The organism is Shumkonia mesophila, assembly GCF_026163695.1.
GTDB classification, from domain to species: domain Bacteria; phylum Pseudomonadota; class Alphaproteobacteria; order Rhodospirillales; family Shumkoniaceae; genus Shumkonia; species Shumkonia mesophila.
Genome location: NZ_JAOTID010000002.1, coordinates 538459 through 593919, shown reverse-complemented (window position 1 = coordinate 593919; position 55461 = coordinate 538459). Strand labels below are relative to the sequence as shown.

General features: G+C 67.0%; 54 protein-coding genes and 3 tRNA genes (2 of these 57 cut by a window edge). 38 read left to right on the top strand and 19 right to left on the bottom strand.

The window, feature by feature from the left end:
• The 4 genes from ODR01_RS06070 to ODR01_RS06055 all read left to right on the top strand — a co-directional run.
• Positions 1–873 carry the 3' portion of a tripartite tricarboxylate transporter permease gene (locus ODR01_RS06070; protein WP_316976714.1) on the top strand. Its footprint begins 630 nt before the window's first position, so 873 of the gene's 1503 nt are visible here — the last part of the coding sequence; its start codon lies off the left edge, out of view; it ends in the stop codon at positions 871–873.
• Positions 874–923: 50 nt separating this feature from the next.
• Positions 924–2651 carry an L-arabinonate dehydratase gene (araD, locus tag ODR01_RS06065; protein WP_316976713.1) on the top strand — a complete coding sequence of 576 codons (1728 nt, stop codon included), beginning with the start codon at positions 924–926 and terminating at the stop codon, positions 2649–2651.
• A 198-nt stretch (positions 2652–2849) separates the two neighbouring features.
• Positions 2850–3491: a YjbE family putative metal transport protein gene (locus ODR01_RS06060; RefSeq protein WP_316976712.1), complete on the top strand. Its 642-nt coding sequence runs from the start codon at positions 2850–2852 to the stop codon at positions 3489–3491.
• A gap of 58 nt (positions 3492–3549) precedes the next feature.
• Complete coding sequence (locus ODR01_RS06055) at positions 3550–4074, top strand: gamma carbonic anhydrase family protein (protein WP_316976711.1); 525 nt, start codon at positions 3550–3552, stop codon at positions 4072–4074.
• 14 nt (positions 4075–4088) lie between these two features.
• Here the strand turns inward: ODR01_RS06055 and modC are convergent, their stop codons facing one another.
• The 8 genes from modC to ODR01_RS06015 all read right to left on the bottom strand — a co-directional run bounded on the left by modC (position 4089) and on the right by ODR01_RS06015 (position 10127).
• The gene (gene modC / locus ODR01_RS06050) at positions 4089–5192 is read right to left on the bottom strand and encodes a molybdenum ABC transporter ATP-binding protein (RefSeq protein WP_316976710.1); all 1104 of its coding nucleotides are present in this window, start codon (positions 5190–5192) and stop codon (positions 4089–4091) included.
• A 6-nt stretch (positions 5193–5198) separates the two neighbouring features.
• The gene (gene modB, locus ODR01_RS06045; RefSeq protein WP_394356808.1) at positions 5199–5909 is read right to left on the bottom strand and encodes a molybdate ABC transporter permease subunit; all 711 of its coding nucleotides are present in this window, start codon (positions 5907–5909) and stop codon (positions 5199–5201) included.
• A 9-nt stretch (positions 5910–5918) separates the two neighbouring features.
• The gene (gene modA, locus ODR01_RS06040) at positions 5919–6719 is read right to left on the bottom strand and encodes a molybdate ABC transporter substrate-binding protein (protein ID WP_316976709.1); all 801 of its coding nucleotides are present in this window, start codon (positions 6717–6719) and stop codon (positions 5919–5921) included.
• A gap of 108 nt (positions 6720–6827) precedes the next feature.
• The gene (locus tag ODR01_RS06035) at positions 6828–7190 is read right to left on the bottom strand and encodes a winged helix-turn-helix domain-containing protein (protein ID WP_316976708.1); all 363 of its coding nucleotides are present in this window, start codon (positions 7188–7190) and stop codon (positions 6828–6830) included.
• 69 nt (positions 7191–7259) lie between these two features.
• On the bottom strand, positions 7260–7583 hold the full coding sequence (locus tag ODR01_RS06030; protein ID WP_316976707.1) for a bactofilin family protein: 324 nt from the start codon (positions 7581–7583) through the stop codon (positions 7260–7262).
• 89 nt (positions 7584–7672) lie between these two features.
• On the bottom strand, positions 7673–8707 hold the full coding sequence (locus ODR01_RS06025; protein ID WP_316976706.1) for a CobW family GTP-binding protein: 1035 nt from the start codon (positions 8705–8707) through the stop codon (positions 7673–7675).
• Entirely contained in the window at positions 8704–9114 is a 411-nt protein-coding gene (gene hisI / locus ODR01_RS06020; RefSeq protein WP_316976705.1) for a phosphoribosyl-AMP cyclohydrolase, read from the bottom strand. Before hisI ends, ODR01_RS06025 begins: the two co-directional genes overlap by 4 nt.
• 56 nt (positions 9115–9170) lie before the next feature.
• On the bottom strand, positions 9171–10127 hold the full coding sequence (locus tag ODR01_RS06015) for a zinc ABC transporter substrate-binding protein (RefSeq protein ID WP_316976704.1): 957 nt from the start codon (positions 10125–10127) through the stop codon (positions 9171–9173).
• Positions 10128–10230: 103 nt separating this feature from the next.
• Between ODR01_RS06015 and ODR01_RS06010 the strand changes: the two genes are divergently transcribed.
• Genes ODR01_RS06010 through ODR01_RS06000 form a run of 3 tightly spaced genes read left to right on the top strand, consistent with a single transcriptional unit; the run spans position 10231 to position 12380 of the window.
• Positions 10231–10764: a Fur family transcriptional regulator gene (locus tag ODR01_RS06010; RefSeq protein WP_316976703.1), complete on the top strand. Its 534-nt coding sequence runs from the start codon at positions 10231–10233 to the stop codon at positions 10762–10764.
• A complete protein-coding gene (locus ODR01_RS06005) occupies positions 10748–11593 on the top strand; it encodes a metal ABC transporter ATP-binding protein (RefSeq protein WP_316976702.1) in 846 nt (281 codons plus the stop codon). The genes ODR01_RS06010 and ODR01_RS06005 overlap by 17 nt, the downstream gene beginning before the upstream one ends.
• Positions 11586–12380 (top strand): metal ABC transporter permease, encoded by a 795-nt coding sequence (locus tag ODR01_RS06000; protein ID WP_316976701.1) that lies wholly within the window; start codon positions 11586–11588, stop codon positions 12378–12380. Before ODR01_RS06005 ends, ODR01_RS06000 begins: the two co-directional genes overlap by 8 nt.
• On the opposite strand, the gene metC is transcribed toward ODR01_RS06000, so the two are convergent.
• Positions 12364–13533, bottom strand: a complete 1170-nt coding sequence (metC, locus tag ODR01_RS05995; protein ID WP_316976700.1) for a cystathionine beta-lyase — start codon at positions 13531–13533, stop codon at positions 12364–12366. The genes ODR01_RS06000 and metC overlap by 17 nt on opposite strands.
• 40 nt (positions 13534–13573) lie before the next feature.
• Positions 13574–14446, bottom strand: coding sequence for a sulfurtransferase (locus tag ODR01_RS05990; RefSeq protein WP_316976699.1), 873 nt, complete (start codon positions 14444–14446; stop codon positions 13574–13576).
• Positions 14447–14583: 137 nt separating this feature from the next.
• Here ODR01_RS05990 and ODR01_RS05985 point away from each other — a divergent pair, with 137 nt between their 5' ends.
• On the top strand, positions 14584–15093 hold the full coding sequence (locus tag ODR01_RS05985; RefSeq protein ID WP_316976698.1) for a PocR ligand-binding domain-containing protein: 510 nt from the start codon (positions 14584–14586) through the stop codon (positions 15091–15093).
• A gap of 12 nt (positions 15094–15105) precedes the next feature.
• On the opposite strand, the gene ODR01_RS05980 is transcribed toward ODR01_RS05985, so the two are convergent.
• The 3 genes from ODR01_RS05980 to ODR01_RS05970 all read right to left on the bottom strand — a co-directional run bounded on the left by ODR01_RS05980 (position 15106) and on the right by ODR01_RS05970 (position 17503).
• Positions 15106–16107 carry a cysteine synthase A gene (locus ODR01_RS05980; RefSeq protein ID WP_316976697.1) on the bottom strand — a complete coding sequence of 334 codons (1002 nt, stop codon included), beginning with the start codon at positions 16105–16107 and terminating at the stop codon, positions 15106–15108.
• A 112-nt stretch (positions 16108–16219) separates the two neighbouring features.
• A complete protein-coding gene (locus tag ODR01_RS05975) occupies positions 16220–16858 on the bottom strand; it encodes an NUDIX domain-containing protein (protein ID WP_316976696.1) in 639 nt (212 codons plus the stop codon).
• Between the two features lie 180 nt (positions 16859–17038).
• A complete protein-coding gene (locus ODR01_RS05970) occupies positions 17039–17503 on the bottom strand; it encodes a CopD family protein (RefSeq protein ID WP_316976695.1) in 465 nt (154 codons plus the stop codon).
• Between the two features lie 157 nt (positions 17504–17660).
• On the opposite strand from ODR01_RS05970, the gene ODR01_RS05965 reads away from it, so the two are divergent.
• From ODR01_RS05965 to ODR01_RS05955, 3 genes are all read left to right on the top strand, one after another.
• Positions 17661–18425, top strand: a complete 765-nt coding sequence (locus ODR01_RS05965; RefSeq protein WP_316976694.1) for a sulfite exporter TauE/SafE family protein — start codon at positions 17661–17663, stop codon at positions 18423–18425.
• 74 nt (positions 18426–18499) lie between these two features.
• Complete coding sequence (locus ODR01_RS05960) at positions 18500–19555, top strand: amidohydrolase family protein (protein ID WP_316976693.1); 1056 nt, start codon at positions 18500–18502, stop codon at positions 19553–19555.
• A gap of 72 nt (positions 19556–19627) precedes the next feature.
• Positions 19628–20800: a multidrug effflux MFS transporter gene (locus ODR01_RS05955; protein WP_316976692.1), complete on the top strand. Its 1173-nt coding sequence runs from the start codon at positions 19628–19630 to the stop codon at positions 20798–20800.
• Positions 20801–20806: 6 nt separating this feature from the next.
• Here ODR01_RS05955 and ODR01_RS05950 read toward each other — a convergent pair whose 3' ends face one another.
• Positions 20807–21313, bottom strand: a complete 507-nt coding sequence (locus ODR01_RS05950) for a CC0125/CC1285 family lipoprotein (RefSeq protein WP_316976691.1) — start codon at positions 21311–21313, stop codon at positions 20807–20809.
• Positions 21314–21573: 260 nt separating this feature from the next.
• On the opposite strand from ODR01_RS05950, the gene ODR01_RS05945 reads away from it, so the two are divergent.
• The 6 genes from ODR01_RS05945 to ODR01_RS05920 all read left to right on the top strand — a co-directional run bounded on the left by ODR01_RS05945 (position 21574) and on the right by ODR01_RS05920 (position 28102).
• A complete protein-coding gene (locus ODR01_RS05945) occupies positions 21574–22461 on the top strand; it encodes an adenylyl-sulfate kinase (protein ID WP_316976690.1) in 888 nt (295 codons plus the stop codon).
• 60 nt (positions 22462–22521) lie between these two features.
• Positions 22522–23919 (top strand): arylsulfotransferase family protein, encoded by a 1398-nt coding sequence (locus ODR01_RS05940; protein WP_316976689.1) that lies wholly within the window; start codon positions 22522–22524, stop codon positions 23917–23919.
• Positions 23916–24224 (top strand): hypothetical protein, encoded by a 309-nt coding sequence (locus ODR01_RS05935; RefSeq protein ID WP_316976688.1) that lies wholly within the window; start codon positions 23916–23918, stop codon positions 24222–24224. Before ODR01_RS05940 ends, ODR01_RS05935 begins: the two co-directional genes overlap by 4 nt.
• Positions 24211–24927: a hypothetical protein gene (locus ODR01_RS05930; protein WP_316976687.1), complete on the top strand. Its 717-nt coding sequence runs from the start codon at positions 24211–24213 to the stop codon at positions 24925–24927. Before ODR01_RS05935 ends, ODR01_RS05930 begins: the two co-directional genes overlap by 14 nt.
• A 10-nt stretch (positions 24928–24937) precedes the next feature.
• On the top strand, positions 24938–26113 hold the full coding sequence (locus ODR01_RS05925) for a sulfotransferase (RefSeq protein ID WP_316976686.1): 1176 nt from the start codon (positions 24938–24940) through the stop codon (positions 26111–26113).
• A gap of 66 nt (positions 26114–26179) precedes the next feature.
• Positions 26180–28102 (top strand): LTA synthase family protein, encoded by a 1923-nt coding sequence (locus ODR01_RS05920; protein WP_316976685.1) that lies wholly within the window; start codon positions 26180–26182, stop codon positions 28100–28102.
• Here the strand turns inward: ODR01_RS05920 and ODR01_RS05915 are convergent.
• The 4 genes from ODR01_RS05915 to ODR01_RS05900 all read right to left on the bottom strand — a co-directional run bounded on the left by ODR01_RS05915 (position 28096) and on the right by ODR01_RS05900 (position 35038).
• Positions 28096–31236, bottom strand: coding sequence for an error-prone DNA polymerase (locus ODR01_RS05915; RefSeq protein ID WP_316976684.1), 3141 nt, complete (start codon positions 31234–31236; stop codon positions 28096–28098). The two genes, ODR01_RS05920 and ODR01_RS05915, sit on opposite strands and share 7 nt — an antisense overlap.
• Positions 31233–32849, bottom strand: a complete 1617-nt coding sequence (locus tag ODR01_RS05910) for a Y-family DNA polymerase (protein WP_316976683.1) — start codon at positions 32847–32849, stop codon at positions 31233–31235. The genes ODR01_RS05915 and ODR01_RS05910 overlap by 4 nt, the downstream gene beginning before the upstream one ends.
• Complete coding sequence (locus ODR01_RS05905; protein ID WP_316976682.1) at positions 32737–33546, bottom strand: ImuA family protein; 810 nt, start codon at positions 33544–33546, stop codon at positions 32737–32739. Before ODR01_RS05905 ends, ODR01_RS05910 begins: the two co-directional genes overlap by 113 nt.
• Before the next feature lie 223 nt (positions 33547–33769).
• The gene (locus tag ODR01_RS05900) at positions 33770–35038 is read right to left on the bottom strand and encodes a D-amino acid dehydrogenase (protein WP_316976681.1); all 1269 of its coding nucleotides are present in this window, start codon (positions 35036–35038) and stop codon (positions 33770–33772) included.
• A gap of 158 nt (positions 35039–35196) precedes the next feature.
• Here ODR01_RS05900 and ODR01_RS05895 point away from each other — a divergent pair, with 158 nt between their 5' ends.
• The 10 genes from ODR01_RS05895 (at position 35197) to ODR01_RS25230 (ending at position 45681) form a co-directional block, all read left to right on the top strand.
• Entirely contained in the window at positions 35197–36693 is a 1497-nt protein-coding gene (locus tag ODR01_RS05895; RefSeq protein WP_316976680.1) for an NAD(P)H-hydrate dehydratase, read from the top strand.
• A 2-nt stretch (positions 36694–36695) separates the two neighbouring features.
• Positions 36696–38126, top strand: coding sequence for a malonyl-CoA decarboxylase (locus ODR01_RS05890; RefSeq protein ID WP_316976679.1), 1431 nt, complete (start codon positions 36696–36698; stop codon positions 38124–38126).
• Between the two features lie 77 nt (positions 38127–38203).
• Positions 38204–38288 (top strand) — tRNA-Leu (locus ODR01_RS05885).
• A gap of 88 nt (positions 38289–38376) precedes the next feature.
• Complete coding sequence (gene tig / locus ODR01_RS05880) at positions 38377–39810, top strand: trigger factor (RefSeq protein WP_316976678.1); 1434 nt, start codon at positions 38377–38379, stop codon at positions 39808–39810.
• A gap of 74 nt (positions 39811–39884) precedes the next feature.
• On the top strand, positions 39885–40532 hold the full coding sequence (clpP, locus tag ODR01_RS05875) for an ATP-dependent Clp endopeptidase proteolytic subunit ClpP (RefSeq protein ID WP_316976677.1): 648 nt from the start codon (positions 39885–39887) through the stop codon (positions 40530–40532).
• Positions 40533–40745: 213 nt separating this feature from the next.
• On the top strand, positions 40746–42038 hold the full coding sequence (gene clpX / locus ODR01_RS05870) for an ATP-dependent Clp protease ATP-binding subunit ClpX (protein ID WP_316976676.1): 1293 nt from the start codon (positions 40746–40748) through the stop codon (positions 42036–42038).
• A gap of 139 nt (positions 42039–42177) precedes the next feature.
• Entirely contained in the window at positions 42178–44577 is a 2400-nt protein-coding gene (lon, locus tag ODR01_RS05865; RefSeq protein WP_316976675.1) for an endopeptidase La, read from the top strand.
• 277 nt (positions 44578–44854) lie between these two features.
• Positions 44855–45127, top strand: a complete 273-nt coding sequence (locus tag ODR01_RS05860; RefSeq protein WP_316976674.1) for an HU family DNA-binding protein — start codon at positions 44855–44857, stop codon at positions 45125–45127.
• A 126-nt stretch (positions 45128–45253) separates the two neighbouring features.
• Positions 45254–45329, top strand: a tRNA-Val gene (locus ODR01_RS05855).
• A 112-nt stretch (positions 45330–45441) separates the two neighbouring features.
• Positions 45442–45681, top strand: a complete 240-nt coding sequence (locus ODR01_RS25230) for a GIY-YIG nuclease family protein (RefSeq protein WP_394356807.1) — start codon at positions 45442–45444, stop codon at positions 45679–45681.
• 76 nt (positions 45682–45757) lie between these two features.
• Here ODR01_RS25230 and ODR01_RS05850 read toward each other — a convergent pair whose 3' ends face one another.
• The gene (locus tag ODR01_RS05850; protein ID WP_316976673.1) at positions 45758–46108 is read right to left on the bottom strand and encodes a hypothetical protein; all 351 of its coding nucleotides are present in this window, start codon (positions 46106–46108) and stop codon (positions 45758–45760) included.
• A 270-nt stretch (positions 46109–46378) separates the two neighbouring features.
• Between ODR01_RS05850 and ODR01_RS05845 the strand changes: the two genes are divergently transcribed.
• From ODR01_RS05845 to ODR01_RS05795, 11 genes are all read left to right on the top strand, one after another.
• A tRNA-Asp gene (locus tag ODR01_RS05845) sits at positions 46379–46455 on the top strand.
• Positions 46456–46673: 218 nt separating this feature from the next.
• Entirely contained in the window at positions 46674–47039 is a 366-nt protein-coding gene (locus ODR01_RS05840) for an NADH-quinone oxidoreductase subunit A (protein ID WP_316976672.1), read from the top strand.
• Positions 47030–47584 (top strand): NuoB/complex I 20 kDa subunit family protein, encoded by a 555-nt coding sequence (locus ODR01_RS05835; RefSeq protein ID WP_316976671.1) that lies wholly within the window; start codon positions 47030–47032, stop codon positions 47582–47584. The genes ODR01_RS05840 and ODR01_RS05835 overlap by 10 nt, the downstream gene beginning before the upstream one ends.
• Positions 47585–47602: 18 nt before the next feature.
• On the top strand, positions 47603–48238 hold the full coding sequence (locus tag ODR01_RS05830) for an NADH-quinone oxidoreductase subunit C (RefSeq protein WP_316976670.1): 636 nt from the start codon (positions 47603–47605) through the stop codon (positions 48236–48238).
• A complete protein-coding gene (locus tag ODR01_RS05825) occupies positions 48238–49416 on the top strand; it encodes an NADH-quinone oxidoreductase subunit D (protein ID WP_316976669.1) in 1179 nt (392 codons plus the stop codon). Before ODR01_RS05830 ends, ODR01_RS05825 begins: the two co-directional genes overlap by 1 nt.
• Positions 49413–50036 carry an NADH-quinone oxidoreductase subunit NuoE gene (nuoE, locus tag ODR01_RS05820; RefSeq protein WP_316976668.1) on the top strand — a complete coding sequence of 208 codons (624 nt, stop codon included), beginning with the start codon at positions 49413–49415 and terminating at the stop codon, positions 50034–50036. Before ODR01_RS05825 ends, nuoE begins: the two co-directional genes overlap by 4 nt.
• Positions 50036–51325, top strand: coding sequence for an NADH-quinone oxidoreductase subunit NuoF (nuoF, locus tag ODR01_RS05815; RefSeq protein WP_316976667.1), 1290 nt, complete (start codon positions 50036–50038; stop codon positions 51323–51325). The genes nuoE and nuoF overlap by 1 nt, the downstream gene beginning before the upstream one ends.
• A gap of 9 nt (positions 51326–51334) precedes the next feature.
• Complete coding sequence (gene nuoG / locus ODR01_RS05810; RefSeq protein ID WP_316976666.1) at positions 51335–53404, top strand: NADH-quinone oxidoreductase subunit NuoG; 2070 nt, start codon at positions 51335–51337, stop codon at positions 53402–53404.
• Entirely contained in the window at positions 53397–54446 is a 1050-nt protein-coding gene (nuoH, locus tag ODR01_RS05805) for an NADH-quinone oxidoreductase subunit NuoH (protein ID WP_316976665.1), read from the top strand. The genes nuoG and nuoH overlap by 8 nt, the downstream gene beginning before the upstream one ends.
• Positions 54447–54467: 21 nt before the next feature.
• Positions 54468–54956: an NADH-quinone oxidoreductase subunit NuoI gene (gene nuoI / locus ODR01_RS05800; RefSeq protein ID WP_316976664.1), complete on the top strand. Its 489-nt coding sequence runs from the start codon at positions 54468–54470 to the stop codon at positions 54954–54956.
• Between the two features lie 79 nt (positions 54957–55035).
• Positions 55036–55461: the 5' portion of an NADH-quinone oxidoreductase subunit J gene (locus ODR01_RS05795; RefSeq protein WP_316976663.1), read on the top strand. Its footprint extends 189 nt past the window's final position; 426 of the gene's 615 nt are visible here — the first part of the coding sequence; its start codon is at positions 55036–55038; its stop codon lies off the right edge, out of view.

The window sequence follows — 55461 nt, the reverse complement described above, 5'->3', positions numbered from 1 at the left end:
ATCGGCCTGTTCGCGGTCGGCCAGGTGCTGACCGACGCCGAGGAGGCCCTGCAATCGAAGGTGGTCCGGGTCCAGCAAAAGGTGGGCACCGTCGGCCTTCCATTCGCCGCCGTCTTCAAGCGTTGGAAGATCGTACTCTCCAGTTGTCTCATCGGCACCACGGTCGGCGCCATTCCCGGTGCCGGCGGCAGCGTCGCCTCGTTCCTCGCCTACGACCAGGCGCGACGGCTGTCGAAGACGCCGGAACTGTTCGGCACCGGCCATGACGAGGGCGTCATCGCCTCGGAAACCTCCAACAACGCGATGACCGGCGGCGCCATCATCCCGACCATCACGCTGGGCGTGCCCGGCGAGGCGGCGGCGGCCGTGCTGATGGGCGGGCTGATGATCCATGGCCTGAGGCCGGGCCCCCTTCTTTTCACCGAGCAGGCCGACATCGTCTACGGCATCCTGATGGCGTTCTTCCTCGCCAACATCTTCATGATGGTGTTCCAGTTTATCGGCATCAAACTGTTCGTGAAGGTATTGGGCGTTCCGCGCAGCTTCCTCATTCCGGTCATCCTGCTGTTCTGCGTGATCGGCTCCTTCGGGGTGTCGGGCAACCTGTTCGACGTATACCTGCTGCTGGTTTTCGGCGTCCTCGGGTTTTTCCTCAACAAATACGGATACGGCACGGCGCCGGTGGTGCTCGGCATGATCCTGGGAACCATGGCGGAAACCGAATTCCGCAAGGGCCTGATCATGTTCGAGGGCGACGGAACGGTTTTCTTCACGCGCCCGATCAGCGCGTTGTTCCTGGCGTTGGCCCTGATCTCCGTGCTCATTCCGCTCTATCAGAAATGGCGCGATGGCCGGGCCAAGCCTGCCGCCTAGGCGGCGCCAACCCGCCTCGCCCCCCGTTGAACAAGGAATCGGAGATATCGATGGCCAAGAAGAAGCCCGAAGAACTGAGAAGCCACCGCTGGTTCGGGCCCAACGACCTGCGCTCTTTCGGGCACCGCTCGCGCATGCTGCAAATGGGTTTCGCCCGCGAAGACTTCATGGGCAAGCCGGTGATCGCGGTGATCAACACCTGGAGCGAAATCAACTGCTGCCATACCCATCTGCGCGACCGCGCCAACGAGGTCAAGCGCGGCGTCTGGCAGGCCGGCGGCATTCCCATCGAGATGCCAGCCATGACCCTGGCCGAGGCGTTCGAGCGGCCGACCCCCATGCTGCACCGCAACTTCCTGGCCATGGAGGTCGAGCAGATCCTGCGCCACCATCCCTTCGACGGCGCGGTGATGCTGGGCGGCTGCGACAAGACGACGCCGGCCCTGCTGATGGGCGCGGCCAGCATGAACATCCCCGCCGTCTTCGTGCCGGCCGGCCCGATGCTGCGCGGCAACTGGCACGGCGAGACGCTGGGCAGCGGCAGCGATTCCTGGAAGTACTGGGCCGAACTGCGTGCCGGCACCATCACCCAGAAGGATTGGCAGGAGATCGAGGAGGGCATCGCCCGCTCGCCGGGCCTGTGCATGACCATGGGAACCGGCATGACCATGACCTCGTTGGCCGAGGTGCTGGGCATGGCGCTGCCGGGCTCGTCCTCGATCCCGGCCCCCGACGCCAACCATCCCCGCATGGCCAGCGCCTCGGGCCGAAGGATCGTCGACATGGTGTGGGAGGACCTGAAGCCCCGCGACATCATGACCGCCAAAGCTTTCGAGAACGCCTGCGTCGCCCTGATGGCGCTGGGCGGCTCGACCAACGCCTTCGTTCACCTGGTCGGCATGGCGGGACGGTGCGGCGTCGATCTGTCGCTCAAAAGCTTCGACGACGCCAGCCACAAGGTGCCGGTGATCCTCAACCTGCGGCCGTCGGGCAAGTATCTGGCCGAGGACTGGTATTATGCCGGCGGCCTCAAGGCGGCGTTGGGCGTGATCCGCGATTCGCTTCACCTCGACTGCCTGACGGTCAGCGGCCGAACCCTGGGCGCCGACATCGAAGGGGCCAAGGTTTACAACGACGACGTCATCCGGCCGCTGGACAACCCCATCTACCCCGAGGGCGGCACCGCCGTGCTCTATGGCAATCTCGCCCCCGACGGCGGTGTCATCAAGCCGGCCGCCATGGACCCGCGCTTCCTCAAGCACGCCGGCCCGGCCCTGGTCTACGAGGACTACAACCACATGGCGGCCGAGACCGACCGCGAAGACCTGGAGGTCACACCCGACCACGTCATCGTGCTCCAGAACGGCGGTCCCAAGGGCGGCCCGGGCATGCCCGAATGGGGCATGCTGCCGATCCCCAAGAAGCTTCTGAAGCAGGGGGTGCGCGACATGCTGCGCATTTCGGATTCGCGGATGAGCGGCACCAGCTACGGCGCCTGCGTCCTGCACGTTTCGCCGGAATCCTATGTCGGCGGGCCGCTGGCCCTGGTCAGGAACGGCGACATCATCGAGATCGACGTCGCCAAGCGGCGGCTCGATCTCCGGATTTCCGAGGCCGAGTTCGCCGCCCGCCGGGCCGCCTGGACACCGCCGGAATCCCAGTTCCCGCGCGGCTACACCCGCATGTACCAGGAGCACGTCACCCAGGCCGACAAGGGCTGCGACTTCGACTTCCTGGAATTCACCGGCCGGGAAGACCCCGAGCCCGAAATCCATTGATATCCACTCGGTGAGTCGACTGCGGGAGGCGGCATGGCCGGCCTCTCGCCTTTTTTGATCGGTTCCGGACAAACGGGCGGGATCCTTCCGGCCCGTGTCCAGTTACGATGGAAATCGCCAATCCGATGTGCTAATGCGGCGTCCGCGCGGGCGCCCAGCTTGCGTTTTCTTGGACCCGCTAGGAAACGAAAAAAAACGATGATCACTGGTGAGGAAATCGCCGCCTTTTTTACGGTCATCGGCATCGACCTCGTGCTGTCGGGCGACAACGCCATCGTCATCGGAGCCGCCGCCGCCGGCCTGCCGCCCCATCAGCGCCGCCGGGCCATCACCATCGGCATCGTGGTGGCTGCGCTGACGCGCATGGGCTTCGCGATGGTCGCCTTTTACCTCCTCAAGATCGTCGGTTTGCTTTTCGCCGGGGGCCTGCTGCTCCTGTGGGTGGCCTGGAACCTGTGGCGCCAGATCCGCGCCGAATCCAAGGAACGCCGGGCCGCCGAGAAAAGGGGCATGGGCGGTGAAGATATCTCTCCGCTGCCCCAGTCCAGAAGCTTCCGCAGTGCGCTGATCGCCATCGTCGTGGCCGACGTTTCGATGTCGCTCGACAACATCCTGGCGGTTACCGGGGCCGCCCATGAGCATCTGATGATCCTGATCTTCGGGTTGGCCCTTTCCATCGCCCTCATGGGGATCGCGGCCAACTTCATTGCCGGGCTGATGAACCGCTACCGTTGGATCGTCTATGTCGGCCTCGTCCTCATCGCTTACGTGGCGCTCGACATGACGTGGCGGGGTTTCCACCAGCTTGCCAACCATCTCGCCTGGTTCGGAGGCGCATGACGCTGCCCGACCTCCGCCAATCGAAAACCCATCGCAACAGACTAGGAACGTGGACGTCATGAAATACGCCCTCGGCGAAAGCCGCGTCGTCACCGAAGGCGACGACTACTGGATCGCCCCCAACGCCGCCGTTCTCGGCGACGTGCGCCTCGGCAGGAACGCCAGCATCTGGTGGAACGCCACGGTACGCGGCGACTTCGCGCCGATCACCATCGGCGAGAACACCAACATCCAGGACGGCTCGGTCCTGCACGTCGACTTCGACCTGCCGCTGGTCATCGGCGCCAACGTGGTGGTCGGCCACATGGTCATGCTGCACGGCTGCACCATCGGCGACGGCTCGCTGATCGGCATCGGCGCCACCGTGCTGAACGGCGCCAGGATCGGCAGGGACTGCCTGATCGGCGCCCATGCGCTGGTCACCGAAGGCAAGGAGATCCCCGATCGCAGCCTGGTCATGGGCTCGCCCGGCAAGGTGGTGCGCGAATTGACCGACGAGCACATCGCGCGCATCCGCAAGGGGCCGCTGGAATACATCAAGGCCTGGCAGCGCATCAAACGGGAGCTGACGGCGCAGGATTAGGCCGAGGGCGAGGATTACTTCCGCGTCCGGCTGCCGCGCCGCCCCAGGCTGGGCCGGTCGACCGCCACCGCCTTGATCAGCACGTAGATCCGAACCCCGGGCCGCAGCCCAAGGTTTTCGGCCGAACGCCGGGTGATGCGGGCGATGATCGGCGCCCCCACGTCGATGCGTACGTCGACCTGGGGCTGCTCGCCGATGTCCAGTTCCTCGACGGTCCCCTCGAGCACGTTGAGAATGCTGATTCGTTCGGGCGGCGTCAGGCTCAGCGACACGTCCCGGGCCCGGATGCGCACCCGCAACGGCGTGCCGACCGGCAGGTCGACGCGGGGCACCCACAGGCGCCTGTCGGCAAAGGACAACTCGGTCAAGCCATAGGCCAGATCGGCCCCCACCACCGTCGCCACCAGCACGGCGCCGGTTTCGTAGCGGCCGGTGAGGGGATGAAGGTCGAGGCGGCTCATGATGGCCTCGACCGGACCGCTGGCGGCGACCTGGCCGTCCGACATCACCACCATGGTATCGGCGAGGCGGATGACCTCTTCGATGGCGTGGCTGACGTAAACGACCGGCAGGCGCATCTCGTCGCGCAGGCGTTCGATGAAGGGCAGGATTTCGGCCTTGCGGGCAGCGTCAAGCGAGGCCAACGGCTCGTCCATCAACAGGATGCGCGGGCTGGCCAGCAGGGCGCGGCCGATGGCCACCCGCTGTTTCTCGCCGCCCGAAAGGGTCGCCGGCCGCCGCCGCAAGTGAGCGCGCAAATCCAGCAGATCGACGACACGGTCGAAATCCTGATGGCGCTCGGCCGGGGGCGTCAGCTTCATCCCGTAGGTCAGGTTGCCGGCAACGCTGAGATGGGGAAACAGCCGGGCCTCCTGAAAGACATAGCCCAGCCGGCGCCGTTCGGGCGGCAGATCGATGCCGGCCTTGGAATCGAACAGCGTGTGCCCGTCGATCACGATACGCCCCTCGTCGGGCCGGTTCAGCCCGGCCAAGGTGTCGACCAGCGAGGTCTTGCCCGAGCCCGAGCGCCCGAACAGCGCGGTCAGCCCGACATCGGCGCAGAACCGCGCATCGAGAAGGAACGAACCAGCCCGCCGGCGGACGTCGACTTCCAGCATGTCCCGCTACTCCCGCGTCCGCGCCGCCACCCGGCGGGCCAGGATTTCGGAAAAGACGAGAGCGATCAGGGCGAGAACGACCGAGATCGCCACGATGCGCAGGGCCGCGGCATCGCCATCCGGCGTCTGGACCAACGAATAGAGGGCGAGGGGGAGGGTGCGCGTCTCGCCCGGAATGTTGGACACGAACGTGATGGTGGCACCGAATTCGCCCAGGCAACGGGCGAAGGCCAGCACGGTGCCGGCCACCACGCCGGGCAACGACAGGGGCAGGGTAACGGTGGCGAAAACACGCAGCCGCCCGGCCCCCAGCGTTCGCGCCGTCTGTTCCAGGCGCCGGTCGACCGCCTCGACCGATAGGCGGATGGCCCGCACCATCAACGGAAAGGCCATCACCGCAGAGGCGATGGCCGCCCCCTTCCAGGTGAACGCGACGGTGATGCCGAAAACGTCGAACAGCCAGCCGCCAACGGGACCGCGCCGCCCCAGCAGCACCAGCAGCAGATAGCCAACCACCACCGGCGGCAGGATCAGCGGCAGGTGGATCAGGCCGTCGAACAGCGTCTTGCCGTAGAAGTCGCAACGGGCCAGCACCCACGCAACGGCGATCCCAAGCGGCAGGCTGCCAACCACCGCCCAGCTCGAAATCTTGAGGCTGAGACGGATGGCCTCCAGTTCCAGGGGAGTCAGGGTCAGGAGCGCCGGTACATCCATCATGCTTACGGTTTAGCGCGTTGCCGGCGCCGACGCCAAGCCGAAGCCGTAACGCTGATAGATCGCCCCGACCTTCTCCGACATCAGGAAGTCGAAAAAGCGCCGCACCTCGGCCGTGTCGTGCCCCGCCACGATGGCCGCCGGATACCGGATGGGGGGGTGGCTGGTTTCGGGAAAGACGGAAACAATCCTCACCTTGGGCGTAACCGCCGCATCGGTCGAATACACGATACCCGCCACCGCCTCGCCGCGTTCGACCAGGGCCAGGGCCGCGCGCACGTCGGCGGCGCGCGCCACCCGGCCGGCAACGGATTCCCAGACGCCCAGTTGGGTGAGGGCCTGCCGCCCGTAAATCCCGGCCGGAACGTGGTCGGGATCGCCCATGGCAAGGTAGCCCTCGCCCAGCACGCCGGCCAAACCGAATCCGGGCACGGCGTCCAGCGACCACCGGCTGTCGGCCGGTGCCACGAGGACCAGCCGGTTGTTGAGCAGATCGCGTCGGGTCGAGGCCTCGATCGCTTTCTTTTCGATCGCGTAGTCCATCCACTGCCCGCTGGCCGAAATGAAGATGTCGGCCGGCGCCCCGTTGACGATCTGCTTGGCCAGGGTGGAACTCGACGCGTAGGACGCGACCACGCGATCCGGTCCCTGCGCCGCATAAAGGGTGGCGATTTCATCAAGAACGGTCGTCGTGCTCGCCGCCGCGAAAAGGCGCACCTCGGCGGCACCGGCGGTACCGACCAACAGCGGCAGCAATGCCAGGCCGAGCATCGCGGCCCATCGCCGGCACCCTTGCGATTGCCTTGTTGTCATGGATTCGTTTCCCCCTTCTCGTCAAACTTGCATGGCGCTCAAAGCCGTTATGACAAATATGACATAACGATCCTCTCAGCAATGGCCGATTGCGACCGGCCGCGAAAATCAGTCGGCCAGACCGCGCAGGGCGTCGAGTTCGGCTTGCGAGGTTTCGTTGAGCTTGGCTTCCAGTTCGCCATAGCGGGCGACCAGAGCCTCGCCCAGGGGCGTCAGGCGGGCGCCACCGCCGCCCTTGCCGCCGACGGCGGCTTCCAACACGGGCTTTCCGAAGCCGCGGTTGAGGGAATCGATAAGCAGCCAGGCCCGCTTGTAGGTCAAACCCATGGTGCGCGCGGCGGCGCTGATCGATCGGCTTTCGGCCACATGGCGCAGCAGGTCGATCTTGCCGGGGCCGATGGCGATCGATTCCCCGATGGTGACGCGCGGGCGCACCATCATGGCTTGCCGTTTCTGCAAGGCGGCTTTCATGCCGAGCAGCCTAGCCGAAAAGGCGGCGCATTCACAAGGCGGCCGCCAGGAATTGCCGGGCTTTCGGCGTCAGCAGGGAACGCAGCGGGCGTTGATGATCGCCCCGGGATCGACCTTGAGCGTGCCGTACTCGACCTCGCCCTCGATGCGACCGGTCGCCCGGACGCGCACGGCACCGCCGCGGACATAGCCGCGAACCAAGCCATAAATCTCGATGGTGTCACCGCCCAGTTCGCCGGTGATCGAGGCGCCCTGGACCACGGTAACCGAGCGGCCGTCGAAGGTACCGTCCCGGTCGCCCTCGATCGTGACGTCCGGCCTCTCGGGTGACGACGGAACGGCCGGCCCGGACAGCGGCCGCGCCGAAGGCCTATACGCAATAAACTCGCCCATTATAACTCCCCTCCAGGCGTTATTTTGTCGGCATTTTGCCTGGAAACATCGACTAAATGCAATGGAATAAGCGAACGCCGAGGAGGGTTTCAGGCGACGGCCCGCCAGGCGGCTTCGACGGCGGCCTGTCCGAGGTCGCGGGTGATGAAGACGACGCGCGAGCGATGGTCCGCCGACGGCCAGGCGGGAAGAACGGCCGGCGGATGGAAGACGTGCTGGACGCCATGGATGGCGACCGGACGGTTTTCGCCCGCCACGTCGAGGATGCCCTTGATGCGCAACAGGCTTTCGCCGCGCGCCGATTGCAGGATCTCCATCCAGCGCAGGAAGCGATCCCAATCCAGCGGCGCCTCGAAGGTCAGGCAGAAGGCGCGGATGCGGTCGTCGTGGCGATTGACGTCGTGATCGTGTCCGTGGTCGTGATCGTCGTCTGCGTAGGCTTCGGCCTTCAGCCAGCCGGCGACGTCGGACATCTTGGTGGCGGGATCGTAGAGGCCGGCCGGGAACAGGGCGGCGGGCGGCACGTGGCCGTGGTCGGCCCGAAGCGGCACCGCCGCCGGATTGAGCCGCCGCAGCCGCGCCTCCAGGGCGACGACCGCCTCGGGGGCGGCCAAGTCGCATTTGGTGAGCACCAGGCGGTCGGCCATCGCCGCCTGCTTGACCGCTTCCGGATGGCCGTCGAGCTGGCCCTCGCCGTGCACGGCATCGACGGTGGCGATGACCCCGTCCAGGCGATAGCGCGCGCCCAGCAGCGGATCGCTCATCAGCGTATGGATGATCGGCGCCGGATCGGCCAGGCCGGTGGTTTCGATGACGGCGCGCCCAAACGGCGGCACGTCGCCCTTCACCCGCTTGAGGAAAAGGTCGCGCAGCGCCGTGATCATGTCGCCCCGGACGCTGCAGCACAGGCACCCGGAATTGAGCAGCACGATGGTTTCGTCGATCTTGCGAACCAGCAGATGATCGAGCCCGATCTCGCCGAACTCGTTGATCAGCACCGCCGTCTCGCCCATGGCGGGATGGGCGAGAAGCGCGTTCAGCAGAGTCGTCTTGCCGCTTCCCAGGAAGCCGGTGATGACCGAAACCGGCAGGGCCGTGGAATCGGGCACCGCGGTTTCGCTCATTGCCCGTAAAGTTTCTCAGGGGCGATTTCGACCTCGGCGATGACGGCCGGCTTGCCGTCGCGCCACGCATTGTAGAAGCAGTTGCGCCGGCCGGTGTGGCAGGCGACGCCGATCTGGTCGACCAGCAGAAGCAGGGTGTCGCCGTCGCAATCCCAGCGGAAATCCTTGAGGGTCTGCACCTGGCCCGAGGATTCGCCCTTGCGCCACAGCTTGGAGCGCGAGCGCGACCAATAGCAGACGCGCCCGGTGGCCAGCGTCTCGGCGATGGATTCGGCGTTCATCCAGGCCATCATCAGCACTTCCCCGGAATCGAACTGCTGGGCGATGGCCGGCACCAGGCCGTCGGCGTTGAACTTGAGGCCGGCGGGAACGGCGCCCGGCGCGGCCTTTTGGGTGTTGTCGGTCATGAATTCCTGTCTCCGGATTGAAAGGGCCCTTTACATCGACCGTCGGACCCTTCCTGTCAACCGGCCGGCTTGCCCTCCAGGCAGGTGCGGAGCGCCTCGGCGTCGGATTTCAGCAACTGGAAATAAAGATCCGGCCCCGCCTTCAGCCCGGCCCCCAGCGGATCGAGCACGCCGATGCGGGCCGGCGTGCCGTCGACCAGGGTTTCGGCCAGCTTGGGCGCAAACTGCGGCTCGCGGAAGACGCAACGCACGCCGGCCGACGTCAGCCGCTCGCGCAACTCGCCCAACCGCTTCGCACCCGGCAGCCGCTGGGGAGCGACCGAAAGGGCGCCCGCCGCCTTAAGTCCGAAGGCCTCTTCGAAATACTGGTAGGCGTCGTGGAAGACCATGAACGGCTTGCCGGCGACCGGGGCGAGGGTGGCCTCGATCTCGCCTTTCAGCCCGTCGAGGCGCCCGCGCAGGCTGGCCCCGTTGGCAGCGTAGGCCTGGGCGTTGGCGGGATCGCGCCGGCCGAGCGCGGCGACGATGGCATCGACCATGGCCTCGGCATTGGTGGGGTCGAGCCACACGTGCATGTCGTGGGCGCCATGTTCCTCGTGCCCGCCTTCGGCCTCGTGCTCGTGCTCGTCCTCCTCCCACACGCCCCCTTCGCGGGTGGCGAGCAGCCGCAGCCCCGGCGCCTCCGACAATGCCACCACGTCGGCGCCGCCGCCCAGCGCCGCCAGCGGCTTGACCAGGAAGGCCTCCAACTCGTCGCCCATCCAGAAGACGACGTCGGCGCGGCTGAGCAGGGTGGCATCCGACGGGCGCAGCGCGTAGGTATGGGGCGACGCGCCCCCCTTGACCAGCAGATGCGCATCGCCGATACCTGCCATCACCCCGGCGACCAGGGAGTGGATCGGCGGAATGCTGGCCACCACGGTCGGGTCCGCCAGGGCGGCACGCGGCGCCAGGGCGAGCGTTCCGATGGCAAGGAAGGCAAGGGACGACTTGGAAAGAGCGGCGAGACGCATATTTTCGGGCTCCGGGCGATGACAAACGAAAATGATATATTATATCACCTTGGCGGCTATATGAGGGCGGGCTGCCGCTTCGTCAAGCGCCGGTGAGGACATTGTGACCCATCATCATCAGAAACGGGCCGACGGCTTTCCCGAGGCCAACCACGACCACGCCACCTGCGTCGAAGAGGCGTTGGAACGGGCCGGCGAGATCTGCGAGCGGCGCCAGGTGCGCCTGACGCCGCTGCGCCGACGGGTCCTGCAGGCGGTATGGAGCGGCCACAAGCCGATCGGCGCCTACGACATCCTGACCATGCTGACCAGCGAACGCGGCATGACGGCGCCGCCCACCGTCTATCGCGCCCTGGAATTCCTTCTGGAAAACCGCCTGATCCACCGCATCGAAAGCCTCAACGCCTTTGTGGGCTGCACCAAGCCGGGGCGCGACCATGCCTGGCAACTCCTGATCTGCCGCTCCTGTGGCCGGGTCGCCGAGATCAGCGACACCGAACTGGAAGACTCCATCGCCGGCGCCGCCGCGCGCGCCGGATTCACCCTTCAGCGCCGCGTCATCGAACTGGCCGGTCTGTGTTCCGCCTGCCAGGACAGCCAGCCGGCGCAAAGAGGTGACGATGGCGCCCTCGTCTGATCCGGCCGGCTTCCTCATCGAGGCCCATCAGGTTTCGGTGACCTTCGGCACCCACACCGCGCTCGCCGGCGTCGACGCCACCGTGCGCGAAGGGGAGGCCTTGACCATCATCGGCCCCAACGGCGCCGGCAAGACCACCCTGCTCAAGGTCATGCTGGGCCTCATCGCGCCCGACGGCGGCACGGTGCGCCGCCGGCCCGGCCTCAGTATCGGCTACATGCCCCAGCGCATCGAGGTCGACGCCACCCTGCCGCTCACCGTGCGCCGCTTCCTCGCCTTCGCGGTACCGCGCAACGGCCGTCCCTCCGAGGAACGCCTTCGTTCCGTGCTGGGGGAGGTGGGGGCCGAACACCTGCTGAAAAATCCGTTGCAGGAGGTGTCGGGCGGCGAGATGCAGCGGGTGCTGCTGGCCCGCGCGCTGCTGCGCGATCCCGACCTGCTGGTGCTGGACGAACCGGCCCGCGGCGTCGACGTCGGCGGCCAGGCAGACCTTTACCAGCTCATCGGACGTATCCGGGACGAGCATGGTTGCGGCGTGCTGATGGTGTCGCACGACCTGCACCTGGTGATGGCGGCGACCGACCGCGTCATCTGCCTCAACCAACGGGTCCAGTGCGCCGGCCACCCGGAAGCGGTATCGCGCCATCCCGGCTACACGGCCCTCTTCGGCGACTATCCGACGGCGCGGGCGTTCGCCATCTACCACCACCATCCCGGCCACGCGCAAGGTCCGGACGGCGCTCTTGTGCCGCTGACCCCGACCGGCGGCGACGCAGAGCCCCCGGCGGCCTGCGGCTGCGGATCGACGGAGCCCCACGACCATGGATGATTTCGCGCTGCGCGCGCTGGCCGCCGGCATTGGCGTCGCCCTCATCAGCGGCCCCCTGGGATGCTTCGTCGTCTGGCGGCGCATGGCCTTCTTCGGCAGCGCCCTGTCGCATTCGGCGCTGCTCGGCGTCGCGCTGGGCTTCCTGCTCGGCATCGACCTCACCATCGGCACCGTCGCCGTCTGCGTCGCCGTCGCCCTGCTGCTGGTCTTTCTCGAACGGGGCCGGGCGCTGAGCGGCGACACCCTGCTCGGTATCCTTGCCCACGGCGCGCTGGCCCTGGGTCTGGTGGCGCTGTCGTTTCTCGATACCGTGCGGGTCGACCTGATGGGCTATCTGTTCGGCGACATCCTGGCCGTCACCGGCGCCGACATCGCCTGGGTCTACGGCGCCGGCGCCGCCGTGCTGGCCGTACTGGCCTTTCTTTGGCAGCCGCTTCTGGCCATCACCGTGCATGCCGACCTCGCCTTCGTCGAGGGGGTGCCGGTGACGCGCGTGCGCATCGCCTTCGTGCTGCTGCTGGCCGTGGTGGTAGCGCTGGCCATGAAGGTGGTGGGCATTCTGCTCGTCACCTCGCTGATCATCATCCCGGCGGCGGCGGCCCGCCGCTTCGCGCGCACCCCCGAACAGATGGCCGGCTCCGCCGCCGTCATGGGCTGCATCGCGGTGGCGGCCGGCATCTGGGGATCGTTCGCCACCGACGTGCCGACCGGGCCGGCCATCGTGGTCGCCGCCTGCGTCCTCTTCGCGGCCTCGGGCGTCGCCTCGGCGCTCAGCGGGCGGCGGTGAAGCGGGCCAACCCCTTTTCCAGGTCGGCGATCAGGTCCTCGGCATCCTCGAGCCCGGTGTGGATGCGAATGCTGGGGCCGGCGTAGGGCCAGGGGGTGACGGTGCGCAGTTTCGCGGGCTCGGTGGGAATGATCAGGCTTTCATAGCCGCCCCAGCTGTAGCCCAGCGCGAACAGTTCCAGTCCGTCCAGGAAGGCGGCGACAGCGCCCTCGGCGGCCGGCCTCAAGACCACGCCGAACAGCCCGCAGGCGCCGGTGAAATCGCGCTTCCACAGGTTATGACCCGGGCAGCCGGGAAGGGCGGGGTGCAGCACCGCCTCGACCTCGGGGCGCGCCTTCAGCCAACGGGCGAGCTTGAGGCCGTTTTCCTGGTGGCGGGCCATGCGCGGGCTCAGGCTGCGCAGGCCGCGCAGGCCGAGGTAGCAGTCGTCGGGCCCGGCGCAATAGCCGAAACCGTTGGCGGCGCCCCGAATGCGCTCATAAAGCCGGGCCGGTACGGTGACGGTGCCCAGCATGGCGTCGGAATGGCCGACGATGAACTTGGTCGCCGCCTGGACCGAGACGTCGACCCCGTGGGCGAAGGGCTGGAAATAGAAGCCGGCGCTCCAGGTGTTGTCCATGACGACGGCAACGCCCTTGGCATGCGCCGCCTCGGCGATGGCGGGGACGTCCTGCACCTCGAAAGTCAGGGACCCGGGGGATTCCACGAAGACGACCTTGGTTTGCGGGCGGATCAGTTCGGCGATGCCGGCCCCGATCAGCGGGTCGTAATAGGTGGTCTCGACCCCGAAGCGCTTGAGCGGGCCGCCCAGCAGGCGTCGGGTCGGGAAATAGACGCTGTCGGCGACCAGCACGTGATCGCCCGCCTCCAGGAAGGCCAGCAGCGCGCAGGCGATGGCGGCCAGGCCGGAGGGCAGGGTGACGGTGCGCTCCCCGCCTTCCAGGGCGGCCACCGCCTCTTCGAAAGCGAACGTGGTGGGAGTGCCGGTGCGGCCGTAGTGAACGCCATCGAAGGGCGCCGCGTTTGACGTCTCAAGCGCCGCCAGCGTCGGGAAGGTAACGGTGGAGCCGTGGTAGACGGCAGGGTTGACCAGGCCGAAATTCTCCTCGGGCCGGCGGCCGGCATTGACCAGCAAAGTGTCTTTCTTGGGCATCGGATTGTGTTTCCTTGGGGTCCGGTTTTACCAGGACTGTTCAGTTTTCGGCCGGGGTGTCGTCGCGAGCGCCCCATTCCGACCATGAGCCATCATAGATGGCGGCCCGCTTATGGCCAATGAGATAAAGTCCGAGCGTGACGACGGCGGCCGTCACTCCCGAACCGCAGGAGGAAACGATCGGCCGGTCGGGATCGATGCCGGCGGCGGCGACCATTTCGGCGATTTCCCCGGCCGGACGCATGGCGTTGGCCCGTTCCGGGTCCATCAGGCGGCCGAACGGCAGGTTGCGGCTGCCGGGGATGTGGCCCAGCTTCTTCACCGGCCAGGGTTCCGGGTCGGTGCCGGCGAAGCGGCCGGGGCTGCGGGCGTCGACCACCTGTTCGGCGCCGGTCTTGAGATTGTCCAGAAGCTGCCCGGCCGAGCGCACCAGTGCCAGGTCCGGCCGGCCGTCGGCGGTGCGCACGGTGAAGCGCTTGCCGGCCGGCCGCGCCGGTCCCCCCTCGGTCGGCCGGTTCTCCTTCAGCCATTTGGGCAGGCCGCCGTCCAGCATGGCGATGTTGGCGTGCCCGAAAACGCGGAACATCCACCAGGCGCGGGCCGCCGCCGCGGCGCCGCCGTTGGCGTCATAGGCGATGACCCGGTCGGCATCGCCGATGCCCAGCGCCCCCACCTTGGCGGCGAAAGTGGCGGCATCGGGCAGCATGTGGGGCAGGGAGGTTTTCCTGTCGGCGATGTCGTCGATGTTGAAGAAGACGGCGCCGGGAATGTGCGCCTGCTCGAACTCGATGGCCGCCTTGCGCGGCGAATGCTTGGGAAACCACGTGGCATCGATAATGGCGATGCCCGGCTTGCCTAAGCGTTCGGCCAGCCACTCGCCGCTGACCAAGGCGTCGGGATTTGCGTAGTTCATGCCGATCTTCCCCCTGCGTAACTGCCGAACCGTCCTTGACGGGCCGCCCCCGCCCCGTGGTAGGGATGTCGCCCGCAGACCAAAAAGAAACCGCCGCCCCCCCGACGGCCGCACCATCCGGGAAGGAAACGCCGCGAATGAAACTCATTGACATTCTGCCCGTCGAAATCTGGCGCGCAATCGAAAAAGAGGCGAACGAGAAGTTCGGCCTCAAAGCCTCGGTGTTCGATGCCGACGGCAAGCGAATCACCGGCGAAGCGGTGCGCGCCAACCGCCTGTGTCCGGCGATCGCGGCATCCAAGGACGGACAGACCCACATCTGCGCCAGGGCGCATCAGGACATCGTCGCCCGGGTCCGCCGCGAGGGCGCGCCCGTGGTCGGGGAATGCGACGCCGGCATGGTCAAGATCGTCGTGCCGATCACGGTGGACGGCGAGTTCCTGGGCGCCTTCGGCGGCTGCGGCCGGCCCCTCGAAGGGGACGGCATCGATCCCTTCTACATCAGCAAGGTGACCGGCATCCCGGAAGCCGAGGTGGCGGCCCTCGGCCACGACATTCCCGCCCTCACCGAGCGCGAAACCCGCGAGGTTGCGGCCTTCCTGGCGTCCCGCGTGGAGGGCGTGTTCAAGGCTCTCCAGGACGACTGACGCCGCCGCCATCTAGGCCAGCCAATCGGGCACCGGCAGGTTCTTCTCGCGCAGGAACGCCGGGTTGAACAGCCTGCTCTGGTAGCGGGTGCCGTAATCGCAAAGTACGGTGACGATGGTGTGGCCCGGCCCCATTTGCCGGGCCAGGCGGATGGCGCCGGCCACGTTGATGCCGCTGGAGCCGCCCAGGCACAGGCCCTCGTGTTTCAAGAGGTCGAAGATGAGCGTCACCGCCTCGGCGTCGGGAATCTGGAAGGCCTCGTCGATGGGCGCGCCCTTCAGGTTCTCGGTGATGCGGCCCTGGCCGATTCCCTCGGTGATCGACGAGCCCTCGGCTTTCAGCTCGCCGAACTTGTAGTAGTGGTAAAGGGCGGCGCCCATGGGGTCGGCCAGCGCGGCGACCACCTTGGGATTGCGCGCCTTGAGCGCCATCGCCACGCCGGCCAGGGTGCCGCCGGTGCCGACCGCGCAGACGAAACCGTCGACCTTTCCCCCCGTCTGGTCCCAGATCTCGGGGCCGGTGCCTTCCTCGTGCGCGCGGCGGTTGGCGACGTTGTCGAACTGGTTGGCCCAGACGGCGCCGGCGGGTTCGCTGGCGGCCAGTTCCTCGGCCAGGCGCCGCGAGACGTGGACGTAGTTGCCGGGATTCTTGTAGGGAACCGCTGGCACCTCGCGCAGCTCGGCGCCGCACAGGCGCAGCATGTCCTTCTTTTCCTGGCTCTGGGTGTCGGGAATGACGATCACGGTGCGATAGCCCCTGGCGTTGGCCACCAGGGCGAGGCCGATGCCGGTGTTGCCCGCCGTGCCCTCGACGATGACGCCGCCGGGCTTGAGCTGGCCGCGCGCCTCGGCGTCCTCGACGATGAAAAGCGCGGCGCGGTCCTTGACCGACCCGCCGGGGTTGAGGAATTCGGCCTTGCCCAGGATCTCGCAGCCGGTTTCCTCGGAGGCTTTTCTCAGGCGGATGAGGGGGGTGTTGCCGACTGTTTTTACAAATCCGTCACGTATATCCATAATCAAATACCTTGCATTTACGGATTATTCACCCGCAAAGCTGGCGAGCCGGCAACCCGCTTTCAAGGGCCGCCGGCCAAACGAACCGGAAGAAGGCATGGGAAACGGTCGGCTAACGGGCCTTGCCGCGCCAGGCGGCCCGCAGATGGCGATGACGCTGGCGGAACCAGTGGACGGCAATGATCGTGATGGAATGCACCAGGCGCCCCGATTCCAGCCATTCGAAGGCTTCCGCCGCCGGCACGACAACGACGCGGATATCTTCGTGCTCGTGGTCCAACCCGTGGATGCCGCCGGCCTTCGAGGCGTCGACCTGGCCGCAGAAGGCGAACACCGTCTCGCTGCAGCCGCCGGGGCTGGCCATCACCCGCTGGATCGGCATCAGTTCGCGGATTTCGCAGCCGGCCTCTTCCACGGCCTCGCGGCGGGCCACCTGCTCGGGCGTCTCGCCCTCGTCGATGATGCCGGCGACGCATTCGACGAGCCAGGGCGAAAAGTCCGGCTCCCACCACGAGGTCGAGGACAGGGCCGCATGGGCGCCGATGCGGAACTGCTCGACGAAGACCAGGCTGTCGAGGTCGGCGTCATAGAGCAGGACCACCGTGGCGTGGCCGCGCTCGAACACTTCGCGCGTGAAGGGCTCGCTCCAGCCGCCCTCGAACAGGCGGTGGCGGACGGTGTAGCGGTCGATCTTGAAATAGCCGTCGAACGGACGGGCCTTGTCGATCACGGTAACGTCGGTACGCTTCATCGGGTGCCCGTCCCTAGGCTGGCGGCGGCGCCCCCTCGGGCGCCGGCGCGCCCTTTTTGGGGGAAGCGCCCCGGTTTGTCCAGAGGATCGTCGGACGGCACAACCGCAATGTCCGTCATTATGTCCTTTATTTCAATCAATTAGAATGAAATTTTAATCCAATTTATCGGGATTGCCGTCCTAGAGAAAGCGGCCGGCCGACCCCGCCACCACGGTGATCAGCCCGAGGATCAGGTTGATGCCGATGATGCGACGGATGCGCGGCAGATGGCGCGCCGCCTGCGGCCAGTCGGCGGCGGCCACCGCGCGGCGGAAGGGCGGGTAGGGACCGAAGACCATATAGACGAAAAGGGCGATCATCACCCAGGCCAGCCCCTGCATCAGATGGATGTGGCCGCCGGCCCCGGCGAAGCCGTTATAAAGCGCGAACAGGACCACATAACCCGTCACCGGCAACACCACCACGGCATGCCACACCCAGATGAAGAAGCGGCGGAACACCGCGGCCAGCAAGGAGAGCTTGTGCGGCGGCTCCATGGCGTCGACGGACGGCCGCAGCACCATGTAGGCGAAAAACATGCCGCCCACCCACACCACGGCGCCCAAGGCGTGCAGCGCCATCAACACGGCGTTCACTGTCGTCATCCTCATCCCCCTTCTTTCCCGGCCGCCCGCGGCCGGTTTCGCATATGTCGGCGATGGAACGCGGTTACGCCAGCGGTTTTCCGCGACGGGGCGGCCCAGCGATGCTAGAAGGTGCCCCGCAGTCGCAAATTCGTCAACTCATGGTCATTTCCGTGCGATGATCGCTTTCGATTTTTCCTCGGTCGACTGGCTGGTGGTAGCCGTGGTGGTCGGCGCCTTCCTTGCCGCAGGCACGGTCAAGGGCGTGCTTGGGGTCGGCCTGCCGATGATCGCGGTTCCCCTCATCGCCGGCGTTACCAGCCCGGCCCACGCCATCGCGCTCGCCTCGGTACCGGTGGTGGTGTCGAATGCCTGGCAGGCCTTCCATGGCGGCCATACCAAGGACTGCGCGCGCCGCTTCTGGCCGATGCTGACCGGCGTCGTCGTCGGCGCCGTGGTCGGCGTGCAGATCCTGGCCACCTTCGATCAGCAGCTTGTGTCGGGAATCCTCGGCATCGTGCTGGTGGTGTTCACCGGCCTGCAGGCGATGCCCCGCACGCTGGCGCTCGATGCCCGCGGCGAACGCTGGCTGGGCCCACCGCTCGGCCTGGTGGGCGGTGTGCTGGGCGGCATGTCCAGCCTGTTCGGGCCGCTGCTCATCCTCTATCTGGTGGCGCTGCGGCTGCCCAAGGACGTGTTCGTCGCCGCCGTGGCGCTGCTTTTCTTCGTGGGTTCGCTGCCGCTCTTCCTCGGCCTCGTCGCCCACGGCATCCTCAGCCCGCCGCAGATTGCGCACTCGGCGCTGTCGTCGCTGCCGGTGATCGCCGGGCTGGTGATCGGCCGGCGGCTGCGCCGGCACGTCCCCCAGGCGCTGTTCGAGAAGGCGCTGTTCGTCGTCCTCATCGTCATCGGCCTCAACCTCGTCCGCCGCGCCTTCTTCTGAAAACATGGGATTTGCCGCTATCCCTGAAAGGCCTATCCTTGCCGGCCTTCGACCCGGCAGACCGCGAGGCCATCATGCGCCGTCGTGCATTCCTGGGAGGCACCGCCGCCGCCCTGACATTCGCTCTGGCTCCCCATTCCCTCCGCGCCGCACCGGCACGGTTCGACATTGCCACCCTGCGCAAGGGCTGGCAGGGCCGTTTGCGCGCCATTGCGGCCAAGGGAACGCTGCCGATCATCGACATCGAAAGCTGCTACAACCCCGGCAAGATCAACCTGGCCGAATTCGCCGGCCGCATGGACGAGGCCGGGGTCGCCCAGGTCTGCATGTCGCCGCAGATCGGCAAGGGGGGCTTCGACTCGGGCAAACTGTGGAATGACGGAGCGCGCGACGCGGTCGCCGCCTTCCCCAGCCACTTCATCCCCGCCTCGACGGCCGGCATCTGGCCGGCCTGGTCCGAAAAGCCCAAGGAATTCCTCGACATCCACCTGCGCCGCGTCGTCGAGGACGGCTATCCGCTGCTGGGCGAGTTCGAGTTCCGCCACTACCCGTCGCCACCCGAATGGCAACGGGGCGAAATGTTCCGCGACATCGCCATCCCCATCGATGGCGAGCACGGCCATCGCCTGTTCGCGTTCTCGGCGGAGACCGGCCTGTCGTTCCAGATCCATTACGAGATCGAGGACGGCCTGCTGGCGCCGCTCGAAAAAATGCTGGCGGCCTATCCCAGGGCCAAGGTCATCTGGTGCCATCTGGCGCAGGTCCGCTATCAGGGCCGCAGCACGGTCTATGGCCCCGCATACCTGCGCAAGCTGCTGGAGACGCATCCCGGGCTCTATGTCGACACCGCCTTCGGCGGTCCGAAATCGGTCTATCCTGGCAGCCGCGAGAACCACGCCCGGGTCTGGGAGTCCGACGGCCGCGTGCGGCCCGACTGGGCGGCCCTCATCGAGGACCACCCCTGGCGCTTCCTGGCCGCCCTCGACCTCGGGGGCGATCGCATGGACGAGATCGGCGACAAGGTGAAGACCCTGCGCCGCTTTCTGGCCGGGCTGAAGTCCGAGGCCGCCGGCACGGTCGCCTGCCGTTCGGCCTGGAAACTGTTATTCGACGAACAAATCGCGCTCTAGGCTGGCCAGAACGGCCTGCCTACATGTAGGGTGCCGCCCCCCGACACTTTCAGGCCTCGCCCCGATCCATCCATGCGCCACGTCGAATTCATCGTCCTGATGGCTCTCATCATGTCGTTGGCCGCCCTGTCGACCGACGCCGTCATGCCCGCACTGCCGATGATCGGCCAGGAGTTGGCCACCACCGACGACAACCGCCGCCAGCTGGTCATCGGGGCCTTTCTGCTGGGCATGGCCCTGGCGCAGGTGCTGTTCGGGCCGTTGTCCGACAGCCTGGGCCGCAAGCCGATCCTGCTGTTCGGCATCGCGCTGTTCGGCGCCGGCTGCCTGATTTCGATCTGGGCGCCGACCTTCGAGACGATGATCCTGGGCCGCCTGACCCAGGGCATCGGCGCCGCGGCCCCGCGGGTGCTGGCGGTCGCCATCGTCCGCGACCGTTTCGAGGGCCGGCAAATGGCCAAGACGGTGTCGATGATCATGACCGTCTCGATCCTGGTGCCGGTGTTCGCCCCGCTGGTCGGGCAGGGAGTCCTGACCTTCACCGGCTGGCGCGGCATCTTCTGGCTGGCGCTCGTCCTGGGTGGCATCATGGCCGCCTGGGCCGGGTGGCGACTGCCCGAAACGCTCTCGGACGCCCACCGCCATCCGCTGTCCTTCCGCCGCGTCGGCCGCGCCCTGATCGAGGTCGTGACCCACCGTACGGTCATCGCCTATCTGATGGCCACCGCCTGCCTGTTCTCGGCCTTCGTCGGCTATCTGACGTCGGCCCAGCAGGTCTTCCAGGAAACCTATGGGCTGGGCGGCCTGTTTCCGTTCGCCTTCGGCGGGCTGGCCGGATCGATCGGGCTGGCCGCCTTCGTCAATTCGCGTGTCGTCGTGCTGCTGGGCATGCGCCGGCTCGTCTATATGGCGCTTTTCGGCATGATCGGGCTGGCCTTGACCTTCGCCGGCATCGCCTTTGTGTTCGAGGGTATTCCGCCGTTGTGGCTGACCTTCCTGGTGCTGGCGCCGATGTTCTTCTGCCACGGCATGCTGTTCGGCAACCTCAACGCGATGGCCATGCAGCCGATGGGCCACATCGCCGGGTCGGCCGCCGCCGTCATCGGCACCGTGGTGACGGCCATCTCGGCGACCGTCGGATCGCTCATCGGGCAGGCTTACGATGGAACCATCCTGCCGCTCGCGTTTGCCTTCGCCGGCTTCGCCGTCCTCGCCCTCGGCTTCTGCCGCTGGGCCGACCGCTGACGGGCCTTACCCGGCTTTCGGCGGCGACGGCCGGACGACGGTGGGAGCGAGCCTCGCCGTGACGTCGCGCGCGTCATAGGCGTTGGGCTCGGTCGGCGACTTCGCCCCGCGGTAAACCACGATGTCGGCGTAGGCCCGGTATTCGGTGATCGCCCGTCCGCTGCCGGCCCCGATGAAGGAATGCCGGTGCCCCCATGGGCCGTAGCCGCCATATCCGCCATAGCCGCCGAAGCCGGTGTCGTATTGACTGCGCGCCTCGGTCTCGCGGTTCACGACGACGAAATAGTCGCCGCCCTGGGCCAGCGTCAGTTCGGCGGCGCGATAGAGCAGGTAATTTTCCACCGTCTCGCGGGCGGTCAGCGAATTGCCGGAAAACGACACCCGGAAGCGGTTGCCCTCGATCTGCTGCTGGGAGAAGCCGTACCCGTCGGTGGCCGGCTGATAGAGGGTGGGCAGGGCGCAGGCGCTGAGCCCCAGAAGCACAACGATCAGGACGACAAATTTGCGGGCCATGCGGAAGATATAGGCGCCGCCGGGGCGGTCTCAATACCCGGCCCGGCCACCGCCGGTTCCGACCCGAACATGAAACGGTGAAATAGAAGGCCGCCTCGCGAAGTCTACCCACTGTGAGACGGCAGCCTGTCGCCCGTAACGGATTTTGCATCCGACGGGAATTCGGCCTGATCCTCCCCCTGCCGCGCCGGGCTCCCACTCCCGGACGATCGGTCACGCCGTCGCGCCGCCGCTCCTGAAATTGCTCGTTGAGAGGACCCATGACTGCATCCGACGTTTCCGGAAAGATACTCGTGATGGGATTGCCCGGCAGCGGCAAGACCACGCTCGCCAAAGTGCTGGCCCGGCGGCTCAACGCCATTCATTTCAATGCCGATGAGATCCGGCATAACATCAACAAGGACCTCGGTTTTTCCGTCGCGGACCGCATCGAGCAGGCGCGCCGCATGGGCTGGCTGTGCGATCGGGTGATCGAGGCGGGCAATCTTGCGGTCGCCGACTTCATCTGCCCGACGCCAGAGACCCGGAAAGCCTTCGGCGAGGCCTTCGTTGTGTGGGTCGATCGCATCAGGGAAAGCCGCTTCGAGGACACCGACCGCCTGTTCGTGCCGCCCGACCGCTGCGACGTGCGGGTCACCGCCTCGGGCACCCCCGAATACTGGGCCGAACAGATCGCCCAGCGCCTGCGGCCCGTCTTCGACCCCCGGCGGCCGACGGCGCTGTTCGTCGGGCGTTGGCAGCCCTTTCACGACGGCCATCGGGCCCTGATCGAAAAGGGCATCGAGCGGGCCGGCCAGGTATGCATCGCCGTGCGCAACACCCATTCCCGCGACGACGCCAGCAATCCGTTCCCCTTCGAGGAGGTCAAGGAGCGCATCGAGACCGCGCTGTGGCGCCACAAGGGGCGGTTCAGCGTGATCGACATGGCCAATATCACCCACATCTTCTACGGCCGCGATGTCGGATATGCCGTCGAGCGGCTCGAGCTTTCGCCCGAGGTCGAGGAGATCTCGGCCACCGAAATCCGGCGGCGGATCGGCCTCGATGCGTCCGCCGATCGGCGTGAAATCCGGGCGGCAGTCAAGCCGCGACCCGCCGCGAAGCCGCGCCCCCAAGCCGCGGGAAGTTCCCGCGCAGCTTCGCAGTAATCCGCACCCAGGAGGATGCCGATGGAATCGAGTGGGTTTCGAACGTGGAGCCGGGCCGAAATGAGCGCGACAAAAGTCGTCTTTCCATCCCGCCGCAAGCCGGATCGCGATCGGGTCGGCGGAATCCTGGAACGGGCCGGGCAGGGGCTGTTCTTCCTGGCGATGGGGTTCCTGGCCTTCGCCGCCGGCGCGTTCGCGGTCCTCAGCCAGACCTTCCCCTCCCAGCCGTTGCGCGACGCCTACCGGGCGGCGGTCGCCTACATCGACAAGGTCGAGATGTCGAGCGACCCCCTGGCCACCGATCAGTGGCGGAAAGCCCGCACCGCTGCCCTGGGCGTCACCGCCTACGAGGCCGGGCGCGCCTTTCCCGGATACACCCTCTACACCTCCGGCGACGGCCCGTACGCCCGCCTCATCACCATGGATGGCCGCACGCTCCACGAATGGAATCGGCCCTACAGCACGGTCTGGAACGAACAGGCCGCCATCAAGAATCCGCAGCCGGACCCCCTGATCTTCATGACCAAGGCCGAGGTCCTGCCGAACGGCGACCTGCTGGCCATCTACGAAGCCGCGGGCGACACCCCGTGGGGCTACGGCATGGTCAAGCTGAACAAGAACTCCGAGGTGATCTGGAGCTATCTGCAGCCGGTCCATCATGATTTCGACATCGCCCCCGACGGTCGCATTTTCACGCTGACCCAGGAATTCACCTCCGAGAAGATCAAGGGCTTCACCACCTTGGGAAGCCCGCGCCTCGACGACTTTCTGGTAACGTTGTCGCCCGACGGCCGCGAGTTGAAGAAGATTTCGCTGACCCATGCCCTGGCGCAGTCGCGCTACGACGGCTTCGTGCACGCCACCCCGGCCTTTTCGACCGAAGACCCGCTGCACACCAATGCCGTCGAATACATCGACAAGGCCAAGGCCCGGCGCTTCGCGGTCGGAGGCGAAGGACACGTCGTCGTGTCCTTCCGCGACATCGGCGTGCTCGCCGTGATCGACCCGGAAAGCGGGGAAGTCGAATGGGCGACGCGGGGCCCATGGGTCGGCCAGCACGATCCCCGCGTGCTGGATAACGGCGACATCCTGGTGTTCGACAACTTCGGCACCTTCGATAAGGGAAACGATTCCCGCATCCTCGCCTTCAATCCGAAGACGATGGAGGTGACGTGGCGATACGAGGGCGACGCCGAACGTCCCTTCTCGAGCGAAATCCGCGGCTCGATCGAACGGCTCGCCAACGGCAACACGCTGATTACCGAGTCCGACGGCGGACGCCTTCTGGAGGTCGCTCGCGACGGAACCATTGCCTGGGAATACGTCAATCCGGTGCGAAGCGGCGAGGGGAACCGCTACATCCCCGTCGTTTCCGGGGCGCAACGCGTCATTCCGGGCCGCCTGGAGCCGGCGTTCCGGGACAGCATCGAACGAACGCTAACGGAGAAAGCACGATGAGACGCATGACAAGAGAACGCCTCTTCCTTTGGACCGTCGCCATCCTGCTGCCGGCGGTCGTGACGACGCCCGCCGCCGCCTATGTCGGACCCGGCGCCGGACTGAGCCTGCTGGGCGCCCTGTGGGGCGTCGTCATCGCCGTCGGGGCGGCCATCGGTTTCGTCGTCCTGTGGCCGCTCCGCCGTTTCCTGCGCAAAAGCCGCACCGCCGCCACCCCGGGCGCGCAGGCCGGCGGGGATTCGGTGTCCCCGCCACGGGCCTCCCGCCCACCGCAAGAGGACGTATCGCGTCATGGGGCTGTTTAACCTTCCCGGCCCGCTCTACGACCTGGTCGACCGGGCGGTCTTCGCGGCGGCGCCGGCCCCCTGGCGGCTGGTTTTCTGGGCCGTGGTGGCGGCCGTCTCCAGCCTGCTGATCTACAAATGGCTGTCGCCCCAGGCGAAGATCGCCGCGACCAAGGAACGGGTTGCGGAATTGCGCCGCCGGATGCTCGACCACGACGGCGAGGACTTGGCCAGCGCCATGCCGCTGATCCGCGCCCAGCTGGCGATTGCTTTCCGCCATCTCGGCCTGGTGCTGCCGGCGACCCTCATCGCCTCGCTGCCGGCGTTGACCCTGATGATCTGGCTCGACACCTCCTACGCCCGCTTCCTGCCGGACAGCGCGCCGTTCATCGAGGTGGTGCCGGCCGGCTTCGAGGGCACGTGGCGGACCGAAGCCGACGTTCCACGCATCACGGTGCGCGAGCGGACCGGCCAAGCCGTTGCCGACATCCCCGTTCAGAAGCCCATCCCGCAGATCGAGAAACGGCATTGGTGGAACGTGCTGCTCGGCAACCCGGCCGGCTATCTGCCCGACCATGGGCCGGTCGAGCGGGTGACCGTCCACCTTCCGGAACAGGCCTATCTGCCGTTCGGCCCCGGCTGGGCGCGCTCCTGGATGGCGCTGTTCATCCCGGTCTTTTTCGTCACCTCGCTGTTCTTCTACCGCATCGCCCGCATCCAGTAAGGCCATGTCCATGGAGGCGAAAAGCGCCAATACAAAGGCGGCCGGGGGCGACGGCTTCGCGGTCGCCGGCTGGATGGACAGGGTGGGCGAATTCGTCACCCGCCACCGGCGCCTGTGGATTTCGCTCGGCAACATCGAGACGAAGGCGGTATTGGCCGAGCGCGCCGGGGAGGCGATCGACCGGCCCATCTACATCGCCGGCCTGGCGCGTTCCGGCAGCACGATCCTGCTCGAAACCCTGGCCCGCCACCCCGAGGTGGCGACGCATCGCTACCGCGACTACCCGCTGATCTTCACGCCTTATTGGTGGAACCGCTGGCTCGACCGCGTGGCGCGGCAAGACGAACGGCCGGTCGAAAGGACCCACAGGGACGGCATCGCCATCACCTCGAACAGCCCGGAAGCCTTCGAGGAAATGCTGTGGATGGCCTTTTTCCCGGGGCTGCACGATCCGTCGCACCGCGCCTCGCTTGACGATCCGGCGGCCGACCATCGGGGCTTTGCGCGGTTCTATGTCGATCACATCCGCAAGCTGCTGGCGGTGCGCGGGCGGCGCCGCTACGTCGCCAAGGGCAACTACAACGTCACCCGCCTGGGCTATCTGCTGCGCCTGTTCCCGGACGCCCGCTTCGTCGTGCCGGTGCGCGATCCGGTCTGGCATATCGCGTCCCTCATGAAGCAGCAGGCGCTGTTCGCCAAGGGACAACACGACAATCCGGCGGCGGTGCGCCACCTGCAACGGGTCGGGCATTTCGAATTCGGCCTCGACCGCCGGGCCATCGCCATCGGCGATCCGCGCCGCGTGGCCGAGGTCACGGCCTTGTGGCAGGGCGGCGCCGAGGTCGAGGGGTGGGCCCGCTACTGGACGCTGATCCACGATCACGTCGCCGACGTCCTGGCGGGCAGCCCCGAAATCCGCGCGGCGACCCGCGTGGTCCGTTACGAGGATCTGTGCCAGACGCCGCGCCAGACGATCGCCGAGGCCTTGAGCCACTGCGGACTGGCGGCCGGCGAGGGGTTCCTCGCCGAGGCGGCCGAGCGCATCCGCTTTCCCGGCTACTACAAGCCGAAGTTCACCGACGCCGAGCTGGCCGTGATCGAGCGCGAGACGGCGCCAACCGCCCGGAAGTTCGGCTACGGGAGCCCGGTGAACGACAGCCGGCCAATCGCTAGGCGTTCGCAATAGACCGCTTTCCGTTCGGCAAAAACTGCGATACATGGGGGCTGTTCCAGCAGCGACGATAGGACAGCCATGCTTCGCGGAGGACAACGCCTGACGTGGATCGCCGCCAGCTTCATGGCGGCTTCCCTGGCAACGCGGGTCGGCCTGGCGCTTTTCAGCGGCGAGGGGTTCCAGGGGTCCGAGTGGTCCCGCTTCCTCGCCGTCGGCGTCGCCTTCGATGTCGCCGTCCTCGCCTGGGTTCTGCTGCCGTGGGCGGTGTACGACGCCCTCCTGCCGGCCTTTGCCGCCACCGGCCGGCCGGGCCGGGGCGAACGCCTGTGGGCGATGCTGTGGGCCGCCATCTATCTCGGTTCGTTCCTCATCCTGGCGGCGGCCGAGTTCGCCTTTTGGGGCGAGTTCAACAGCCGGTTCGACTTCATCGCCGTCGACTATCTCATCTACACGCACGAGGTGCTGGGCAACATCTGGGAAAGCTATCCGGTCGGCCTGGGACTGGCGGCCATCCTGGCGGTTTCCCTGCTGGTGGTCTGGCGCACCTGGCCGCGCGGCCGCTCCGTGAACCATGGGCGGTGGACCCAGCGCTGGCGCCGCGTCGCCCTGGTGGCTGCCACCGCCGGGGCCGGCCTTTTCGTCCTCGACCCCAGGCTGGCCGACTATCCGGCCAACACCTTCGTCGAGCAGTTGTCGACGAATGGCATATTCGCCTTCGTCCATGCCTACCGGAACAATGAACTGGACTACGCCCGTTACTACCCGACCCTCGGGCAGGCCGACCTCCAGGCGGAAATCCGCTCGCTGCTGCAAGAACCGCACTCCAACTTCACGGGCCCTTCGGGCATCGAGCGCCAGGTCAGCGCCTATCACCCGCCGCAAGAGGCCAACGTCGTTCTGATTTCGGTGGAAAGCCTGTCGGCGGATTTCCTGGGGCATTTCGGCAACACGCTCGGCCTGACGCCGGAACTGGACCGGCTGGCCGAGCAGGGTTTGCTGTTCACCAACCTGTTCGCCACCGGCACGCGCACGGTTCGCGGGCTGGAGGCGCTGTCGGTCGGCACACCGCCGACGCCCGGCCAAAGCATCGTGCGCCGCCCCAACAACGACGATCTCGAAAACCTTGGCGAGGAGCTGGGCGAGCGGGGCTGGACGCCCTATTGGATCTACGGCGGTTACGGCTTCTTCGACAACATGAACGCCTATTTCGCGGCCAACCACTACCAGGTGGTCGACCGCTCGGCGATGGGCGCCGAGGGCCTGCCCATCCACCACGAAAACATCTGGGGGATCGCCGACGAGGACCTGTACTCCCTGGCCCTCGCCAATCTGGACCGGGAGTTCGCCCAGGGACATCGCTTCTTCGCCCACATCATGACGACGTCCAACCACCGACCGTTCACCTTCCCGGACGGTCGCGTCGACCTGCCCCAGAAGCGCCGCGAAGGGGCCGTGAAATACACCGACTGGGCGATCGGCGACTTCATCCGGCGCAGCGCCGCCAAGCCGTGGTTCGACGACACGCTGTTCATCATCCTGGCCGACCACACGGCCAAGGCGGCGGGACGCGCCGACCTGCCGCCGGAACGCTATCGCATCCCGATGATCTGGTACGCCCCGAAACTGCTGGCGCCCGGCGTCATGGCCCGCCTGATGAGCCAGATCGACGTCGCGCCCACCCTGATGGGCTGGCTGGGCCTCGACTACGAAAGCCGCTTTTTCGGCTACGACCTCTTCGCCCTGGAGGCGGGCCGGGAGCGGGCCTTCATCAGCACCTATCAGAAGCTCGGCTACCTGAAGGGCGGCCGTCTGCTGGTGCTCGATGCCCGCCATCGGCCGACGATGGCGGCGGGGGTACAGACCCCTTCCGACCAGCCGTTGGAGGACGGGCGGTTGGCGCGGGAAGCAATGGCCTGGTATCAGGCGGCAAGCGGCATGTTCAAGGCCGGCCAGTTGAAGGACATCCACGAGGGCGACGGTCCGGCAAACCCGGCTCAGTGAAAATCGTGGGACTCCACCCGGATCGACGGCCCGGCCTCGGCGGTCAGCCGGCCGAGCAGGGAGGTGAGATCGACGAGTTGGCGGGCCAGCACGTGGATGACCGCGCCCTCGCGCTGCACCCGGCCGACCACCCCCAACAGGCCGGCTCCCAGCAGCGTCCGGCGGTAGCGCTCGAACACCTGGGCATGGACGATCACGTTGGCGATGCCGGTCTCGTCCTCCAGCGTCACGAAAATGACGCCGCTGGCGGTGCCCGGCCGCTGGCGGGTGACGACCAGCCCGGCCACGCGGCTCGATGCCTCGTGCCCCAGGTCCTTGAGGCGCGCGCACGGGCTGTAGCGTTCGGCCGAAAGCTTGTCGCGCAGCAGGGCCGCCGGATGGCTCTTGAGCGACAGGCGCAACGCCCGGTAATCGTCGGTGACGCTTTCCCCCGCCGTCATGGCGGGCAGCGCCACGGCCGGCTCGCGGGCGGTTTCGCGGGCCTCGGCGGCGGCGAACAGCGGCAGCGGCGCCTGCCCCTTGAGGCCGCGCACCGCCCATAGGGCCTGACGGCGGTTCAATCCAAGCGAGCCGAAGGCGTCGGCCCGGGCCAGGGCTTCGAGCGGCGCCGGGACGAGGCCGGCCCGGCGGTGGATGTCCTCGACATCGGCGTAGCCGGCGCCGCGCGCCTCGACCAGCGCCTTGCCAGCCGCTGCCGGGAACCCGCCGACTTGGCGCAGGCCGAGGCGCAGCGTGGCATGGCCGGCGCCGTCGCCGTCCTCCAGCGCATGGTCCCAGTCGCTGAGATTGACATCGACAGGGCGCACCGTCACGCCGTGGTCGCGGGCGTCGCGCACGATCTGGGCCGGCGCGTAGAATCCCATCGGCTGGCTGTTGAGAAGCGCCGCCGCAAAGGCCGCCGGGTAGTGGCGCTTGAGCCAGGCCGATACGTAGACGAGAAGCGCGAAACTGGCGGCATGGGATTCGGGGAAGCCGTAGTCGGCGAAGCCCTCGATCTGGCGGAAGCAGCGCTCGGCGAAGTCGCGCCCGTAACCGCGCGCCACCATGCCGTCGATGAAGCGGACCTCGAACAGATGGATCTCGCCGGAGCGGCGGAAGGTGGCCATGGCGCGGCGCAGGGCATCGGCCTCCGACGGCGTGAAGCCGGCGCCGACGATGGCGATCTTCATGGCCTGCTCCTGGAACAGCGGAATGCCCAGGGTCTTGCCCAACACCGCTTCCAGGTCCTTGGAAGGATAGGAAACCGCCTCCTTCCCCTGGCGGCGGCGCAGATAGGGATGCACCATGTCGCCCTGGATGGGGCCGGGCCGGACGATCGCCACCTCGATGACGAGGTCGTAGAAATTGCGCGGCTTGAGACGCGGCAGCATGGCCATCTGGGCGCGGCTTTCGACCTGGAAGACGCCCACCGAATCGCCTTCGCACAGCATGTCGTAGACGGCCGGGTCCTCGGCCGGCACCGTGGCGAGCGCAAGGGACCGGCCGTGGTGGCGGGAAACGAGGTCGAAGGCCTTGCGGATGCAGGTCAGCATGCCGAGCGCCAGGACGTCGACCTTGAGCATGCCCAGGGTATCGAGGTCGTCCTTGTCCCACTCGATGACGGTGCGATCCGCCATGGCAGCGTTGGCGATGGGCACCGCCTCGCAAAGCGGCCCTTTGGTCATCACCATGCCGCCGGTATGCTGCGAGAGATGCCGGGGGAAGCCGCGCAGCTCGCCGGCCAGCGCCAGGGTCAGGCGCACGGTGCGTTCGTCGGGGTCAAGCCCGGCCTCGCGGATGTCGGCGGGCCGGATATCCTCCCAGTCGCGCCGCCAGGTCGCTCCCTGCAAGGCGACGATGGAATCCTCCGATAGCCCCATCGCCTTGCCGACCTCGCGCAGCGCGCTTTTGGTGCGATAGGTGATGACGGTGGCGGTCATGCCGGCCCGCTCGCGGCCGTATTTGGCGTAAAGGTACTGGATGACCTCCTCGCGCCGCTCGTGCTCGAAGTCGACGTCGATGTCGGGCGGCTCGTCGCGCTCGGCCGAGACGAAGCGTTCGAACAAAAGGTCGACGCGGCTGGGATCGACCGCTGTGATACCCAGCGCATAGCATACCGCCGAGTTGGCGGCCGAGCCGCGGCCCTGGCACAGGATGCCGTGGCCGCGGGCGAAACGGACGATGTCGTGCACGGTGAGAAAATAGGGGGCGTAACCCAATTGCTCGATGAGGGTCAGTTCGTGCTCGATCTGGCCCAGCACCTTGGCGGGGACGCCTTCCGGAAAGCGCTCGGCGGCGCCGATCCAGGCGAGGCGCGCCAACTCCTCCTGCGGGGTGCGGCCGTCGGGCACCGGATCGATCGGGTACTCGTAGCGCAATTCGTCGAGGCTGAAGGCGCAGGCCTCGGCGATCTCGACCGTGCGCGCCACGGCGTCGGGGTGGTCGGCGAACAGCCGCGCCATCTCGGCCGGCGGCTTCAGGTGGCGCTCGGCGTTGGCGGCCAGCCGGAAACCGGCTTCGCGAAGGGTGCAGTGCTCGCGGATGCAGGTCAGCACGTCCTGCAGGGGGCGGCGGGCCGGCGTGTGGGCGTGCGCGTCGTTGGTGGCGACAAGGCGCACGCCGGCCTGGCTGGCCACCTCGGCCAGCCCCGCGATCCGCTGGGCATCAGCGCCTGAATAAAGATAATTTACAGATAGATATAACTTATCCTTGAAGTAATTTTTAAGCATCTTGAGAACATCGCCGAAGGCCGGGTCGGCCTTCGCCGGAGGCAGGACGACGACGATCTGCCCTTGGCCGTGCGCGAAGACGTCGGTCAGGCCCAGTTCGCAGCCGCCCTTGACGGCGCGCCGCTTGCCGACGGTCAGCAGCCGGGCCAGCCGGCCATAGGCGGCGCGGTCGGTGGGCAGGCACAGCAGCGACGGCCCGTCCGTCAGGTCAAGGCGCGCGCCCACCACCAGCCGAATGCCGGCTTTCTTGGCGGCGGCATGGGCGCGCACGACGCCGGCCAGGCTGTTGCGATCGGTGATGGCAATCGCTGCATGGCCGAGGGCGGCGGCGGCAAACACCAGCTCTTCCGGGTGCGAGGCGCCTCGGAGGAAGCTGTAGTTGCTGGTCACCTGAAGCTCGGCGTAGACAGGAGAGGGGCCGCTCATGGGAACACCCCGTGCAGATACCAGCGCGGCGCCCCGTCGGCCCTGTAAAGCCCCTGGCGGTAGAGCCAGAAGCGGCGGCCGTCGGCATCTTCCACCCGATAGTAGTCGCGGGTCGCCCGCTCGGCCGCCTCGGGGTCCAGCGGCTCCTCGGCCAGCCACCATTCGGGGGCGATGCGCTCGGGGCCGTCGGCCCGCACGACCCGATGCGGCCGGCCGTGCCAGCGGAACATCAGCGGCGGATGATCGGGCACCGGCGCCATCACGTCGACCGGCTCGGGCCAGGCCAGCAGATGGAGCGGGCGGGGCGGCGACGGGCAGAAGTCGTCCTGGCCGGCGGCGGCGGGCGGCGGGGCGGAGGAGGCCAGCGCCGTCTCCTCGCGGCAGGCCTTTTCCGGGATGTGGCTGGCCTGCGGGACCAGGCGGGCCACGTTGGCCGCGCCCAGGCGGTTGCCCAGCCGGTCGATCAGCCGGGCCAATCCTTCCTCGGCCGCCGCGCCGCCGGTCGCCAGATCGGCTTGCTGCGCCTCCAGGCTGTCGGCGACGGGGGCGGCCAGTGCCATCACCTCGATGCCGAATCCCGGGTCCAGGCCCTCCAGCTTTTCGGCAAACAGGCGCTCCAGGTGGCCGGCGTCGCGCACCGGCCGGCTGGTGCCGATGGCGGCGCCGGCGCAGGTGCCGTCGGCGCGATAAAGCACCAAGTCCAGCCGCCGGGCACCCCGGCGGACTTCGGCCAGCCGGCGGCAGAGGTCGGCCAGCAGATGGCGGACGGCGGCGGCGATGTCGTCTTGCGTGGCGATCGGCTCGGCGAAGGCCAGCCGGGCGCGCAGGGGGGCCACCGGCCGGCGCGGCGACAGGGATTCCCCCACGCGGCCCAGCGCCTGATCGAGGCGGCGCAACGCCGCTTCGCCGAAACGGGCGGCCAGCGGCGCCCGCGGCAGGTCGATAAGGTCGCCGACCCGGCGCAGGCCGACCCGGCGCAAGCCCTCCGCCGCCACCCCGTCGAGCCGAAGCGCCGCCACCGGCAGCGGCGCCAGGGCTGCCCGCAGGCCGCCAGGCGGCACTACCGCCAAGTCATTCCCGTCGAGTTCGCCGAAGCGGGCCACCGCCCAGGCGGCGCCAGGGGTGTCGGCCAGGGCGGCGCGGGCGGCGAAGCCCAGCCCCTCCAGGCGACCGACGAGGTCTTGCAGCAGCGCCGCCTCGCCACCGAACAGGTGGGCGCAGCCGGTGACGTCGAGCCACAGCCCGCCGGCACCGGAGCAGGGGTTGCCGCCCTCGCCATCCACCGCCGTCCATGGCGTATAGCGGCCGCACCAGGCGGCCAGTCCGTCCAGCGCCTTGGCCTCGGCGGCGGAGTCGGCGGGCAGGGCGCGCAGTTCGGGAAGTACGGCATAGGCGTCGGCCAAAGGCTGGCCCGGCCGGACGCCGCCGGCCAACGCCGCCCGATTGGCGGCGGCGATGCGCAGGCCGCCGCGCCCCGCCGCCACCGTCGCCAGCGGCGGCTCAGCCGGCCAGCCGGAGGAGGGCCGCGCCGTCGCCGCCTGGCGCCGCACAAGATCGGTCGCGAAGGTCGGCAACCACAGCGAAACCACCCGCCGTCGTTCCATCCGGTCCATCGGTCCATTCCACAAGCCAGGAGCGGGGGCCGCCGGCCGCCGCCCCCGCCGCATTGCGGCATTTGATGAGATCGACCCGCCAGCGCGGCCGGCCGACGCCGGGCCGCCCCTCGGCCCTGGCGCCGGGGGCGGCGGCCACCCGCCAGCGCGTCACCGCCGGGCTCGCCCCCTCGTCGTCTCGCCCCCGCAGCAGCAGGGCCGCCGTGGCGCCGCCCTCGGCCGCCAATTGCAGCCGCCGGGCCGCCGTCACGCTCAACCCCTCGGCCTCGCCCAGCACCGCCGCCAGGGCGCCGCTGCGCAAGGCTTCCTCCATCACCCACAGCACATCGGTGGCGTTGCGCCCGCGCACCACGATCAGGCGGGCCGGATCGAGACCGAAGGCGGTCAGGCCGGGGCCATACAGGCGGCGCCCGTAGCCGCGCCGGCACCACAGCACCGTTCCCGTGCCGCCGGCCAGGCGGGTCAGCAGGCCGGCGCAGAAGCCGGCGGCGGCCCCGCCGTCGGCGGCCTGCACCTCGTGCAGGGCGGCGCGCGGCAGACCGCCCCAGGGCAGGGCCTCGTCGAGGGCCGGCGCCCCCAGCCCCAGGACGCCACCGCCGTCAGCCCGGCAGAAGGCGCCTTCCAGCCCCCGGATGCGACGGCGCAGGCTCTCCAGCACGGCCGGATCGGCCTGATGGAACGCGCTCGATCGGGACATGACGGGACAAGGCCTCCACCCTGACGAACCACCCCAAATGTTCCTGTTATGTTCTAATCCTGGGGAAACGCTTCGTCAAGCTCGAGGTAATTTCGGGAACAGAGGTAATTTCGGGGTAATTTCGGGGACACCATATTTAATTCACTACGGAATTAAATATGGTGTCCCCGAAATTAAGCCATGGTGTTCCCGAAATTAAGCCCTTATCGGCCGGAAAGGCGGTTCAGGCGAAGCGGTCGATGCCGAGGCCGTCCAGATCGATGTCCGGGTCCTTGCCACTGGCCAGATCGGCGACCAGCCGGCCGGCCCCGGCGGACATCGTCCAGCCCAGCGTGCCGTGGCCGGTGTTGATCAGCAGGTTCTCGAAGCGCGTGCGGCCGATGACCGGCACGCTGTCCGGCGTGGTCGGCCTGAGCCCGGCCCAGAATTCCGCCCGCGAGGCGTCGCCGCAGCGGGGGAAGAGATCCATCGCCGCCGTCAGGATGGAATGGGCGCGCGCGCCGCTCAAGCTGGTGTCATAGCCGGTCAGCTCGGCGGTGCCGGCTACCCGCAGGCGGTCGCCCAGACGCGAATAGACGATCTTGCGCTCGTCGTCGATGATCGCCACCCGCGGCGCCCCACCGGGATTTTCCGGCGCCGTCGGGATGGTCACCGAATAGCCCTTGGCCGGATAGACCGGCAGCCTTACGCCCAGCGGCTTCAGCAGCAGCGGCGTGTAGCTGCCCATGGCCAGGACGAACAGGTCGTAGTCGTCGGCATTGAGCGTGCCGCCGTCGGTGACGACGCCGAGGAGGTGGTTGCGATGGGCGATCAGCCGGCGCACCTGGGTGCCATAGCGAAACTGCACGCCCATGCCCCGGCAGATATCGGCCAGCCCGGCGGTGAACTTGTAGGCGTCGCCGCTTTCGTCGTCGGGGCTGTAGGTGCCGCCGACCAGTTTGTGGCGGGATTCCGCCAGGGCCGGTTCGCGGGCGACACAGCCCTCGACGTCCAGCACCTCGCGGATGCAGCCGTATCGGGTCATCAGCGCGGCCTTGGGTACCGCCGCCTCGAATTCCTTGGCGTCGGAATAGACGTGCAGGATGCCGCGTTCGGCCTGGTCGTACGCGATGCCGGTGTCGGCGCGGATCTGGGCCAGGCATTGGCGGCTGTAGACGGCGACCCTGAGGATGCGCTCGGTGTTGACGCGGTTGCGCGCCGCCGTGCAGTTGGCGAGGAAGCGCAGGCACCAGCCGAACATCGCGAAATCGAGGCGCGGCCGGATGATCAGCGGCGCGTCCTCGCGGCCCAGCCATTTGAGCGCCTTCAGCGGCGTCGCCGGCCCGGCCCACGGGTCGGCATGGCTGGCCGAAATCTGGCCGCCGTTGGCGAAACTGGTTTCCAGCCCCGGCCCCAACTGGCGGTCCAGCACGACGACCTGATGGCCGGCCTTGGCCAGCCAATAGGCGGTTGTGACGCCGACCACGCCGGCGCCCAACACCAACACTCTCATCGGATTGCCCTCTTTTTGGTCTTGGAAAATTCACAGGCAGTCATGGCGGCGATCTTATAATCCTTGCCCGCCTGGAACGCCTAGACCCATCTGTGACCTTTCGACGGCCCGTCCAACCCATTATGATACTTGGAAATTCGTCTGCGAAGCGGGAGGCCATGACCGATACCGCGCTGCTCAGCGTCGAGGAAATGTACCAGGCGGACGCCGCCGCCGCACGCGCCGGCGTGCCCGGTCTTGCCCTCATGGAAGCGGCGGGAACCGCCGTCTTTCGCGAAATCCGCCAGCGCTGGCCGACGCCGCGCCCGACGGTGGTGCTGTGCGGTCCGGGCAACAACGGCGGCGACGGATTCGTCGTCGCCCGCCTGCTGCGCGAAGCCGGCTGGCCGGTGCGCCTTGCCCTGCTGGGCGACCGGGCCAGGCTCAAGGGCGATGCCGCCGCCAATGCCAGGCGCTGGACCGGCAACGTCTTGCCACTCGACGGCCCGGCGCTTCTCGACGGTTGCGAACTGGTCGTCGACGCCCTGTTCGGGGCCGGTCTGGCGCGCCCCCTCGATGGACCGGCCAGGGCCGTGATCGAGGCCATCAACCAGCGTTGCCTCGCCTGCCTGGCGGTCGACGTGCCGAGCGGCGTCCACGGCAACACCGGCCAGGTCATGGGCGCCGCCCCCCAGGCCACCGTCACCGTCACCTTCTTCAGGGCCAAGCCAGGGCACTTCCTGCGCCCCGGACGGGATCTGGCCGGCGCCCTGGTGGTCGCCGACATCGGCATCCCCGAGGCGGTGCTTGCCGACATCGCCCCCCAGACCGCGTTCAACGCGCCGGGCCTGTGGCTGGAGCGCTACCCGTGGCCGAATTTCGAGAGCAACAAATACACCCGCGGCCACGCCGTCATCGCCGGGGGCAGCGAAATGACCGGCGCCGCCCGGCTGGCGGCACGCGGCGCCCGGCGCATCGGGGCCGGGCTGGTAACCATCGCGACATCGCCGGAAGCCTTTCCCATCTACGCCGCCGACATGCCGGGCACGCTGGTGAAGCCGCTGGCCGGTCGTGGCGGTTTCGGCGAGTTCATTGCCGACCCGCGGCGTAACGCCGTGCTGGTCGGGCCGGGCGCCGGCGTCAACGAAATCACCCATCGCCGGGCGCTGGCGGCACTGGCCGCCGGCAAGGCGACGGTATTGGACGCCGACGCTCTGACCGTTTTCGCCAGGAAGCCGAAGGCGCTGTTCGAGGCGATCGGCGGCCCTTGCGTGCTGACCCCGCACGAGGGCGAGTTCGCCCGCCTGTTCAAGCTGGAGGGCGACCGGCTGACACGGGCCCGGGCGGCCGCCCGCCAATCGGGCGCCGTCGTTCTGCTGAAGGGGTCCGACACCGTCATCGCGGCGCCCGACGGGCGGGCCGCCATCGACGCCTCGGCGCCGCCGGAACTGGCGACCGGGGGGTCCGGCGACGTCCTGGCCGGCTTCGTCCTCGGCCTGCTGGCCCAGGGCATGGACGCCTTCGGCGCGGCCTGTGCCGCCACCTGGGTCCACGGGTCGGCGGCGGCCGATTTCGGGCCGGGGCTGATCGCCGAGGATCTGCCGGAACGGGTGCCGGGCGTGTTGCGCCGGCTGCGTGCCGCCGCCGGCCATTCCCGGCAACCGGAATCGGAGTGAGCATGGTCGAGGCAACGAAAGCGGGATTTCTTGATCGGACGCTGCGCAACCTGCGCAACGCCTGGCAGAGCATCGCCGGCTCGGAGTACGGCGCGGAAACCGCCAGCATGCGCCCGCATCTGCCGGACGACGACATCCCCCGCCTGCGCGAGCAGATGCTGGCCTGCCTGGCGGCGCGGGGCGGCGAGGTGTCGGCCCGGGCCCGGGCGGCCGCCCTGGGGCGGGCCTACCTCAACCTCGACGAGACCGGGCGGCGGCGATTCCTGACCGTCCTCGCCCAGGAATTCGACGTCGACCGCGCCGCCGTCGATGCGGCCATCGCCGCCGTCCAGGCCGCCGCCGACCCTGACGCCCGGCACCACGCCGAAGCCCGGCTGAAAAAGGCGATGGAGGCGCCGCGCCTGCGCCTGCTGACCCAGTTCAGCGCATTGCCCAACGGCATCAAGTTCCTGGTCGACATGCGCGCCGAACTGCTGTCGCTGGCCCGCCAGGACCCCCTGTTCAAGCCGGTGGAAGCCGACCTCAAGGGCCTGCTCGCCTCGTGGTTCGACGTCGGCCTGCTGGAGTTGCAGGAAATCACCTGGCGCTCGGCCTCGGCGGCGCTGCTCGAACGGCTGATCGCCTACGAGGCGGTCCACGCCATCAAGGGCTGGGACGACCTGAAGAACCGGCTGGCCTCGGATCGCCGCTGCTTCGCCTTCTTCCACCCGCGCATGCCGGACGAGCCGCTGATCTTCGTCGAGGTGGCGCTGGTTGCCGGGCTGGCCGACAATGTCCAGCATCTTTTGGACGAGTCCGTCCCGGTGCAGGACCCGCAGAAGGCCGATACGGCCATCTTCTATTCCATTTCCAACGCCCAGAAGGGGCTGGCCGGCATCAGCTTCGGCAACTTCCTGATCAAGCGCGTGGTCGATCTCCTGGCCCTGGAGTTCAAGGGCCTCAAGACCTTCGCCACGCTGTCGCCGGTCCCCGGCTTCCGGCCGTGGCTGGAGCACGCGCTTTCGGACGGCGAACCGCGCCTGCTGCTGCCGGCCGAACGCAAGGCGCTCACGCAGGTCGCCGACGGCTCGCGCGGCGCCAAGGGCACGCTGAAGGTGCTCATCGGCGACGTCGCCACCTGGCACCAGGACCCCGCCGTCTGCCAGGCGCTGCGGGGACCGCTGATGCGCCTGTGCGCCCGCTACCTGACGCAGGAGCGGCGCTCCGACGGCAAGGCGAAGGACCCGGTGGCCCATTTCCACCTGACCAACGGCGCCCGCATGGAACGCTTGAACTGGCTGGCCGACACCTCGGCCAACGGGCTCCAGCAGTCGGCCGGCATCATGATCAACTACCTCTACAAACTGGGCGAAATCGACGACAACCACGAGGCCTATACCGGCGCCGGAAAGATCGCCGCGTCATCGGCCATCCGCTCGTTGGCCAAGGGCTGACGACAATCGACCAGCGCCCGATTGACAGAGGGCGCCAAATGTATAGAGTTGCGACCCCGCCCGATTATCCGGGGTCGGCGGGCGTGGTGGAATTGGTAGACACGCAGGATTTAGGTTCCTGTGACGCAAGTCGTGGGGGTTCAAGTCCCTCCGCCCGCACCACTTCCCGTTCCAGCCCTTTGTACGCCCGAGCCGACGTCCGGCGGAATTTTGGTATTACGGATCAACGAAACCAACCGAGTGTTTGTCCATGCAGGTCACCGAAACCAAGACCGAGGGGTTGAAGCGCGATTTCAAGATCGTCGTTCCGGCCACCGATATCGAGAACCGGATCACCGCCCGGCTTGAACAACTTTCCCAGACGTTGCGCATTCCCGGGTTCCGCCCCGGCAAGGTGCCCGTTTCGCTGTTGCGCAAGCGCTATGGCTCCTCCGTCATGGGAGAAGTGCTGGAGCGCACGGTCGGCGAAACGACCGCCAAGGCGATGACCGAGCACGGCGTCAGGCCGGCCATGCAGCCGAAGGTGGAGATCACGTCCTTCGAGGAGGGTAAGGATCTCGAATACACCATGGCCGTGGAGGTGCTGCCCGAGATCGCGCCGGTCGACTTCTCGAAGATCGAACTGGAACGCCTGACGGTCGACGTCGAGGACAGCGAGATCGACGAGGTCATGCAGCGCATGGCCGAGGCCAACAAGGTTTCGGAGCCGGTCGCCGGCGAGCGCGCCGCGGCCAAGGGCGACGTCGTCGTCATCGACTTCGTCGGCAAGGTTGACGACAAGGAATTCCCCGGCGGCAAGGCCGACGGCTATCACCTGGACCTCGGCTCGGGATCGTTCATCCCCGGCTTCGAGGACCAGTTGGTCGGCGCCAAGGCCGGCGACCACGTGGCCGTCAGCGTGGCCTTCCCGAAGGAATACGGCGCCGCCGACCTGGCCGGCAAGGATGCCGTCTTCGACGTCGACGTCAAGGAAGTGCGCAGCACCAAGCCGGCGACCATCGACGACGACTTCGCCAAGAAGGCCGGTCTGGAAAACCTGGACGGCCTGAAGAAGGCGATCCGCGACGAGCACGAACGCGAATTCAAGGCCATCTCGCGCCTGCGCCTCAAGCGGGCCCTGCTGGACGCCCTAGCCGAGATGTACGACTTCGCGGTGCCGGACAGCCTGGTCGAGGCCGAGTTGAACAGCATCTGGGCGCAGTTCGAGGAGCAGCGCAAGCAGGACCCGGACGCCGCCAAGAAGGAATACGGCGACAAGAGCGACGACGACATCAAGGCGGAGTTCCGCGCCATCGCCGAGCGGCGCATCCGCCTGGGCCTGGTGCTGGCCGAAGTCGGCCAGACCAACAAGATCCAGGTCACCCAGGACGACATCAACCGGGCGGTCGTGGCCGAGGCGCGCCGTTATCCCGGCCAGGAGCAGAAAGTCATCGAGTACTACAAGAAGAACCCCGAGGCGATGGACAGCCTGCGGGCGCCGCTGATCGAGGATCGCGTCGTCGACTTCATGCTCGAAATGGCCAAGCTGACCGAGCGCAAGGTGACGCGCGAGGAACTGCTGCGCGACCCCGACGAGGACGAAGCCGGCAAGGCCGCGGCGCCGGCCAAGGACGAGACCAAGAAGAAGCCGGCGAAGAAGGCCTCGGCCAAGAAGGACAAGGGAACGGAGAGCGAAAAGGCCTGACGGAAACATGTGTGACCGCCCCGGCGGGGGACGACGGGGCGAAGACCGAAGACGACGAAAGGAAGACGAAGGCGATGAGAGATCCGGTCGAAACCTACATGAACACGCTGGTCCCCATGGTGGTCGAGACGACCAACAGGGGCGAGCGGGCCTATGACATCTATTCGCGTCTCCTCAAGGAACGGATCATCTTCCTGACCGGCGCGGTCGACGACCACGTCTCCAGCCTGGTCGCCGCCCAGTTCCTGTTTCTCGAATCGGAAAACCCGACCAAGGACATCTCCTTCTACATCAATTCGCCGGGCGGGGTAGTCACCGCGGGTCTCGCCATTTACGACACCATGCAGTACATCCGCCCCGAGGTGTCGACGGTGTGCATCGGCATGGCGGCGTCCATGGGCTCGCTGCTGCTGACCGCCGGGGCCAAGGGCAAGCGGTTCGCGCTGCCGAATTCGCGCATCATGATCCATCAGCCGTCGGGCGGCACCCAGGGCCAGGCCACCGACATCGAGATCCAGGCCAAGGAGATCCTGCGGCTGCGCGACCGGCTGAACAGGATCTACGAGCACCACACGGGGCAGGCCCTTACCCTGATCGAGCAGTCGGTGGAGCGCGACCGCTATATGTCGCCCGAGGAAGCCAAGGAGTTCGGCATCATCGACGAAGTGGTGGCCAGCCGGCCGCCGCTGCCCAAGGACAGCGCCTCCAGCGGCAAAGATTGATCCGGCCCATTTCCCCACGCCCCTTGCCGAACTATATGAATGTAGGAACCGCGCGTACCCATCGTTCCACGAGCCCCATGCGTCGTGGAAGGAGGGGCGTGCGGGCCGGCGATCCATGCCAGTCGTCCGCCGTCCCCGTCATTTGGGATTGTGCGGGCGCCGCGCAACCGGCTAACATGTGTTGGACGAGGCCGGTATCCTGACGGAGACTTTATGAGTAAATCATCCGGCGGCGAATCGAAGAGTACGCTTTACTGCTCATTCTGCGGCAAAAGCCAGCATGAGGTGCACAAGCTTATCGCGGGACCGACGGTGTTCATCTGCGACGAATGCGTCGAGTTGTGCATGGACATCATCCGCGAGGAGCACAAGAGCAACCTCGTGCGTTCGCGGGAAGGGGTGCCCACCCCGCGCGAAATCTGCAAGGTCCTCGACGACTATGTGATCGGCCAGGAGCACGCCAAGCGCGTCCTCTCGGTGGCCGTCCACAATCACTACAAACGCCTGGCCCACGGTACGCGCGGCGCCGATTCCAGCCTGTCCGGCAAGGCCGGCGACGTCGAGCTGGCCAAGTCCAACATCCTGCTGGTCGGTCCCACCGGCTGCGGCAAGACGCTGCTGGCCCAGACCCTGGCGCGCATCCTCGACGTGCCGTTCACCATGGCGGACGCCACCACGCTGACCGAGGCGGGCTATGTCGGCGAGGACGTCGAGAACATCATCCTCAAGCTGCTCCAGGCCGCCGACTACAACGTCGAGCGGGCGCAGCGCGGCATCGTCTACATCGACGAGGTCGACAAGATCTCGCGCAAGTCCGACAACCCCTCGATCACGCGCGACGTCTCGGGCGAGGGCGTGCAGCAGGCCCTGCTCAAGATCATGGAGGGCACCATCGCCAGCGTGCCCCCGCAGGGTGGCCGCAAGCATCCGCAACAGGAATTCCTGCAGGTCGACACCACCAACGTGCTGTTCATCTGTGGCGGCGCCTTCAGCGGGCTCGAGAAGATCATCATGCAGCGCGGCCGCGGTACCTCGATCGGCTTCGGCGCCGACGTGCGCGGCCCCGACGAACGACGGACCGGCGAGATCCTGCGGGAAATCGAGCCCGAGGACCTGCTCAAGTTCGGCCTGATCCCCGAATTCGTCGGCCGGCTGCCGGTCATCGCCACGCTGGACGATCTCGACGAGGCGGCGATGGTCGAAATCCTGACCACGCCGAAGAACGCCCTGGTCAAACAGTACCAGACCCTGTTCGAGATGGAGGACGTGCGGCTCAGCCTGTCGTCGGGCGCGCTCGAGGCCATCGCCAAGAAGGCGATCGCCCGCAAGACCGGCGCCCGCGGCCTGCGCTCGATCCTCGAAGCGATCCTGCTCGACACCATGTTCGAGCTGCCGGCGCTGGAGGGTGTCGAGGAAGTGGTGATCAACCGCGAGGTGGCGGAAGGCCGCGCCAAACCCCTGCAGATCTACTCGGAGCGCCGCGACGATATCGAGTCCAGCGCGTGAGCGGCCGGTGTCGGTGGCGGATCTTTCCCTTGACCGCCCCGCGGATGGGAACCATTTCAGGAAACGGCCCCGGTGAGTCCGGGCTGCATTGTGTGGCCGGCGTGCCGGGGGCCTGAACAGAAAGAGCCGGATTGTGTCTATGAACGATGAACTTTACCCAGTCCTGCCGTTACGCGATATCGTCGTGTTTCCGCATATGATCGTTCCGCTGTTCGTCGGTCGCGAGCGGTCGGTCCGCGCGCTGGAGGACGTCATGAAGAACGACAAGCAGATCCTGCTTGTCGCCCAGAAGAACGCGGCCCAGGACGATCCGACGACCGAGGACATCTATCAGGTCGGGACCGTCTCGACCGTCCTGCAACTCCTCAAGCTGCCCGACGGCACCGTCAAAGTGCTGGTCGAAGGGGGACAGCGCGCCCGCATTCTCGGCTATGCCGACAACGCGGACTTCTTCCAGGCGCGGGTCGAACCCATCGTCGAGCAGGAAGGCGAAAGCAAGGAGCTGGAGGCGCTCGGCCGCTCGGTCGTTACCCAGTTCGAGCAGTACATCCGCCTGAACAAGAAAATCCCGCCCGAGGTGCTGGTTTCGATCAACCAGATCGAAGATCCGGGCAAGCTCGCCGACACGGTGGCCTCGCATCTGGCGCTCAAGATCTCCGAGAAGCAGGAGTTGCTCGAGATCGCCACCGTCGCCGAACGGCTGGAGCGCGTCTATTCGCACATGGAATCCGAGATCGGCGTCCTGCAGGTCGAGAAGAAGATCCGCAACCGCGTCAAGCGGCAGATGGAGAAGACCCAGCGCGAGTATTATCTGAACGAGCAGTTGAAGGCCATTCAGAAGGAGCTGGGCGAAACCGAGGACGGGCGCGACGAATCGGCCGAACTCGAGGAGCGCATCCAGAAGACCAAGCTCAGCAAGGAAGCGCGCGAAAAGGCGCTGGGCGAGGTCAAGAAGCTGAAGTCGATGAGTCCGATGTCGGCCGAAGCGACGGTGGTGCGCAACTACCTCGACTGGATTCTCAGCATTCCGTGGAAGAAGCACAGCCGCGTCAAGAAGGACATCCGCCAGGCCCAGGAGGTGCTGGACACCGACCATTACGGGCTGGAGAAGGTCAAGGAACGGATCCTCGAATACCTGGCGGTCCAGCAACGGACCAACCAGGTGAAGGGGCCCATCCTCTGCCTCGTCGGCCCTCCCGGCGTCGGCAAGACCTCGCTCGGCCAGTCGATCGCCCGCGCGACCGGCCGCAATTTCGTGCGCATGTCGCTGGGCGGTGTGCGCGACGAGTCGGAGATCCGCGGCCATCGACGCACCTACATCGGCTCGATGCCCGGCAAAATCATCCAGGCCATGAAGAAGGCCAAGACGTCCAATCCGCTGTTCCTTCTGGACGAGGTGGACAAGATCGGCCAGGACTGGCGGGGCGACCCGGCCTCGGCGCTGCTCGAAGTGCTGGACCCCGAGCAGAACGCCACTTTCAACGACCATTACCTGGAGGTCGACTACGACCTGTCGGATGTGCTGTTCGTCACCACGGCGAATACCATGAACATGCCGGCGCCGTTGCTCGACCGCATGGAGATCATCCGTATCCCCGGCTACACCGAGGATGAAAAGGTGGAAATCGGCAAGCGCCACTTGATCGACAAGCAGTTGAAGGCGAACGGCTTGAAGAAGGGCGAGTGGTCGATCTCCGACGAGGCCATCCGCGACATCATCCGCTACTACACGCGGGAGGCCGGCGTGCGCAACCTGGAGCGCGAGCTGGCCAGCCTGACGCGCAAGGCCATCAAGCAGATCATGATGGGCGAGCGCCAGAAGATCACCGTGTCGCGACGCAACCTCGAGAGCTATCTCGGCGTCCGGCGGTTCCGCTATGGCGAAGCCGAGACCGAGGACATGGTGGGGATCACCACCGGCTTGGCGTGGACCGAGGTGGGCGGCGAGCTGCTGTCCATCGAGGCGCTGATGGTGCCCGGCAAGGGCAAGATGACGATCACCGGCAAGCTGGGATCGGTCATGCAGGAATCCATCCAGGCCGCGCGTTCGTACGTGCAGTCCCGCGCGCTCCGCTATGGCATCAAGCCGCCGATCTTCACCAAGAAGGACATCCACGTCCACGTCCCCGAGGGCGCTATTCCCAAGGACGGCCCGTCGGCCGGCGTCGCCATGGTGACGTCGATCGTCTCGGTGTTGACCGGCATCCCCGTCCGCCGTGACGTCGCCATGACCGGCGAGATCACGCTGCGCGGGCGCGTGCTGCCGATCGGCGGCCTGAAGGAAAAGCTTCTGGCCGCGCTGCGCGGAAACCTCAAGACCGTGCTGATCCCCAAGGACAACGAGAAGGACTTGGCGGAAATCCCGGACAACGTGAAACGCCACCTGACGATCGTTCCGGTCTCGACGGTGGACGACGTCCTCAAGCACGCCTTGACGACGCCGCTCACCCCCATCGAATGGAACGAGGACGATGAAGCGGCCACCATCGCCGCCGCCACGCCGGACGAAGAGGAGATCAGCGGCGTCGTCACCCACTGAGCCGTCCGGCTATCGGAGTCGCATGGAAACGCCCCGGAAACGGGGCGTTTTCGCGTTTTTTGATGGATTTGCCGTTTCGTCCCGGCGGGGACGGGCGAGGCCACCCGAAATTGCCCCTAAAATGCCCCAGAAAGCCCCGAAAAGCTGGGGAAAACCAAGCTTCTCCGATTGACGCGGCTGGCGCGCTCGATCTAAACTGCGCGCCGAACCCAGGTTTCTCTACCGTTCTGTAAATGTTTTATTCCTCGATTCAACAGTCAGAGAGGGGGGTCTTCAGTTGAACAAGAATGATCTTGTTGCCACCGTTGCCGGTTCGACCGGTATTTCCAAGGCGGATGCCGCCAAAGCGGTCGACGGTGTGTTCAACGCCATTTCCTCCGCCCTCAAGAAGGGTGAAGAAGTGCGCCTCGTCGGTTTCGGGACGTTCAGCGTCGCCAAGCGTGCGGCGACGACGGGCCGTAACCCGCGGACCGGCGCGACCATCAAGATTCCGGCTTCCAAGCAGCCCAAGTTCAAGGCTGGCAAGGGACTGAAAGACGCGGTCAACTGATCCGTCTTTCTTCGGAATGAAGAAACCGCCGGCTGCACTTGCGTGCAGCCGGCGTTTCTCGATGGGTGAACGGCATTTCCACCGTCGCGGCGAACCGGCCCCGGCGGTATACTGATGGAACGGGCAGGGCGGTTAGCTCAGTTGGTAGAGCGCCACGTTTACACCGTGGATGTCGGCGGTTCGAGCCCGTCACCGCCCACCACGCTTCGCCCTTACGGGCTACGCGTGGCGCAGCCATGCGGAGATCGTTAGGGCGAAGCAGTGTCCGGTGTAGCTTGAGCGCAGCGAAAGCGTAGACGGACCAGGGCTGCATCGTGTGGTATGAGTATATCATCCGTAGCACGGCTATCCCCGAACAAGAATATACCGGCGCGACGGCCGATCTGAAACGACGGATGGCCGATCACAACGCCGGAAAGTCAACCCACACCGCAAAGTTTATGCCCTGGGAGCTGGTTTGGTACTGCGCCTTTCCCGACAAGTACAAAGCCCTGGAGTTTGAACGATATTTGAAATCACATTCAGGCCGGGCATTCGCGAAGAAGCGGCTTTGAGTGCTTTCCGCTTTCCGACAGAGAGCCTGATACCGCATACCCCAATCGGCTGACGACCAAGTCCCGGGCGCGTCATTCATTTCCGCGTCGGCGACCAGTCCCATCCCGCCGCCCCCCTGCCGCCACGTCCCCGGTCGCCATCGAGGGGATCGAGGCCGATCACGGGGTCGTCGGCATTGGTCGTAGACAGGGTCCCGCCGTCTCCGCCATCAGGCGTCTCGCCCGCGGCTTCGGCATCCTCGGACTTCAACGGATCGAACATCCCATGCGCCGAATCCTGGGAGGCGGTCAGGCAGGCGTGATAGGCGGCCGAGCCCGGCAACAATCCCTGTTGAACGCAGGCGTCGATCGCGCTCTGCGCCGCCGCGCCGAGCGGCCAGAGGCCGAAGAAAATGCCGGCGGAAAACCACAGGGATGAGTTGCGCATGCCGCCCTCCGGGGGGCAATAGCCCCACTGTTTCCCTTGCCCCGCAAGTGTAGGAACGTGTCGCGAGGGGGTCAATGTCGCGGTCGGATTACACATTCGGCGACAACGGCGGCGGCGCCGTTTTCCGTGGCCGATCCGGCCTCCGTCGGCCCGGACGCCGAAGGGCCGCGAACCGGCCCGAAAATGGTTCGGAGATTGCGGCGTTGTGCGCTTGACTTGCGGAAGGGGCTGGATTACATGATCGCCACCCGGCCGTAAGGCAGCAGTCACGGGGGTGTAGCTCAGATGGTTAGAGCGCCGGCCTGTCACGCCGGAGGCCGCGGGTTCAAGTCCCGTCACTCCCGCCAATTCTTCCCCTAAAGTGTTTCCTTGAAGGTCAAATCCCGGGCGCCGACATATGGGGCGCCACGGAACGAACCGGCGTGGGGTTGACGCCGTTTTCCAAAGCAGGGTAACACAGGGCGGCGGACAGGCGGTCGCGGGGGCACGCCGGTCACGATGTAAGACGTATTGGGACGTTGTCGACGTATCGGTTTCCCGGCATCGGAGGACGTACAGGTACGACATGGACCAGTTGCTGCTCGATTATCTACCGATCCTGATCTTCCTCGGCGTCGCGGGAGCCGTTTCGGCGCTGGCCGTCGCCGCCTCCTGGCTGGTGGCAAGCCAGCGTCCCGACAGCGCCAAGAATGCGGCCTATGAATGCGGCTTCGACGCCTTCGAGCATTCGCGCGGCAAATTCGACGTCCGTTTCTACCTGGTCGCCATCCTGTTCATCGTCTTCGACCTGGAAGTGGCCTTCCTGTTTCCGTGGGCGATCAGCCTGGGCCAGGTGGGACTGTTCGGCTTCTGGTCGATGATGGCGTTCCTGGGCGTGCTGACCGTCGGTTTCGTCTACGAGTGGAAGAAGGGAGCTCTGGAATGGGAGTAGGGGACGTATCCCGGCCTGGAGCGGTGGCCCCTCTGCCGCCCGGCGCGGAGCAGGATGCCGTGCTCGGGCGCGTCACCGGCGAGTTGACCGACAAGGGCTTCGTCGTCGCCCAACTGGACAAGCTGGTCAACTGGGCCCGCACCGGTTCGTTGTGGCCGATGACCTTCGGCCTGGCCTGCTGTGCGGTCGAGATGATGCAGTGTTACGTCAGCCGCTACGACCTCGACCGTTTCGGCGTGGTGCCGCGACCGAGCCCGCGGCAATCCGACGTCATCATCGTGGCGGGAACGCTGACCAACAAGATGGCGCCGGCCTTCCGCAGGGTTTACGACCAGATGGCCGAGCCCCGCTGGGTCATCTCGATGGGTTCGTGCGCCAACGGCGGCGGCTATTATCACTATTCCTATTCGGTGGTGCGCGGCTGCGACCGCGTCGTGCCGGTCGACATCTACGTGCCGGGCTGCCCGCCGACGGCGGAAGCCCTTCTCTACGGCATTCTGCAACTCCAGAAGAAAATCAGGCGGACCGGCACGCTCTGGCGCTGACCGGAACTGGCGGAGGCGATGATTCCAACCGCGGAAACAACCCAAGCGCTGCAAGACCTTGGCGACCACATCGCCGCGGTCCTGCCCAACCATGTGCTGGAAGTCGAGGTCGCCCGCGGCGAGTTGATGATCTCCGTGGCGCGCACGTCGATCCTGACGGTGCTGCGCTACCTCAGGGACGACGTCAACCTTCAGTTCAAGCAACTGATGGACGTGTGCGGCGTCGACTACCCCGAGCGCGAGGAGCGCTTCGAGGTGGTCTATAACCTGCTGAGCCTAACCCAGAACCAGCGCGTGCGGATCAAGGTCAGAACCGGCGAGGGCGTGCCCGTCCCCTCGGCGACCAGCCTGTTCGCCTCGGCCAACTGGTGGGAGCGCGAAGCCTGGGACCTGATGGGGATCTACTTCTCGGATCACCCCGACCTGCGCCGCATCATGACCGACTACGGCTTCGAGGGTCACCCGTTGCGCAAGGATTTCCCACTGACCGGCTACGTCGAGGTCCGTTACGACGACGAGCAGAAGAGGGTGGTCTACGAGCCGGTCCGCCTGCAGCAGGAATTCCGCAACTTCGATTTTCTGTCTCCGTGGGAGGGCGCGCCGTTCGTGCTTCCCGGTGACGAAAAGGCCGACGCCAAGAAGGATCAGTCCTGATGGCCGAGATGGAAATCAAGAACGTCACGATGAATTTCGGCCCGCAGCACCCCTCGGCGCACGGGGTGTTGCGCCTGGTGCTTGAAATGGACGGCGAGATCATCGAGCGGGCCGACCCCCACATCGGTCTGCTGCACCGCGGCACCGAGAAGCTGATCGAATACAAGACCTATCTGCAGGCCGTGCCCTATTTCGACCGCCTCGATTACGTGGCGCCGCAGAACCAGGAACACGCCTTCGCGCTGGCCGTCGAAAAGCTGCTGGGCATCGAGGCGCCGCCGCGCGCCAAGATGATCCGCGTCCTTTACGCCGAGATCGGCCGCCTGCTCAACCACATCTTCACCGTCGCCGCCGGCGCCATGGACGTCGGCGCCATGACGCCCATGCTGTGGGGCTTCGAAGAGCGCGAGCGGCTGATGGAGTTCTGCGAGCGCGTCTGCGGCGCGCGCATGCACATGGCCTATTTCCGCCCCGGCGGCGTCGCCTTCGATATGCCGCCCGGCCTGACCGACGACATTCTCGCCTGGGTCGAGCACTTCCCCCGCTTCCTCGAAGACATGGAAACGCTGCTCACCGAGAACCGCATCTTCAAGCAGCGGACCGTCGACATCGGGATCATTTCGGCCGAGGACGCCCTGAACTGGGGCTGGAGCGGGCCCAACCTTCGCGCCTCCGGGCCGGCCTGGGACCTGCGCAAGGCGCAGCCCTACGACGCCTACGACGTCATGGACTTCGACATTCCGATCGGCAAGCATGGCGACTGTTACGACCGCTATCTGGTGCGCGTCGCCGAGATGCGCCAAAGCCTGCGCATCATGCGCCAGGCCATCGAGCAGATGCCGGACGGCCCGGTCAAGGTGGACAACCACAAGATCGCGCCGCCCAAGCGGGCCGAGATGAAGCGCTCGATGGAAGCCCTGATCGAGCACTTCAAGCTCTATACCGAAGGCTACAAGGTGCCAGCCGGCGAAACCTACACCGCCGTCGAGGCCCCCAAGGGCGAGTTCGGCGTCTACCTGGTCTCCGACGGCGGCAACCGGCCCTATCGCTGCAAGATCCGCGCCCCGGGCTTCGCCCACTTGCAGACCCTGGAACTATTGTCGCGCGGCCATATGCTGGCCGACGTCGTCGCCAATCTGGGCGGACTGGACATCGTTTTTGGCGAGGTCGACCGATGAAGCAGGCGTTCGCACGTCAGCCGGAGAGCTTCGAGTTCACGCCGGACAACATGAAGACGGTGAAGGCGATCGTCGCCAAGTACCCCAAGGGATGCGAGGCCAGCGCCGTTCTGCCGGTCCTCGACCTGGCGCAGCGCCAGAACGACGGCTGGCTGCCCAAGGCGGCAATGGACAGGACGGCCGAGATTCTGGGAATGCCGCCGATCCGGGTCTACGAGGTGGCATCGTTCTACAGCATGTTCAACCTGGCGCCGATCGGCAAATACCACGTCCAGGTCTGCACCAACCTGCCGTGCTGGCTCAGGGGGTCGGAACAGGTGGTGGGCGTGTGCGAACGCACGCTCGGCATCGGCGTCGGCGAAACCACCCAGGACGGCCTGTTCACGCTGTCGGAGGCCGAATGCCTCGGCGCCTGCGTCAACGCGCCGATGATGCAGATCAACGACGACTATTACGAAGACTTGGACGAGGCCAGCACCGAAAGCATCCTGCTGGCGCTGAAGATGGGCCAGACGCCCAGAACCGGCCCCCAGGGCGGCCGCAAGGGAAGCGAGCCGGCCGGCGGCCTGACCACCCTTAAGGCCATCCCCGGCAAGGGCGACGGACCGGAGGCCGCGTGATGCTGAGCGACAAGGACCGCATCTTCACCAATCTCTACGGCCTTTCCAGTCCCGGCTTGGCCGGCGCCCAGGCGCGCGGCGACTGGACGGGCAGCCGCGAGCTGATGGCCAAGGGCCGCGAATGGCTGGTCGAGGAGATCAAGGCCTCGGGCCTGCGCGGCCGCGGCGGGGCCGGCTTCTCGGCCGGCATGAAATGGTCGTTCATGCCCAAGGAGATCGGGGTGCGCCCGCATTTCCTGCTGATCAACGCCGACGAGGGCGAGCCCGGCACCTGCAAGGACCGCGACATCATCCGCAACGAGCCCCACAAGCTCGTCGAGGGCGCCCTGCTCAGCGGCTTCGCCATGGGCGCGCATACCGCCTACATCTATGTCCGCGGCGAGTTCTTCCGCGAGACGGAAGCCTTGCAGAAGGCCATCGACGAGGCCTACGCGGCCGGGCTCATCGGGCCGGACGCCTGCGGCTCGGGCTGGGCCTTCGACATTCACCTGCACCGCGGCGCCGGCGCCTACATCTGCGGCGAGGAAACCGCGCTCATTGAAAGCCTCGAGGGCCGCAAGGGCCAGCCGCGCCTGAAACCGCCGTTCCCCGCCAACGTCGGCCTATACGGTTGCCCGACCACGGTGAACAACGTCGAGACCATCGCCGTGGTCCCCGAGATCCTGCGGCGCGGCGCCAAGTGGTTCGCCAGCCTGGGCCGGCCGAAGAACACCGGCACCAAGATCTTCTGCATCTCCGGCCATGTGAACCGGCCGTGCAACGTCGAGGAGGAGATGGGCGTCCCGCTTCGGGATCTCATCGAAACCCATGCCGGCGGCGTGCGCGGCGGCTGGGACAATCTGCTGGCGGTGATCCCCGGCGGCTCGTCGGTGCCCCTGATCCCGCCGTCGATCTGCGAGACGGTGCGCATGGACTTCGACTCGCTCCAGGAGGTCAAGACCGGGTTGGGAACGGCGGCGGTCATCGTCATGGACAAGTCCACCGACATCGTTCGCGCCATCGCCCGGCTGTCCAAGTTCTACAAGCATGAAAGCTGTGGCCAGTGCACGCCGTGCCGCGAGGGCACCGGCTGGATGTGGCGGGTCATGGAACGCCTGGCGCGGGGCAACGCCACGGTTGCCGAGATCGACGTGCTGGAACAGGTGACCCGCCAGGTCGAAGGGCATACCATCTGCGCGCTGGGCGATGCCGCCGCTTGGCCGATTCAGGGATTGATCCGCCACTTCCGGCCCGAGCTGGAACGGCGGATCGCCGCGTTCAACCAGGCCCAGGCCGACAAGGCCGCCTAGGGGACGGACATGCCAAAACTGACCATCGATGGCAGGGAAGTCGACGTCGAAGCCGGTCTGACGATTCTCCAGGCCTGCCAGAAGATCGGCATCGAGATCCCGCACTTCTGTTACCACGAACGGCTCAGCATCGCCGGCAACTGCCGCATGTGCCTGGTCGAGATGGAGCGTGCGCCCAAGCCGGTGGCGTCCTGCGCCATGCCGGTGGCCGAGGGCATGGTGATCCGCACCAACACGCCCAAGGTCCAGCAGATGCGCCGCGGGGTCATGGAATTCCTGCTGATCAACCATCCGCTCGACTGCCCGATCTGCGACCAGGGCGGCGAATGCGACCTGCAGGACCAGGCCATCGGGTACGGCTATGACCGCAGCCGCTACGCGGAAAACAAGCGGGCCGTCAAAGACAAGTACATGGGCCCGCTGGTCAAGACGATCATGACGCGCTGCATCCACTGCACGCGCTGCATCCGCTTCATCACCGAGGTGGCCGGCGTTCCCGAGCTGGGGGCCACGGGGCGCGGCGAGGACATGGAGGTGGGGACCTACGTCGAGAAGGCGCTGACCTCGGAGCTGTCGGGCAACATCATCGACCTTTGCCCGGTCGGCGCGCTGACCTCGGCGCCCTATGCCTTCACCGCCCGTTCCTGGGAGCTGCGCCCCACCGAATCGGTGGACGTGCTCGACGCCGTCGGCAGCAACATCCGCGTCGACACCCGCGGACCCGAGGTCATGCGCGTGTTGCCGCGCGTCCACGAGGACGTGAACGAGGAGTGGGTCTCGGACAAGACCCGCTTCGCCTACGACGGGCTGAAGCGCCGGCGCCTCGACAGGCCGTGGGTCCGCCGCGACGGCAAGCTTCAACCCGCCACCTGGGCGGACGCCTTCGCCGTCGTCGCCCAGCGCCTGAAGGATGCCGGCGGCAAGCGGGTAGCCGCCATCGCCGGCGACCTCGCCGATTGCGAGTCGATGCTGGCCCTCAAGGAACTGATGACCCGCCTGCGCTCGCCCAACCTGGATTGCCGGCAGGACGGTGCCAAGCTCGATCCGACGCTCCGCGCCTCCTACCTCTTCAACACCACCATCGCCGGCATCGAGCGGGCCGACGCCTGCCTGCTGATCGGCACCGATCCCCGCCGCGAGGCCCCCGTGCTCAACGCCCGCCTGCGCAAGCGGGCCTGCATGGGCAAGTTCCCGATCGGTGTCGTCGGTCCGGCCGGCGACCTCACGTATGACGTTCAGCACCTGGGCGAAGATCCGGCAGTGATTCAGGAAATCGCCGCCGGCACCCATCCCTTCGCCGAGATCCTCAAGCAGGCCAAGAACCCGATGCTGATCGTCGGACAGGGGGCGCTGGCCCGCGCCGATGGCGCCGCCATCCTCGGCCTGGCCCGGCGCATCGCCGAAACCTGCGGCATGATCGGCGGCGAGGCCGGCTGGAACGGCTTCAACGTCCTGCACACGGCGGCCGCCCGGGTGGGCGGGCTCGACCTCGGCTTCGTGCCGCGCAAGAACGGCCTCGACCTCGAGGGCATCCTCGAGGGCGCGGGCAGGGGCGACATCGACGTCGTCTATCTGCTGGGCGCCGACGAGATCGACATGCGCCGCCTGGGCAACGCCTTCGTCGTCTACCAGGGCCATCATGGCGACGCCGGGGCCGCGCGGGCCGACGTCATCCTGCCTGGCGCCGCCTATACCGAGAAGAATGGCACCTACGTCAACACCGAGGGCCGGGTGCAGAACGGACGCCTCGCCGTCTATCCGCCGGGCGAGGCCCGCGAGGACTGGAAGATCCTGCGCGCGCTCTCCGATGTGCTGGGCAAGCCGCTGCCCTACAACACGCTGGGCGAACTGCGCGCCCGCCTGACCAAGGCCAATCCCGTGTTCGCCCGCGTCGACGCCATGCAGCCGGCAGCGTGGGGCGAGTTCGGCGGCGACGGCCCGATCGAGCGTGCGCCTTTCGTTTTGCCGATCGACAACTTCTACCTGACCGACCCGATCAGCCGCGCCTCGCTTACCATGGCCCGCTGTTCCGAGATCTTCATTACCGGCGAACTGGGGAAGACGGGAACCGATGCCTGATTATCTCCAACCCTTCCTGTTGTGGCACGGCCCGCTGCTCGATGGCTTCGTCTGGCCGGGGCTGTGGATGCTGGTCAAGATCATCGTCATCGTGACCGTGATCATGGTCGCCGTGCCGACCCTCGTTTACGTCGAGCGCAAGGTCATCGGCGCCATGCAGCTTCGGCGCGGCCCCAACGTGGTCGGGCCGTGGGGGCTCCTGCAGTCGATGGCCGACGGCCTGAAGCTGTTCCTCAAGGAGACCATCATTCCGACCGGGGCGAATCGCGCCGTCTTCATCCTCGCGCCGTGCCTGACCTTCTTCCTGGCCCAGATCGGCTGGGCGGTGATCCCCTTCGGGGCCGACATGGTGCTGGCCGACATCAACGTCGGCGTGCTGTTCCTGTTCGCGGTCTCCTCGATGGGCGTCTATGGCATCGTCATGTCGGGATGGGCCAGCAACTCGCGCTACGGCTTCCTGGGCGGGCTGCGCTCGGCGGCGCAGATGGTGTCCTACGAAGTGTCCATGGGTTTCGTCATCGTCACCGTGCTGCTGTGCGTCGGCTCGCTCAATCTCAGCGACATCGTGATGGCCCAGCAGAAGGTATGGTTCGTGGTCCCGCTGCTGCCGATGGCGGTCATCTTCTTCGTCTCGACCCTGGCCGAAACCAACCGCCATCCCTTCGACCTGCCCGAGGCCGAGGCCGAGCTGGTGACGGGCTACAACGTCGAGTACTCGGCGATGCCGTTCGCGCTGTTCTTCCTCGGCGAATACGCCAACATGATCCTGATGTCGGCGCTGACCACCGTCCTTTTCCTGGGCGGCTGGCTGCCGCTGGCCAACTGGCCCATCTTCACCTGGATTCCGGGGCCGATCTGGTTCGCGCTCAAGATCTCGGTCCTGCTGTTCATCTTCATCTGGGTGCGGGCAACCTTCCCGCGCTATCGCTACGACCAGCTGATGCGCCTGGGCTGGAAAGTTTTCCTGCCCCTCTCGCTCGCCGCCGTGGTGATCGTTTCGGGCGTCCTGGTGGCCTTCGATCTGGCGCCGACGGTGCGGTAGAGGGGAGAGAGGGAAACCGAGATGAGCTTCATCGACCGCACCGCCCGAACCATCCTGCTGGCCGAGCTGATCGAGGGCATGGCGCTGACGCTGCGCTATTTCTTCAGGCCCAAGGTGACGATCAACTATCCTTACGAGAAGGGGCCTCTGAGTCCGCGCTTCCGCGGCGAGCACGCGCTGCGCCGCTATCCCAACGGCGAGGAGCGCTGCATCGCCTGCAAGCTGTGCGAGGCGGTGTGCCCGGCGCTGGCCATCACCATCGAGGCCGAGCCCAGGGAAGACGGCAGCCGGCGGACCACCCGCTACGACATCGACATGCACAAATGCATCTACTGCGGCTTCTGCCAGGAGGCCTGCCCGGTGGATGCCATCGTCGAGGGGCCGAATTTCGAATTCGCGGCGGAAACCCGCGAGGAACTGATGTACGACAAGGACAAGCTGCTGGCCAACGGCGACCGCTGGGAAACCGAAATCGCCGCACGCCTGGCCCAGGACGCGCCGTACCGCTGAGATCGGGGGAAACAACGGGAATGCCATTTGTTCGGAGCACGGGCGCCGCGCGACGGCCCAGGACCGGTCGGGGGGATCGATGATCGTTCAAGCGCTGGCGTTCTATCTGTTTTCGTTCATCCTGGTCGCCGCCGCCGTCATGGTCATTTCGGCGCGCAACCCGGTGCATTCGGTGCTGTTCCTCATCCTCGCCTTCTTCAACGCGGCCGGCCTGTTCGTGCTGTGCGGGGCCGAGTTCCTGGCCATGGTGCTGGTCGTCGTCTACGTCGGCGCGGTGGCGGTGCTGTTCCTCTTCGTGGTGATGATGCTGGATATCAATCTGCTCCAGCTGCGCGAGGGGTTCATCCGCTACCTGCCGGTGGGCGCGGTCGTCGCGCTGATCCTGCTGGCCGAGCTGCTGGTCATGCTGGGTGGCTGGGCGATGGTTCCCGAGGTGGCGCAAAGTGTCGCCGCCGCGACGCCGGCCCCGGAAACGCTGACCAACACCCACGCCTTGGGCCAGCTT

Bases quoted from the DNA above. Each gene is read 5' to 3' on its own strand.
- ODR01_RS05935 (WP_316976688.1), top strand. From the start codon at position 23,916: ATGAGACGCATGACAAGAGAACGCCTCTTCCTTTGGACCGTCGCCATC.
- ODR01_RS05930 (WP_316976687.1), top strand. From the start codon at position 24,211: ATGGGGCTGTTTAACCTTCCCGGCCCGCTCTACGACCTGGTCGACCGG.
- nuoI (WP_316976664.1), top strand. From the start codon at position 54,468: ATGAGCTTCATCGACCGCACCGCCCGAACCATCCTGCTGGCCGAGCTG.
- ODR01_RS05975 (WP_316976696.1), bottom strand. From the start codon at position 16,858: ATGAAGCGTACCGACGTTACCGTGATCGACAAGGCCCGTCCGTTCGAC.
- clpP (WP_316976677.1), top strand. From the start codon at position 39,885: ATGAGAGATCCGGTCGAAACCTACATGAACACGCTGGTCCCCATGGTG.
- araD (WP_316976713.1), top strand. From the start codon at position 924: ATGGCCAAGAAGAAGCCCGAAGAACTGAGAAGCCACCGCTGGTTCGGG.
- ODR01_RS05965 (WP_316976694.1), top strand. From the start codon at position 17,661: ATGATCGCTTTCGATTTTTCCTCGGTCGACTGGCTGGTGGTAGCCGTG.
- ODR01_RS05835 (WP_316976671.1), top strand. From the start codon at position 47,030: ATGGGAGTAGGGGACGTATCCCGGCCTGGAGCGGTGGCCCCTCTGCCG.
- clpX (WP_316976676.1), top strand. From the start codon at position 40,746: ATGAGTAAATCATCCGGCGGCGAATCGAAGAGTACGCTTTACTGCTCA.
- ODR01_RS05990 (WP_316976699.1), bottom strand. From the start codon at position 14,446: ATGAACTACGCAAATCCCGACGCCTTGGTCAGCGGCGAGTGGCTGGCC.
- nuoF (WP_316976667.1), top strand. From the start codon at position 50,036: ATGCTGAGCGACAAGGACCGCATCTTCACCAATCTCTACGGCCTTTCC.
- ODR01_RS05890 (WP_316976679.1), top strand. From the start codon at position 36,696: ATGGTCGAGGCAACGAAAGCGGGATTTCTTGATCGGACGCTGCGCAAC.
- metC (WP_316976700.1), bottom strand. From the start codon at position 13,533: ATGCCCAAGAAAGACACTTTGCTGGTCAATGCCGGCCGCCGGCCCGAG.
- ODR01_RS06015 (WP_316976704.1), bottom strand. From the start codon at position 10,127: ATGCGTCTCGCCGCTCTTTCCAAGTCGTCCCTTGCCTTCCTTGCCATC.
- ODR01_RS05830 (WP_316976670.1), top strand. From the start codon at position 47,603: ATGATTCCAACCGCGGAAACAACCCAAGCGCTGCAAGACCTTGGCGAC.
- nuoE (WP_316976668.1), top strand. From the start codon at position 49,413: ATGAAGCAGGCGTTCGCACGTCAGCCGGAGAGCTTCGAGTTCACGCCG.
- ODR01_RS05955 (WP_316976692.1), top strand. From the start codon at position 19,628: ATGCGCCACGTCGAATTCATCGTCCTGATGGCTCTCATCATGTCGTTG.
- ODR01_RS05940 (WP_316976689.1), top strand. From the start codon at position 22,522: ATGAGCGCGACAAAAGTCGTCTTTCCATCCCGCCGCAAGCCGGATCGC.
- modA (WP_316976709.1), bottom strand. From the start codon at position 6,719: ATGACAACAAGGCAATCGCAAGGGTGCCGGCGATGGGCCGCGATGCTC.
- ODR01_RS05970 (WP_316976695.1), bottom strand. From the start codon at position 17,503: ATGACGACAGTGAACGCCGTGTTGATGGCGCTGCACGCCTTGGGCGCC.
- hisI (WP_316976705.1), bottom strand. From the start codon at position 9,114: ATGACCGACAACACCCAAAAGGCCGCGCCGGGCGCCGTTCCCGCCGGC.
- ODR01_RS05840 (WP_316976672.1), top strand. From the start codon at position 46,674: ATGGACCAGTTGCTGCTCGATTATCTACCGATCCTGATCTTCCTCGGC.
- ODR01_RS05895 (WP_316976680.1), top strand. From the start codon at position 35,197: ATGACCGATACCGCGCTGCTCAGCGTCGAGGAAATGTACCAGGCGGAC.
- ODR01_RS05850 (WP_316976673.1), bottom strand. From the start codon at position 46,108: ATGCGCAACTCATCCCTGTGGTTTTCCGCCGGCATTTTCTTCGGCCTC.
- ODR01_RS05950 (WP_316976691.1), bottom strand. From the start codon at position 21,313: ATGGCCCGCAAATTTGTCGTCCTGATCGTTGTGCTTCTGGGGCTCAGC.
- ODR01_RS05945 (WP_316976690.1), top strand. From the start codon at position 21,574: ATGACTGCATCCGACGTTTCCGGAAAGATACTCGTGATGGGATTGCCC.
- ODR01_RS05960 (WP_316976693.1), top strand. From the start codon at position 18,500: ATGCGCCGTCGTGCATTCCTGGGAGGCACCGCCGCCGCCCTGACATTC.
- lon (WP_316976675.1), top strand. From the start codon at position 42,178: ATGAACGATGAACTTTACCCAGTCCTGCCGTTACGCGATATCGTCGTG.
- ODR01_RS06055 (WP_316976711.1), top strand. From the start codon at position 3,550: ATGAAATACGCCCTCGGCGAAAGCCGCGTCGTCACCGAAGGCGACGAC.
- ODR01_RS06035 (WP_316976708.1), bottom strand. From the start codon at position 7,190: ATGAAAGCCGCCTTGCAGAAACGGCAAGCCATGATGGTGCGCCCGCGC.
- ODR01_RS05925 (WP_316976686.1), top strand. From the start codon at position 24,938: ATGGAGGCGAAAAGCGCCAATACAAAGGCGGCCGGGGGCGACGGCTTC.
- ODR01_RS06025 (WP_316976706.1), bottom strand. From the start codon at position 8,707: ATGAGCGAAACCGCGGTGCCCGATTCCACGGCCCTGCCGGTTTCGGTC.
- tig (WP_316976678.1), top strand. From the start codon at position 38,377: ATGCAGGTCACCGAAACCAAGACCGAGGGGTTGAAGCGCGATTTCAAG.
- ODR01_RS06060 (WP_316976712.1), top strand. From the start codon at position 2,850: ATGATCACTGGTGAGGAAATCGCCGCCTTTTTTACGGTCATCGGCATC.
- ODR01_RS05920 (WP_316976685.1), top strand. From the start codon at position 26,180: ATGCTTCGCGGAGGACAACGCCTGACGTGGATCGCCGCCAGCTTCATG.
- ODR01_RS05915 (WP_316976684.1), bottom strand. From the start codon at position 31,236: ATGAGCGGCCCCTCTCCTGTCTACGCCGAGCTTCAGGTGACCAGCAAC.
- ODR01_RS06005 (WP_316976702.1), top strand. From the start codon at position 10,748: ATGGCGCCCTCGTCTGATCCGGCCGGCTTCCTCATCGAGGCCCATCAG.
- ODR01_RS06030 (WP_316976707.1), bottom strand. From the start codon at position 7,583: ATGGGCGAGTTTATTGCGTATAGGCCTTCGGCGCGGCCGCTGTCCGGG.
- modB (WP_394356808.1), bottom strand. From the start codon at position 5,909: ATGATGGATGTACCGGCGCTCCTGACCCTGACTCCCCTGGAACTGGAG.
- ODR01_RS05980 (WP_316976697.1), bottom strand. From the start codon at position 16,107: ATGGATATACGTGACGGATTTGTAAAAACAGTCGGCAACACCCCCCTC.
- ODR01_RS06000 (WP_316976701.1), top strand. From the start codon at position 11,586: ATGGATGATTTCGCGCTGCGCGCGCTGGCCGCCGGCATTGGCGTCGCC.
- ODR01_RS05900 (WP_316976681.1), bottom strand. From the start codon at position 35,038: ATGAGAGTGTTGGTGTTGGGCGCCGGCGTGGTCGGCGTCACAACCGCC.
- ODR01_RS05910 (WP_316976683.1), bottom strand. From the start codon at position 32,849: ATGGACCGGATGGAACGACGGCGGGTGGTTTCGCTGTGGTTGCCGACC.
- ODR01_RS05825 (WP_316976669.1), top strand. From the start codon at position 48,238: ATGGCCGAGATGGAAATCAAGAACGTCACGATGAATTTCGGCCCGCAG.
- ODR01_RS05905 (WP_316976682.1), bottom strand. From the start codon at position 33,546: ATGTCCCGATCGAGCGCGTTCCATCAGGCCGATCCGGCCGTGCTGGAG.
- modC (WP_316976710.1), bottom strand. From the start codon at position 5,192: ATGCTGGAAGTCGACGTCCGCCGGCGGGCTGGTTCGTTCCTTCTCGAT.
- nuoH (WP_316976665.1), top strand. From the start codon at position 53,397: ATGCCTGATTATCTCCAACCCTTCCTGTTGTGGCACGGCCCGCTGCTC.
- ODR01_RS05985 (WP_316976698.1), top strand. From the start codon at position 14,584: ATGAAACTCATTGACATTCTGCCCGTCGAAATCTGGCGCGCAATCGAA.
- nuoG (WP_316976666.1), top strand. From the start codon at position 51,335: ATGCCAAAACTGACCATCGATGGCAGGGAAGTCGACGTCGAAGCCGGT.